This is a genomic window from Terrilactibacillus tamarindi (assembly GCF_009718825.1).
Taxonomy (GTDB): domain Bacteria; phylum Bacillota; class Bacilli; order Bacillales; family Sporolactobacillaceae; genus Terrilactibacillus; species Terrilactibacillus tamarindi.
This window is the reverse complement of sequence record NZ_WNHB01000014.1, coordinates 57,672-98,796: the sequence shown is the minus strand read 5'-3', so window position 1 is coordinate 98,796 and position 41,125 is coordinate 57,672. Positions and strand designations below refer to the sequence as shown.

The 41,125-nt window shown below is 37.5% G+C and carries 41 protein-coding genes (1 of these 41 running past the window's edge); 39 read left to right on the top strand and 2 right to left on the bottom strand.

Going from position 1 to position 41,125, the window contains the following annotated elements:
* Window positions 1-127: 127 nt before the first annotated feature.
* The 14 genes from GMB86_RS09950 (at window position 128) to spoVM (ending at window position 13,834) form a co-directional block, all read left to right on the top strand.
* Complete coding sequence (locus GMB86_RS09950; protein WP_230459074.1) at window positions 128-1,012, top strand: YicC/YloC family endoribonuclease; 885 nt, start codon at window positions 128-130, stop codon at window positions 1,010-1,012.
* Between the two features lie 30 nt (window positions 1,013-1,042).
* Window positions 1,043-1,303 carry an extracellular matrix/biofilm regulator RemA gene (remA, locus tag GMB86_RS09945; RefSeq protein WP_155219222.1) on the top strand — a complete coding sequence of 87 codons (261 nt, stop codon included), beginning with the start codon at window positions 1,043-1,045 and terminating at the stop codon, window positions 1,301-1,303.
* An 18-nt stretch (window positions 1,304-1,321) separates the two neighbouring features.
* A complete protein-coding gene (gmk, locus tag GMB86_RS09940; protein WP_155219219.1) occupies window positions 1,322-1,939 on the top strand; it encodes a guanylate kinase in 618 nt (205 codons plus the stop codon).
* Between the two features lie 2 nt (window positions 1,940-1,941).
* Window positions 1,942-2,136 (top strand): DNA-directed RNA polymerase subunit omega, encoded by a 195-nt coding sequence (gene rpoZ / locus GMB86_RS09935; RefSeq protein WP_329602859.1) that lies wholly within the window; start codon window positions 1,942-1,944, stop codon window positions 2,134-2,136.
* Between the two features lie 316 nt (window positions 2,137-2,452).
* Window positions 2,453-3,667: a bifunctional phosphopantothenoylcysteine decarboxylase/phosphopantothenate--cysteine ligase CoaBC gene (coaBC, locus tag GMB86_RS09930; RefSeq protein WP_155219213.1), complete on the top strand. Its 1,215-nt coding sequence runs from the start codon at window positions 2,453-2,455 to the stop codon at window positions 3,665-3,667.
* Window positions 3,661-6,090: a primosomal protein N' gene (priA, locus tag GMB86_RS09925; protein ID WP_329602863.1), complete on the top strand. Its 2,430-nt coding sequence runs from the start codon at window positions 3,661-3,663 to the stop codon at window positions 6,088-6,090. Before coaBC ends, priA begins: the two co-directional genes overlap by 7 nt.
* A 39-nt stretch (window positions 6,091-6,129) precedes the next feature.
* On the top strand, window positions 6,130-7,065 hold the full coding sequence (gene fmt / locus GMB86_RS09920; RefSeq protein WP_155219207.1) for a methionyl-tRNA formyltransferase: 936 nt from the start codon (window positions 6,130-6,132) through the stop codon (window positions 7,063-7,065).
* A 3-nt stretch (window positions 7,066-7,068) separates the two neighbouring features.
* Window positions 7,069-8,421, top strand: a complete 1,353-nt coding sequence (gene rsmB / locus GMB86_RS09915; protein WP_155219204.1) for a 16S rRNA (cytosine(967)-C(5))-methyltransferase RsmB — start codon at window positions 7,069-7,071, stop codon at window positions 8,419-8,421.
* Window positions 8,422-8,510: 89 nt separating this feature from the next.
* Window positions 8,511-9,251: a Stp1/IreP family PP2C-type Ser/Thr phosphatase gene (locus GMB86_RS09910; protein ID WP_155219201.1), complete on the top strand. Its 741-nt coding sequence runs from the start codon at window positions 8,511-8,513 to the stop codon at window positions 9,249-9,251.
* Window positions 9,248-11,257: a Stk1 family PASTA domain-containing Ser/Thr kinase gene (pknB, locus tag GMB86_RS09905; protein WP_155219198.1), complete on the top strand. Its 2,010-nt coding sequence runs from the start codon at window positions 9,248-9,250 to the stop codon at window positions 11,255-11,257. The genes GMB86_RS09910 and pknB overlap by 4 nt, the downstream gene beginning before the upstream one ends.
* A gap of 17 nt (window positions 11,258-11,274) precedes the next feature.
* Window positions 11,275-12,156 carry a ribosome small subunit-dependent GTPase A gene (rsgA, locus tag GMB86_RS09900; protein WP_155219195.1) on the top strand — a complete coding sequence of 294 codons (882 nt, stop codon included), beginning with the start codon at window positions 11,275-11,277 and terminating at the stop codon, window positions 12,154-12,156.
* Entirely contained in the window at window positions 12,156-12,809 is a 654-nt protein-coding gene (rpe, locus tag GMB86_RS09895) for a ribulose-phosphate 3-epimerase (protein ID WP_155219191.1), read from the top strand. The genes rsgA and rpe overlap by 1 nt, the downstream gene beginning before the upstream one ends.
* Window positions 12,810-12,825: 16 nt before the next feature.
* Window positions 12,826-13,476: a thiamine diphosphokinase gene (locus GMB86_RS09890; protein WP_155219189.1), complete on the top strand. Its 651-nt coding sequence runs from the start codon at window positions 12,826-12,828 to the stop codon at window positions 13,474-13,476.
* A gap of 277 nt (window positions 13,477-13,753) precedes the next feature.
* Entirely contained in the window at window positions 13,754-13,834 is an 81-nt protein-coding gene (spoVM, locus tag GMB86_RS09885; RefSeq protein WP_141189542.1) for a stage V sporulation protein SpoVM, read from the top strand.
* 73 nt (window positions 13,835-13,907) lie between these two features.
* Here spoVM and rpmB read toward each other — a convergent pair whose 3' ends face one another.
* Window positions 13,908-14,096 carry a 50S ribosomal protein L28 gene (gene rpmB, locus GMB86_RS09880; protein WP_141189236.1) on the bottom strand — a complete coding sequence of 63 codons (189 nt, stop codon included), beginning with the start codon at window positions 14,094-14,096 and terminating at the stop codon, window positions 13,908-13,910.
* A 269-nt stretch (window positions 14,097-14,365) separates the two neighbouring features.
* Here rpmB and GMB86_RS09875 point away from each other — a divergent pair, with 269 nt between their 5' ends.
* From GMB86_RS09875 to rnc, 8 genes are all read left to right on the top strand, one after another.
* A complete protein-coding gene (locus tag GMB86_RS09875; protein ID WP_155219186.1) occupies window positions 14,366-14,731 on the top strand; it encodes an Asp23/Gls24 family envelope stress response protein in 366 nt (121 codons plus the stop codon).
* Between the two features lie 215 nt (window positions 14,732-14,946).
* Window positions 14,947-16,995 (top strand): ATP-dependent DNA helicase RecG, encoded by a 2,049-nt coding sequence (recG, locus tag GMB86_RS09870; RefSeq protein WP_155219183.1) that lies wholly within the window; start codon window positions 14,947-14,949, stop codon window positions 16,993-16,995.
* Window positions 16,996-17,137: 142 nt separating this feature from the next.
* Window positions 17,138-17,722, top strand: a complete 585-nt coding sequence (fapR, locus tag GMB86_RS09865; RefSeq protein WP_155219180.1) for a transcription factor FapR — start codon at window positions 17,138-17,140, stop codon at window positions 17,720-17,722.
* Window positions 17,706-18,725, top strand: a complete 1,020-nt coding sequence (gene plsX / locus GMB86_RS09860) for a phosphate acyltransferase PlsX (protein ID WP_155219177.1) — start codon at window positions 17,706-17,708, stop codon at window positions 18,723-18,725. Before fapR ends, plsX begins: the two co-directional genes overlap by 17 nt.
* The gene (gene fabD, locus GMB86_RS09855) at window positions 18,718-19,662 is read left to right on the top strand and encodes an ACP S-malonyltransferase (protein WP_329602858.1); all 945 of its coding nucleotides are present in this window, start codon (window positions 18,718-18,720) and stop codon (window positions 19,660-19,662) included. Before plsX ends, fabD begins: the two co-directional genes overlap by 8 nt.
* 1 nt (window position 19,663) lies before the next feature.
* The gene (gene fabG, locus GMB86_RS09850; protein ID WP_155219175.1) at window positions 19,664-20,407 is read left to right on the top strand and encodes a 3-oxoacyl-[acyl-carrier-protein] reductase; all 744 of its coding nucleotides are present in this window, start codon (window positions 19,664-19,666) and stop codon (window positions 20,405-20,407) included.
* Window positions 20,408-20,608: 201 nt separating this feature from the next.
* A complete protein-coding gene (acpP, locus tag GMB86_RS09845) occupies window positions 20,609-20,845 on the top strand; it encodes an acyl carrier protein (RefSeq protein WP_141189243.1) in 237 nt (78 codons plus the stop codon).
* Between the two features lie 71 nt (window positions 20,846-20,916).
* Window positions 20,917-21,645 (top strand): ribonuclease III, encoded by a 729-nt coding sequence (gene rnc / locus GMB86_RS09840; RefSeq protein ID WP_155219172.1) that lies wholly within the window; start codon window positions 20,917-20,919, stop codon window positions 21,643-21,645.
* Between the two features lie 129 nt (window positions 21,646-21,774).
* Here the strand turns inward: rnc and GMB86_RS09835 are convergent, their stop codons facing one another.
* Window positions 21,775-21,996, bottom strand: a complete 222-nt coding sequence (locus GMB86_RS09835) for a DUF1128 domain-containing protein (RefSeq protein ID WP_155219169.1) — start codon at window positions 21,994-21,996, stop codon at window positions 21,775-21,777.
* Between the two features lie 143 nt (window positions 21,997-22,139).
* On the opposite strand from GMB86_RS09835, the gene smc reads away from it, so the two are divergent.
* From smc to hslU, 17 genes are all read left to right on the top strand, one after another.
* Window positions 22,140-25,709, top strand: coding sequence for a chromosome segregation protein SMC (gene smc, locus GMB86_RS09830; protein ID WP_155219166.1), 3,570 nt, complete (start codon window positions 22,140-22,142; stop codon window positions 25,707-25,709).
* A 10-nt stretch (window positions 25,710-25,719) separates the two neighbouring features.
* The gene (ftsY, locus tag GMB86_RS09825) at window positions 25,720-26,721 is read left to right on the top strand and encodes a signal recognition particle-docking protein FtsY (RefSeq protein ID WP_155219163.1); all 1,002 of its coding nucleotides are present in this window, start codon (window positions 25,720-25,722) and stop codon (window positions 26,719-26,721) included.
* Window positions 26,722-26,934: 213 nt separating this feature from the next.
* On the top strand, window positions 26,935-27,270 hold the full coding sequence (locus tag GMB86_RS09820; protein WP_155219160.1) for a putative DNA-binding protein: 336 nt from the start codon (window positions 26,935-26,937) through the stop codon (window positions 27,268-27,270).
* A 10-nt stretch (window positions 27,271-27,280) separates the two neighbouring features.
* Window positions 27,281-28,627 (top strand): signal recognition particle protein, encoded by a 1,347-nt coding sequence (gene ffh / locus GMB86_RS09815; RefSeq protein ID WP_155219157.1) that lies wholly within the window; start codon window positions 27,281-27,283, stop codon window positions 28,625-28,627.
* Between the two features lie 71 nt (window positions 28,628-28,698).
* Window positions 28,699-28,971: a 30S ribosomal protein S16 gene (gene rpsP, locus GMB86_RS09810; protein WP_155219154.1), complete on the top strand. Its 273-nt coding sequence runs from the start codon at window positions 28,699-28,701 to the stop codon at window positions 28,969-28,971.
* Window positions 28,972-29,194: 223 nt separating this feature from the next.
* Entirely contained in the window at window positions 29,195-29,719 is a 525-nt protein-coding gene (rimM, locus tag GMB86_RS09805; RefSeq protein ID WP_155219152.1) for a ribosome maturation factor RimM, read from the top strand.
* On the top strand, window positions 29,709-30,449 hold the full coding sequence (gene trmD, locus GMB86_RS09800; RefSeq protein ID WP_155219149.1) for a tRNA (guanosine(37)-N1)-methyltransferase TrmD: 741 nt from the start codon (window positions 29,709-29,711) through the stop codon (window positions 30,447-30,449). Before rimM ends, trmD begins: the two co-directional genes overlap by 11 nt.
* 128 nt (window positions 30,450-30,577) lie before the next feature.
* Window positions 30,578-30,919, top strand: a complete 342-nt coding sequence (rplS, locus tag GMB86_RS09795) for a 50S ribosomal protein L19 (RefSeq protein ID WP_155219146.1) — start codon at window positions 30,578-30,580, stop codon at window positions 30,917-30,919.
* Window positions 30,920-31,162: 243 nt separating this feature from the next.
* Window positions 31,163-32,032 (top strand): ribosome biogenesis GTPase YlqF, encoded by an 870-nt coding sequence (gene ylqF / locus GMB86_RS09790; protein WP_155219142.1) that lies wholly within the window; start codon window positions 31,163-31,165, stop codon window positions 32,030-32,032.
* 251 nt (window positions 32,033-32,283) lie between these two features.
* A complete protein-coding gene (locus GMB86_RS09785; protein WP_155219139.1) occupies window positions 32,284-33,048 on the top strand; it encodes a ribonuclease HII in 765 nt (254 codons plus the stop codon).
* Window positions 33,049-33,059: 11 nt separating this feature from the next.
* Entirely contained in the window at window positions 33,060-34,295 is a 1,236-nt protein-coding gene (locus tag GMB86_RS09780; RefSeq protein ID WP_155219136.1) for a hypothetical protein, read from the top strand.
* 2 nt (window positions 34,296-34,297) lie between these two features.
* Window positions 34,298-34,591: an EscU/YscU/HrcU family type III secretion system export apparatus switch protein gene (locus tag GMB86_RS09775; protein ID WP_155219135.1), complete on the top strand. Its 294-nt coding sequence runs from the start codon at window positions 34,298-34,300 to the stop codon at window positions 34,589-34,591.
* Window positions 34,592-34,783: 192 nt separating this feature from the next.
* Window positions 34,784-35,650, top strand: a complete 867-nt coding sequence (gene dprA, locus GMB86_RS09770) for a DNA-processing protein DprA (protein ID WP_155219133.1) — start codon at window positions 34,784-34,786, stop codon at window positions 35,648-35,650.
* 332 nt (window positions 35,651-35,982) lie between these two features.
* Entirely contained in the window at window positions 35,983-38,061 is a 2,079-nt protein-coding gene (topA, locus tag GMB86_RS09765) for a type I DNA topoisomerase (protein ID WP_155219131.1), read from the top strand.
* 17 nt (window positions 38,062-38,078) lie between these two features.
* A complete protein-coding gene (gene trmFO, locus GMB86_RS09760) occupies window positions 38,079-39,386 on the top strand; it encodes an FADH(2)-oxidizing methylenetetrahydrofolate--tRNA-(uracil(54)-C(5))-methyltransferase TrmFO (RefSeq protein ID WP_155219129.1) in 1,308 nt (435 codons plus the stop codon).
* Between the two features lie 552 nt (window positions 39,387-39,938).
* Complete coding sequence (gene hslV, locus GMB86_RS09755) at window positions 39,939-40,481, top strand: ATP-dependent protease subunit HslV (RefSeq protein WP_155219127.1); 543 nt, start codon at window positions 39,939-39,941, stop codon at window positions 40,479-40,481.
* Window positions 40,482-40,497: 16 nt separating this feature from the next.
* Window positions 40,498-41,125, top strand: partial view of an ATP-dependent protease ATPase subunit HslU gene (gene hslU, locus GMB86_RS09750; protein WP_155219125.1) — the 5' end (the start) only. Its footprint extends 764 nt past the window's final position; 628 of the gene's 1,392 nt are visible here — the first part of the coding sequence; it begins with the start codon at window positions 40,498-40,500; its stop codon lies beyond the right edge, outside the window.

Below are 41,125 nucleotides of genomic sequence, written 5' to 3'. Positions count from 1 at the left end.
AGATGATAAAATTATCATTTGCTTAAATGTAGAAAGATTTATAATATAGATATGGATAACGATTTAATTAAAACCATGATGTTGTAGGTGGCTAAATACTATATAAAATACTATCGGATGTGGTGTTATGGTAAAAAGTATGACAGGTTTTGGTCGGTCAACGCTAGATTTGGAGTCCTATTCACTCACCTGTGAAATGAAAGCTGTCAATCATCGTTATTTAGATATGACGTTTCATTTGCCTCAGTCTTTGACTTATTTAGAAGATATATTAAAAAGGGTTGTTAAACAAACGATCAATCGGGGGAAAATATACATAACCATTACGATAAATCACCTTAATGGTTCCGGGATAAAAATAGAACCAAATTGGGCGTTTCTTGACCAATATATGGCGCTATTAAGATCTTTAAAAACAAGATATCATTTATCTCAAGAAATCAAGGTGCATGATCTCCTCGAGCATCCAGATGCTTTACTCGTAACAAACAAAGAAGACGACTTAGAGGAAGTTGAGTCTTCGGTCGTTAAAGTCGTTCAAGAGTCTCTTGATCATCTGGTTGATATGCGAAAAACGGAAGGCAAACAACTTGCTCTCGATTTATGTGACAGGCTACAAACAATCAAGAGCTCGATTCATGAAATAGAGGAATTGGCGCCACAAGTCACGCTTCAATATGAATCTCGATTAAGAAAAAGAATAGAAGATTATTTAAATCATAATGACGTTGAGATTGATGAAGCCCGTTTATTAAATGAAATAGCGTTATTTGCAGATAAATCAAATATAGATGAGGAATTGACTCGGTTAAACAGTCATACCAAGCAGTTCAAAGAAATTTTAGCGAAAGATGAACCGATTGGACGCAAACTTGATTTTCTTATTCAAGAAATGCAGCGAGAAATTAATACGATTGGTTCAAAAGGGAACGATGAAAGGATAAGTGTTTTAGTCATTTCCATAAAAAGTGAAATTGAAAAATGTCGAGAACAGATTCAAAACATCGAATGAAAACTTTCACTTTGGAGGATGGAAAGAAATATGGTAAAATTAATTAATATCGGTTTTGGAAATATCGCTTCCGCAACACGTATTGTCGCCATTATTAGCCCGGAATCACAACCAGTGAAACGACTAATAAAGGTCTCGCGTGATTCAAATAAATTGATCGACGCAACATATGGTCGGCGTACGAGGGCTGTGATTATCATGGATAGCGATCATGTTATTCTATCATCTGTACAGCCTGAAACGGTATCTCAAAGATTATCACAGCAAGATGACTTGACAGATGATGTATAAAAATGTGGAGGATTGTGCATGGCTTTTCGAGAAAAAGGAATATTATTTATTCTCTCTGGACCTTCTGGAGTTGGAAAAGGAACCGTTTGCCGAGCACTTCGCAAACGAGGAACGTCACTAAAGTATTCGATTTCTGTTACGACGAGGGAACCTCGTAAAGGCGAAATAGACGGTGTTCATTATTTTTTCAAATCTAGAGAAGAGTTTAAAGGGATGGTCCAAAATAATAAATTATTGGAGTGGGCGGAATACGTTGGTAATTTCTATGGAACGCCTATTGACTATGTAAGAGAAACATTAGATTCTGGACAAGATGTCATTTTGGAAATTGAAGTACAAGGCGCACTGCAAGTAAAGAAACGCTTTGATGAAGGAATATTTATTTTCCTTGCTCCTCCGAGTCTTCAAGAACTAAAAAAACGAATCACGGGTCGTGGGACTGAAACGGCTTCTCTTATTGAAAATCGTTTAACGATGGCTAAATCAGAGATTGAGCTCATGCAGCACTATGATTATGTCGTTGAAAATGATGAGGTTCAAGCTGCTTGTGATCGAATTGAAGCCATCGTGACAGGGGAACATTGTAAAGTATCTCGCTTAATTGAAAAATACAAAAGATTTTCGGAGGTTGACTAACCATGATGCTATATCCATCAATTGATAAGTTATTAGACAAAGTGAATTCAAAATATACTTTAGTGACTCTTTCAGCTAAAAGAGCAAGAGAACTGCAAGAACAACATTTACAACCAATGCTTGAAGAAACCAAATCGAGTAAATTTGTAGGAAAAGCATTGGAAGAAATCAATGCTGGCTTGTTAAACAAACAATAATACCAATTAAATAGAAGGATAAGGAGGCGTGGTAATTTATCCACGCCTATTCTTGCATGATCTTCTAGAGAGGATGTTCAAAAAGTCACCAAATGATAAGCTGCGAATCTCGGCGTTGGCTTGTTTTTCCGGTCCTCATGTAGTAAAAACCTACATTCCGGTCCTCAAAACGGCGCCACCTTGACCTTCTTGCTTCTAATTTGCTGCCTTTTTGAACTCGTACTAGAATGAAAAATAAAATGAAAGAAAAAATTACATAGGACGGGTTAAGTAGCATCGTCAGAAATGAGTTATTTAAGATAAGGAGTGATGAAGGATGACGCTGGGAAATAAAAAAATTGTTCTTTGCGTAACAGGTAGTATTGCAGCTTACAAAGCAGCCACGTTAACAAGCATGTTAACAAAGGCGGGTGCCCATGTTGATGTACTTATGACAGATTCAGCTAAACAATTTATAGGTCCAGCGACGTTTCAAGCCCTATCGCGCCATCCGGTCAATGATAACCTTTTTATAGAAAAAAAAGAAGGGCAGATTGCCCATATTGATTTAGCTGATCAGGCCGATCTCTTCATTGTTGCTCCTGCTTCAAGCCACACCTTGAGTAAACTTGCGCAGGGTGAAGCAGGTGATATGGTCTCAGCTACTGTTCTTGCAACGAAGGCACCTGTTTGGATTGCACCAGCGATGAATGTTAATATGTACCAACATCCCGCCGTTCAAGCAAATATTAAAAAATTAATTTCATATGGTTATAGACTTCTAGAACCGGATGAAGGTTATTTAGCCTGCGGTTGGGTAGGAAAAGGTCGTTTACTTGAACCAGACATTATTTTTAGTCAAATCGAATCTTTTTTTTCATCGCCCAAAAAAACATTAGATGGGAAGAAGGTTCTCCTTACGGCCGGTCCAACTCGAGAATCATTTGATCCTGTTCGATACTTTACTAATTATTCATCAGGGAAAATGGGATATTCACTTGCTCATGTTCTACAAAAAAGAGGAGCAGAGGTCACCTTAATTTCAGGCCCTACCTATCTTAAAACGCCTGAATACGTAACTCGGATCAATGTGACAAGTGCGATCGAGATGTTTGAGGCGGTCATGAAGAGAGAATCAGAAATGGATGCCGTTATCATGTCCGCAGCTGTCGCGGATTATAGGCCAAAAGAGATTTTTCATCAAAAAATGAAAAAACAAGAAGGGTCACTTCTTATAGAAATGGTAAGAAATCCAGATATTTTGTTAGAACTAGGTAAAAGAAAAGACAAACAAATTTTAATAGGGTTTGCAGCGGAGACGGAACATTTAGAAGATTATGCGAAAGAAAAGTTAAGGAAAAAAAATCTAGATATGATCGTAGCCAATAATATTGCTGAAGAAGGTTCAGGTTTTGAAAAAGATACCAACAAGGTGTGTTTCTATTATCCTAGTGGACGTTATAAATCATTCGAATTGATGACCAAACATCATGTAAGTGAACATATCGTTGATGCATTAGAAGACTTATTTAAAGTGAGCGATTTATCATGATAGCCAAAGTTATTGTCGATATTCCCGTTAAGGAAACGGATCGACCTTTTGATTATAAAATTCCCCTTGAATTTGAATCGTTTATCCAGCCTGGAATGAGAGTGCTTGTTCCATTCGGACCAATGAAGCGACTAGGGTTTATTTTATCTATTGAAAAGCAATCAGAAATTAAGAACTTGAAGGCAATCTCCCAGGTGATTGATCCCACTCCTGTTTTAACAACGGAATTACTTTCATTAGGAAAGTGGTTGTCAGCAGAAACACTCTGCCCACGTCTTTTTGCTTTCTCAGCCATGCTACCTGCTGTGCTAAAAGGAAACTATAAAAAAATAGTTCGAATAAATGACAAAGAGAGTCTAGCACGGGACTACCCAACATTGCTAGACATCCTTTTAAACAAACCTGAGATGGAATGGACAGAACTTCTAAAGAAGGAACCACAGCAGTCAGATAGCTTGAATGCGGCGATGAAAAAAGGGTACATCTCGATTATTCAATGGATAAAAAATGATAGAAGAACCTATAAAAGGATTCGCTATATTACAACCGCTCTTTCTAAAGACGAATTGATGGATGTCTCTTCAAAGTTAGATAAGCGTTCGTTAAAGCAAAAGCAAGTTTTAGAGTATTTCATCAATCAGGAATCTCATCTAAAAGTTGAGATAACGGAGATTTTAAAGAGATTAAATATCGGCCCTTCTTCAATAAAACAACTTGTGAAGAAAGGTTATCTTGTTGAAACAACAGAAGAAGTCTATCGCGATCCATATGCCGACAAAGAAATTGAAAGAACAACTTCTCTTCCCTTAACGACAACTCAAAAGAATGCTCTTGCTCCCATTCAAGAGTCGATACGATCACAAACCCATGAGGTATTTTTATGCCATGGAGTAACGGGTAGCGGTAAAACAGAAGTCTATCTGCAGGCCATCGAAAAAATACTAAATATGGGTAAAGAAGCGATTGTTTTAGTTCCTGAAATTGCGTTAACACCGCAAATGGTTCATCGATTTAAAGGCCGTTTTGGTGATGAGGTAGCTGTCTTGCACAGCGGTCTTAGCCAAGGTGAAAAATACGATGAATGGCGAAAAGTCCTTGAGGGTACCGTTCACGTTGCCGTTGGAGCAAGATCGGCCATCTTCGCCCCCTTTAAAAACTTGGGTTTAATTGTTATTGATGAAGAGCATGAAACGAGTTATAAACAGGAAGAGCAGCCTCGTTATCACGCAAGAGATGTCGCTATCTTCAGGGGTAAATATCATCAATGTCCCGTTGTACTGGGAAGTGCGACACCCTCTCTTGAGTCCTATGCTAGAGCGAAAAAAGGCGTCTATCATTTGATCCAATTGCTAGAGCGAGTCAATCAAAGAAGTCTCCCGGAAGTTCAGATGGTTGATATGCGAGAAGAGCTTCGGGCAAATAATCATTCCATGTTTTCAAAACAATTATTTGAGAAGCTACAGGATCGATTGGAAAAGAAGGAACAAAGTGTATTATTTCTTAACCGAAGGGGATACTCTACGTTTGTTATGTGTCGTGATTGTGGTTATGTCGTCCAGTGTCCTCATTGTGATATTTCTTTGACCTATCACCGAAAACAAGGGATGCTCAAGTGTCATTATTGCGGTCACCAGGAACCCTACCCCAGTCGGTGTCCAGAATGTATGGGTTCTCATTTGCGTTATTTTGGAACGGGTACTCAAAGAGTAGAGGAAGAACTAACAAAAGTGCTCCCGGAAGCAAGAGTGATTCGAATGGATGTTGATACGACTCAAAGAAAAGGTAGTCATGAGAAACTTTTAACGGCCTTTGGCGAAGGAAAAGCGGATATTCTTTTAGGAACGCAAATGATTGCCAAGGGGCTTGATTTTCCAAAGGTTACGCTTGTGGGTGTGCTTGCTGCCGATGCAATGTTGCATTTACCGGATTTCAGATCTAGTGAAAAAACATTTCAATTATTAACACAAGTCAGCGGTAGAGCTGGTCGAGATAAATTACCGGGAGAAGTGATTATTCAATCCTACTCGACAGAACATTATTCTATTATTCACGCATCCAACCACGATTATCAATCTTTTTATGATCAAGAAATGCAAATGCGTTATCGTCATCATTATCCACCGTTTTATTACTTAGCTATGATTACTTTATCACATACTCAAGTGACAAAAGTCGTTGATACAGCAGAAAAAATAGCCGATCATTTAAAGAAAGGATTATCTTCAGGTGCCCAAATTCTCGGACCTACCAGTTCGGCCATTCCACGTATCAAAGATAGATATCGCTATCAGTGCATGGTAAAATATAAGCGGGAACCGAACCTCTTGTCGTTACTAAAACGAATTCAGGAACATTATCCCACAGGAACAAAAAACGATGATTTAAAAATAACAATCGATTTAAATCCTTTTCTTATGATGTAAGGATCGATTAGATTTGAAGAAAATAGAAGGTGATTATAAATGAATATTATTTTTATGGGTACACCAGACTTTGCTGTTCCCGTCCTGCAAAGACTCATCGATGATGGCTATAAAGTACAAGCAGTGGTTACGCAGCCAGACCGCCGAAAAGGAAGAAAGAAAGTTCTAACTCCTCCACCGGTGAAAGAGCTTGCTGCTTCATACAACATTCCGGTTTTACAGCCGGAAAAAGTAAGGGAGCCTTCAGCTGTACAAGAAATCCTCAATTATCAACCAGATTTACTTGTAACAGCCGCATATGGCCAAATCTTACCAGAGACGTTACTGAATGGGCCAAAACTTGGTTGTATTAATGTCCATGCCTCTTTGTTACCTAAATACAGGGGCGGGGCACCTATTCACCAAGCTATTATTGATGGTGAGGAAGAAACCGGTGTCACGATTATGTATATGGTTAAAGCTCTTGACGCTGGAGATATGTTAGCTAAGGTTCGCATTCCGATTGAAGATCATGACACGATGGGGACTCTGCACGACAAGCTAAGTGCAGCTGGCGCCCGTCTACTATCAGAAACGATTCCTTTATTAAAGTCAGGACAAATAACCCCTGTCGCTCAAGATCCGAATCAAGTCACGTTTGCGCCTACCATCCAACATGAAAATGAAAAGATTGACTGGTCTAAAAGTGGAAAAGAGATACACAACCTTGTTAGAGGGTTAAATCCTTTTCCAGGTGCCTATACTTTACTAGATGGCAAAGTATTTAAGATCTGGAAAACACAAAAAGTTGATACAAAAAAAGAGGCAGAACCCGGTACTGTCATCGAGTGTGATAAAGAGGCTTTTACCGTAGCTACAGGGAGTCATGAAGCCATTCGGGTATTGGAATGCCAGCCTTCAGGAAAGAAGAAAATGATAGCAAGTCAATTTTTAAATGGAAAATCATTAGATTTAGGTACAAGACTAGGAGACTAATAAATGGGTAAACCAATGGCTCGAGAGATTGCTCTCGACGTACTTTTAAAAATCGAAAAACAACATGCATATAGTCAATTAGCTTTAAATGAGGCGATTGAAAAGCAGGAATTGAAACCACAGGACAGAGCTCTGATCACGCAAATTGTTTATGGTGTATTACAATGGAAAATACGGCTGAATTATATTTTGGAAAACTATGTAAACTCAAAACGAAAACGGGATGACTGGGTTAATCTATTATTGCTGATGTCCATTTATCAAAAAGAATTTTTAACAAAGATTCCGGATCATGCGATTGTAAATGAAGCGGTTGTCATCGCAAGGAAAAGAGGTCATCAAGGGATATCTGGATTTGTAAATGGCGTGCTGCGTCAATATTTAAGACAAGGATCTCCCGATTTATCAAAAATTGAGCCTGAAGTGAAACGACTATCCATAATTTATAGTCATCCTGAATGGTTAATTAAACAATGGACAGATGATTTCGGCAAGGAAGCAGCTCTAAATATTTGCCAGGCTAATAATCAACCACCTAATATGACCATACGTGTGAATACGTTAAACATGAGTAAATCCGAATTGATCAATCAATTGTCTAAAGAAGGAATTGAAGCAGTTGAGGGGGAATTATCTCCTTATGCACTCGTCATTGAAAAAGGAAGAATTCTTAAGAGCCCGTTATTACAAGAAGGCGCATTCACCGTTCAGGATGAGAGCTCTATGCTTGTTGCAGACGTTGTGCATGCTAAGCCAGGAATGAGAGTATTAGATGCGTGTGCAGGACCCGGAGGAAAGACGTCACACATCGCTGAATTAATGGAAAATCAGGGTGAAATCGTTGCGTTCGATCTACATAAACATAAAACGCGATTAATAGACCAACATGCCAATAGGTTAGGGCTTTCTATTATCCACACGATGGCGTTAGATGCAAGGGAAGCCCAAACACAATTTAAAAATGAAAGTTTTGATCGTATATTAGTCGATGCACCTTGCACGGGACTCGGTGTCATACGTCATAAGCCTGAGATCAAATGGGAAAAGAAAAATACCGATGTTGAACGTATTGTCAACATACAAAAGGATATCATTCAACAGGTCGCTCCTTTATTAAAAAAAGGGGGAAGGCTCATTTACAGTACATGCACGATTGATAAGCGTGAAAATGAAAAAGTGATTTATGATTTCTTATCTAAGAACTCGGAGTTTGAATGGGATCAAGAAGGAATAGCTCATTTGCCAAAAAAATTAAAAAATAATCTCATAGATGATCAATCGATGATTCAAATATTACCTAGTGATTACGGTACAGATGGGTTTTTCATATGCTGTCTAAGGCGAAAGAATCCTTAGATAAATAGGAGATTTACCTTGTACATTTGGTTTGATGATAGGATAAATGGTTTACTTAAAATAGATATCTTCTAAGAAGAGGTGATTAGATGAAGGCTATTTTCAATACGGATCAGGGAAAAGTTAGGGGTCGGAATGAGGATAGCGGTGGCATTTTCTTAAGTGATGACCAATTATTAGCCGTTGTGGCTGATGGGATGGGAGGACACCAAGCTGGAGATGTTGCCAGTCAAATGACGTTAGACTATTTCGAAAAAAAGTGGCAGGAAATAAGCCATCCTTTTACAAAAGCAGACGGTGCAAAATGGTTGAAAGGTGTTGTGCAAGAAATAAATCAGACGATTTATGAGTTTGCCCAGGAGCATCCTGAATGCAAAGGGATGGGAACAACTGTTGTTGCTGCGATTTGCCAAAATGATGCTATCTTCATTTGTTATGTTGGCGATAGTCGTATTTATATATACGATGGCGATTTGAAACAGGTAACCGAAGATCATACGCTTGTAAATGAACTTGTTAAATCGGGTCAATTAACGAAAGAAAATGCAGAAAACCACCCTAATAAACATATTTTACTACGTGCTTTAGGAACTGAACCCCAAGTAAATAGTGATGCTTTAACCATAGAATGGTCAAAGCAGGCTCAACTATTACTTTGTTCAGATGGTTTGACCAATAAATTATCAGATGAAAGATTAAAAGATATTTTATCTCTCGATGAGACACTTGAAATGAAGTCTGAGCTGATGATTAAGGAAGCTAATGAAGCTGGTGGTGAAGACAATATTACACTTGTGCTCATAGCAAATGATGATGGTGATTTGACATGATTGGAAGAAGATTAAGTGACCGTTATGATATTTTGTCTCATCTAGGTGAAGGTGGTATGGCGGTCGTATATAAAGCCAAAGATTTAATTTTAGATCGTTTAGTTGCAGTAAAAATATTAAGACACGATTTTTCAAACGATGAGGAATTTATTCGCCGTTTTCGTCGAGAAGCTGAATCCGTAGCTAGTCTGTCTCATCCAAATATTGTAAGTATATATGATATAGGAGAAGAAGATGATTGTTATTTTATTGTCATGGAGTATGTACAAGGAATAACATTAAAGAAATTTATTAAGAGTTATTCGCCCGTCTCTTTTCAAGAAGTGGTCTATATTGCAAAGCAAATTGCTCTAGCCCTCGCTCATGCTCACGAGAGAGGAATTGTACACCGCGATATCAAACCGCACAATATTATTATTGATGAAAATGAAAATGTAAAAGTTACGGATTTTGGAATCGCTTTAGGTGTGACCTCAGCTACCATTACATATACAAACTCAATCTTAGGTTCGGCCCATTATATTTCTCCTGAACAAGCGAGTGGAGGAAAGGCGACGATCAAATCAGATATTTATGCTTTCGGAATCGTACTCTTTGAATTGTTAACGGATCGTATACCTTATCCCGGATCTTCGCCTGTAACAGTCGCCATCAAACATTTAAATGATCCGTTTCCATACCCTAAGGATTTTCGTCATGATATTCCCCAATCGTTAGAGAATATCGTGATCAAGTCTGTTGAAAAAAATCCGAATCTTCGATATGACACAATGAATGAATTATATGAAGATCTCGATACAGCTTTGGATCCCAATCGATTGAATGAACCAAGACGTGAATTTCATGATGGCATCTCACCAATGGAATCTGACTCTACTGATAAAGAAGAGACGATAAAAATACCACCTGTCCCTAGAAATACGGAAACTAAAACGGAAGAACAGAACCCTAATGAAGATGGCAATCCATCAAAAAAAATAAAAAAAACAAAAAGGAAACGTTTTTGGCTTTGGATATCGCTCCTCATCTTGATGATTCTAATTGGAGCCAGTGTCGCAGCATTTTATGTCTTTCCAAAACTATTTTACGTCCAAGATACGACTGTTCCTGATTTAAAAGGAATGACCTATCAAAACGCTGTTCAGCATTTAAAAGAAAAACAACTAAAACCTATTAAACGCCATGTAGCAGATAATCAAATCGACAAGGGCAAAGTAGCCAGACAGGATCCTGAAAGCCAGACAGAAGTTAAGGTAAATTCAGACGTTACAATTTACGTGAGTACAGGGGCAAAAAAAGAGATTTTAGATAATTATATTGGTTATGATCGACAATCTGTTCTTGATCTCGTTCGTGATAAAACCTATAAACAAATCGTCTGGAAGAAAGAGTACTCTTCAACCATTCCTGAAGGTGAAGTCATGAAACAAGACCCGTCTCCAGGGAAAAAAATAATTCCAAGTGAAACGACGCTTGAATTGACCTATAGCGCTGGTGAAGAAGAACAATCTGTTCCAGACTTAACAGGTCTGAGTGAAGATGATGCTGAAAGTAAATTAGATCAATTGGGCTTAAAAATGGAAGTGAAAGATGGGGATTACTCAGACAATATAGATAAAGGGGCAGTTCTTGAACAAACCCCGCAGCAAGGCGAAAGTTTGAAAAAAGGGTCAAGTGTCACCGTCTATCTTTCCAAAGGTAAAGAACTTAAACCTGAAACAATTAAGAAAACAATCAAGGTTGAATTAGATCAAAATCAAAATGATCAAAACCAAAACGGTCAAAACCAAAGCGATCAAAACCAAACAGAACAGAAACCAACTCATGTTCAAATCATCTATACCGACGCATCACATAATAATGAAACATTTGTTGATGAAGAAATTAGTGAAACTAAATCATATACGATACCATTGACGATAAAGCCTAATGAGAGTGCACATTATCAAGTCCTCATCAATGGAGAAGTCAAAAAAGAAGAAACCATTGATTATGATGGGGGTTAATAAGGAAGGAGGATGTTATGCCAAAAGGGAAAATTATAAAAGCATTGAGTGGATTTTACTATGTGAAAGATGGTGATAAAATCATTCAATGCCGTGGTAGAGGAAATTTCAGAAATCGCAATATAACGCCATTAGTGGGCGATAATGTTCACTATGAGGCAGAAAAAATAACAGATGGTAGAATTATGTCTATTGATGAACGTCGAAATTATTTAAATCGCCCACCTATCGCTAACGTGGATCAGGCGGTATTGCTTTTTTCTATTTCTGAGCCCGATTTTGATGATTCATTATTAGATCGTTTTCTCGTCCATGTTGAATCATATGAAATAAAACCTATCATTTGTATCACAAAATCAGATCTCATGATGGAACCTATTTCGAATAAAATACAAGACCTCGTCGAAACGTATCAAACGATTGGATATCAAGTGTATATAACATCAAGTGTAGAGGATGAAGGTATAGATTGGTTTAGAGAGGCACTTGAAGGATGCATTAGTGTTTTTGCTGGTCAATCAGGTGTTGGTAAATCATCTCTTCTCAATACATTAAATAAAGAGTTGAATATTGATACAAACGCTATTTCTAAAAGTTTAGGTCGAGGGAAACATACAACGAGACATGTCGAATTATTGCCAGTCGGAACAGGATTTGTAGCTGATACGCCGGGGTTTAGCTCTCTGCAATTTGCTAAAATTGAAGCACAAGAGCTTTCGCTATATTTTCCTGAAATGAAAGAAAGAAGTTCTCAATGCAAATTTAGAGGATGCACACATCTCGTTGAGCCTGGATGTGCGATACAAGAGGCAGTCAATACGGGAGAAATTTCCCAATCACGTTATAAGCATTATAAATTATTTTATGGAGAAATAAATCAACGGAAGAGGCGATATTAATGCGACTAGCACCATCATTACTTGCAGCGAATTTTGCAAATTTCGAGAAAGATATAAAAGAAGTTGAAAAAGCAGGTATAGATCTTTTGCACATTGATGTTATGGATGGACATTTTGTTCCGAATATAGCCATGGGAGTCGATGTTGTAAAGGCCATCAGACCCATAACTTCCTGTGAACTAGATGTCCACTTGATGATAGAACAGGCAGATGCATTCATCCATGACTTTGCAAAAGCGGGTGCCAATATGATCTCTGTTCATGTTGAAGCCTGTTCTCACCTTCATCGTACCATTCAATTAATTAAGCAGCATGGAGTCAAGGCAGGTGTTGTGCTTAATCCTGCAACACCAGTCGATGTTTTAACACCTATATTAGGAGACATTGATTTTGTTCTAATAATGACAGTGAATCCAGGGTTTGGAGGCCAATCGTTTATTCACTCAATGGTTGATAAAATATCAGCTCTGAAAGCCATGATTGATAAACGAAATCTGTCAATTGAAATTGAAGTTGATGGTGGGATAAATGCCGAAACATTACCGTTATGTTTAAAAGCAGGAGCAACGCTAGTTGTCGCAGGTTCTGCTATATTTGGTCAAGAAAATCGACAGAAAGCGATTCAGGATTTACTAGAGAAAGATCTTTCATAGTTATGGGAGGTTACTAATGACAAAATATGCTATTTTAGCAGGGGGACCCCCTCATCTTCATCCTTCCTTTGACCGATTAAAGAATGAAACCTTGCAATGGATTGGTGTTGACCGCGGAACGTATACACTATTAAAAAAAGGCATTACACCGGTTAAATCTTTTGGTGATTTTGATTCAATCACAACAAAGGAAAAAGAGTGGATTTTTAATAAAGGAATCAATATAGACCTGTTTCCTCCTGAAAAAGATAAAACAGATTTAGAACTGGCTATTGATTGGGTTATTGAGCAAAATTCAAGTGCTTGTATTGTCCTGGGGGCAACAGGGGGCAGGCTAGATCATGAACTTCTTAATATACAACTGTTATATAAATTGGGTGAGCATCCTATTGAGGCATGCTTACTCGATCGATATAACCGCATTTCCTTGCTGAAACCTAACGTCCATTCGATTTCAAGGGAAAGCTCGTTTCAATATGTTTCTTTCATTCCATTGACAATGGAAGTGAAAGATCTAACCCTAAAAGGTTTTAAATACGAATTAAACCATGCAACGATCCGGGTTGGATCGTCACGGTGCATTAGTAATGAATATAAGGATCCTGTCGGTGAAGTGAGATTTACTGAAGGTTGTCTTTTGATGATCCAAAGTAAAGATTCTATATGACAATCCAGAATGAAGAGTTAACTCTTCTTAGGAAATCCCCGATCTTGTTCGCCTCTAAGAACTTTGTAGTTTATAAAGGATTATCAAAAAATTGGGTACTAATTTGTTTTTCATGAATATACTAGTATCAAGGAATAGTTATTGACCCACAAAAACCTGCTGTCTTCTAAAATTAAAAAAAGCAAATGATTAGTGGGATGTACGCCCATCTAAAAAATGACCTGTGGGTAGGCATACTTCGATAACTTTATAAATCAAAGGTGCAAGGAGGAGGAACATGAAATTTTACACAATTAAATTACCGAGATTCTTAGGCGGTTTTGTGAGAGCACTCCTCGGTTCCTTTAAAAAAGGATAACAAAAAAGCACCCAATTGGGTGCCTTTTTGTTAATTTCAGATGAAAGGGTGATTACCCTTTAAACGAGTCTTATTATACGCGTTCAACTAAGCCTGCTTTAAGTGCTTTTGTAGATACATAAACACGTTTTGGTTTTCCATCTACAAGAATACGAACTTTTTGCAAGTTTGCTTTAAATTTACGTTTTGACTTATTTTCAGCAAATGATCTGTTTTGACCAAATGATGTCGTTTTACCTGTTACGAAACATTTACGTCCCATTTTAATATACCTCCTGCCTAGTAAATATACAAATACGTATGTCATTTTACCATATTTCGCATTCTTACGCAATCTTTGTATCTATTTGTCAGCCAAACCTTTTATGTTTCCTTTTAAAAAAATGGTTGATATAGTAAAATTAAAATGATTTGCTGAAGATACTAAAGATCTCGCAACCAACGGCAAAAAATTCACACTCAAACGAAATTGTCTTAATACAATGAAATAGCAAATAAGCATTGATATATTATAAGAAAGTAGGGATTTAAATGTCACTTGAATTAAAAAGTCAGCTCGGAAACGTCGATGTATCGAATGACGTCATAGCCAACCTTACAGGTGGTTTAGTTAGTCAATGCCCAGGCGTTGTTGGAATGGCATCTCGCCAGCAATTGAAAGATGGTTTTACTGAACTAGTAAAAAAAGATAATTATTCACGAGGGATTGTTGTTCGCTTTGATGAGTCAGACACGCTATCAATAGATGTTTATATCATCGTGAGTTATGGCTCTCGAATTTCTGAGGTCGCTCATCAAATACAATCTGAGGTGCGGCAAGGAATACAATCAATGCTTGGCGTCTTAGTTGAAACGATCAATGTATTTGTACAAGGGGTTAGTGTAGAAAATGACTAAAACTAAAATCAATCGTTCACCTGGGTTTTAGCTGTGACTTAATATAGTGAAACCTAAGTCAGGTGGTCGCTAAGCAACCACCCAAGTGTTAGTCAGACACAACTGTCGTTAACCAAGTTAAAAGACGCAAGCCATGTGCTTATATTTGAAGGCATGCACCCGAAAAGAAGCCGATGGGATAAGAAAATCTACGTATAAGAAAGGTAAATAAGACGATGACTCGCCAAGTTATGAAAAGTCAAACAAGTGTTATTCAAGGTGTGGGAGAAAGTCTCTCTGAAGAATTGCATCAAATGAAATTAAATACCGTTGAGGATGTTCTTCATTACTTCCCTTATCGTTATAATCATTATGAATTAAAAGACTTATCAGAAGCTGTTCATGATGAAATGATCACAATCGAAGGGAAAGTACAAAATGAGCCGTTGATACGGTTTTTTTCACGAAAAAAATCACGACTTACAGCTAAATTGTTGGTGGGCCGGTATCTTATCACAATCGTTGCCTTTAATCGTCCTTTTTTAAAAAATCAACTTAAACTTGGTGAACAAGTAACCATTACAGGAAAGTGGGACCAACACCGAGGGTCTTTGACGATATTAGAACTACATAAAGGCCCCATGCCTGACTCCTCACGAATCGAACCCGTTTATGCAGTAAAAGGGCGTGTCACTGTCAAAAAAATGAGGCGGATTATCCGAAATAGTTTAGCACAATTTTCAAAAGATATCGTGGATGATCTTCCACCTTTTTTCTTGACAAGATACAGACTAATGACGAGGCAGGACGCCGTTCAAGAGATACACTTTCCCACTTCGAGGGAACGTTTAAAGCAAGCAAGAAGACGGTTGGTCTACGATGAACTATTCTTGTTTCAACTTAAGCTCCAAGCCTATAAGATGACGAACAGAGTAGCCGCAAATGGTGGTCAAGCTTCTCTATCAATTGATCATGTAAAAGACTTTATAAACACCCTACCATTTGAACTCACTGAAGCACAAAAAAAGGTAACAAAAGAAATATTGGATGATTTACATGGCCCATATCATATGAATCGGCTATTGCAAGGAGACGTGGGATCAGGAAAAACCGTTGTTGCGGCGATTGCTTTATTTGCCGTTGCCTCTAGTGGATATCAAGGGGCTCTAATGGTCCCTACTGAAATTCTAGCTGAACAGCATACAGAAAGTTTAAAAGCGATGTTTAAGCCATTTTCAATCCAAATTGATCTTTTAACAAGTTCAGTAAAAGGAAAAAGGCGGCAAGAAATTCTTGAAAAAATTAGAACGGGTCAGACTGGAATTGTCATTGGAACACATGCCCTTATTCAAGAGAAGGTTGAATTTAATCATCTAAGATTAGTGGTTACCGATGAACAGCATCGATTTGGAGTTGAGCAAAGGAGACTCTTAAAAGAAAAAGGTAAAGAAGCGGATGTCCTTTTCATGACAGCTACACCCATCCCAAGGACACTCGCTATTTCCGTTTTTGGGGATATGGATGTATCAACAATTGATCAATTACCTTCGGGCAGAAAGAAAATTAAAACTTACTGGGTAAAAACAGATATGCTCCCACGTATTTTAGCTTTTATACAGAAAGAATTATCCACAGGTAGACAAGCCTACATCATCACGCCATTAATTGAGGAATCTGAGCAATTGGATGTTCAAAATGCGATTGATGTTCATGCCCAATTGCAGCAGTACTTTCATTCTTATACAGTTGGTCTTATGCACGGTAAGTTAACAGCACAAGAAAAAGAGAATGTCATGACCGCATTTAAGGAGAATCAATCTCAAATTCTTGTTTCCACCACGGTAGTTGAAGTCGGAGTAAATGTGCCCAACGCTTCTCTTATGGTCATATACGATGCAGAACGGTTCGGTTTATCACAATTACATCAATTAAGAGGGCGTGTCGGACGAGGAGCGTATCAATCGTATTGTATTCTCATATCTGAGGCAAAGTCACAGGAAAGTCAAGAGAGAATGAGAATGATGTGTGAAACAACAGATGGATTTGAACTTGCAGAATTTGATTTGAAATTGCGAGGCCCTGGCGATTTTTTTGGTAAAAAACAAAGTGGTCTTCCTGAATTTCGATTAGCAGATCTGGCTCATGATTATCGAACACTTGCTGTAGCAAGACAAGATGCCGCAGATCTTTTGAGAAAAAAAGAGTTCTGGAAAGAGGATATCTTCTTAAGTTTAAGGCGATATCTGAAAGATTCAGGAGTTCTAGAGGGAGAACGTTTGGATTAAGACGATTGGGCTAAGGTTCTTAGGTGATCTATGAAACGTTTTGGCTATTTTTCTTAGGCTTATGAACATTTACTTGAAATGATAACGCAACTCTTATATACTACCTATTAGTACCTAGTCTTAATAGTGGCGGTGGCTTTTTATGAAAAAGCGAAAGCAAGAAAGACAAAAATTATTAAAAGAAACGATTTTTGAAAATCCTTTTATAACAGATGGGGAACTTGCCGAACAATTTCAAGTAAGCATTCAGACTATTCGACTTGATCGTCTTGAATTATCAATACCTGAGTTGAGGGAAAGAATTAAACATGTTGCCAAGCGGACGTTTGATGATGTTAAAGCACTTTATGCTGATGAAGTCATTGGTGAAATAGTCGACTTGCAGTTGGATCAAAGTGCCATTTCTATTTTAGAAATAAAAAAAGAACATGTATTTACTCGAACAGGTATTGCGAGAGGACATCATCTTTTTGCCCAAGCCAATTCGCTTGCTGTAGCTGTTATTGACGATGAGCTTGCCTTAACTGCAAAAGCAAATATTCATTTTGTTAGGCAGGTACAAGTTGGTGAGCGTGTCGTTGCCAAAGCAAAAGTGATGCAAGTTGAACGAGTTAGGACAATGGTTGAAGTCAATAGTTTTGTAGGTTCAGAAAATGTGTTTAAGGGAAGTTTTACAATGTATCGTTCCCATTTGGAAGGGGGAAATAATCATGAGGTTAGCAATTGATGCCATGGGTGGTGACCATGCACCAGATGAAATTGTGAAAGGTGCCATGCTTGCTGCAAAGGAATATCCAGAAATTGAGTTTATACTTGTTGGAGACGAAAATAAAATAAAACCAATTGTTGGGGATCATCCTCAATTTGAAATCCTACATACAACAGAAAAGATCGAAGGTACGGATTCGCCCGTTAAAGCTGTACGTAAGAAAAAGCAAGCATCGATGGTCCTTGCTATAAATGAAGTAAAAGAAGGGCATGCTGATGCAATTATTTCAGCTGGAAATACTGGAGCACTTATGACAGCAGGTTTATTTGGTGTTGGAAGGATTAAAGGTATAGATCGGCCTGGTCTTGCCCCTACTTTACCAACTTTAAAAGAAAGTAAAGGGTTTTTATTAGTAGATGCCGGATCAAATATGGACGCCAAGCCCGAACATTTATTACAATACGCGATCATGGGTTCTATTTATTCGGAAAAAGTGTTGAATATCGCTTCCCCGCGAGTAGGTTTGCTCAATGTGGGTGAAGAGCCTGGAAAAGGAAATGAATTGTGTAAACAAACGTATAAATTATTACAAGCAGCTCCGATTCATTTCATTGGAAATGTCGAATCACGTGACTTACTAGATGGTATAGCAGACGTTGTGGTTTGTGATGGCTTTTCTGGTAACCTTGTTTTAAAAACCATGGAAGGTACAGGTATGTCTCTTTTTTCATTGTTAAAAGAGAAATTAACAGGTTCTTTTTTCACTAAAGTGATAGCGGGCCTACTTTATCCCAAACTGCGCGGTATAAAAAAACAAATGGATTATTCGACATATGGAGGAGCCTGTTTGTTTGGTCTTCGAGCACCAGTCATTAAAGCTCATGGTTCGTCTAAAGCTAGTGCTATTCAATCTTCCATACGTCAAGCAAAACGTTTTGTTGATAAAAATGTTGTGGAAATGATTGAAAAGAAAGTACAAGAAATTGACATAGAGTCCATTAAGGAGGATTACGGTGAATAAAATAGCGTTTGTATTTCCTGGGCAAGGATCACAGCAGGTCGGTATGGGGAAAGATGTGATTCATGCTTATAATCAAGCTAAGGTCCTATTTAATAGGGCAGATGAACGGTTAGGTGTTTCTTTATCTGATATCATTCTAAATGGACCTGATGAAGTACTGAAAAAAACAGAAAACACGCAGCCAGCCATTGTGACTGTTAGTATCGCTTTGTATGAATTGTTAAAAGAAGCGGGTATGACACCTGACTTTACTTGCGGACATAGTTTAGGCGAATATAGCGCCCTCGTGGCATCTGGTTCTCTTTCATTTGAGGATGCTGTATATGCTGTTAGACGGCGTGGCCTCTTTATGGAGGAAGCGGTTCCTAGTGGACTTGGCGCTATGTCGGCTGTTTTAGGTATGAAAGCTGATAAACTAAAGGATATCTGTTACACTGTATCTCGTGAAGGAGAGGCCGTTCAAGTGGCTAATCACAACTCTCCAAGTCAGATTGTTATATCAGGTTCAAAAGAAGGTGTGGAAAAAGCTTCCACTCTGGCAAAAGAACAAGGTGCAAAGCGTATTATCCCTTTAAACGTTAGTGGTCCTTTCCACTCTGCTTTAATGGCACCTGCTGCAGAGAAATTCAGCCAAACATTAAAAGAAATAACAATTCACAACGCTGAAATACCAGTCATTGCCAATGTCACTGCGGATGTTGAAAAACAAGCAGACCAAATTTCCAATTTGTTAATTAAACAGTTAACTTCACCTGTTCGTTGGGTTGAATCAGTCGAAAAATTAAAGTCACTTGGGGTAGATACATATGTTGAAGTTGGTCCTGGTAATGTGTTATCCGGATTGATTAAAAAAATAGATCGTCAAGCAACAATTTTACAAGTGAATTCAGTTGAAACTTTAGAACATACGCTTGAAGTTTTGAAGGAGAGAAAATAAGATGTTAGAAGGAAAGGTCGCCCTCGTAACCGGTGCTTCAAGAGGAATTGGACGTGCCATAGCCCATACTCTTGCCAAGGCTGGTGCCTCAGTCGTTGTTAATTATGCAGGTAATCAAGCCCTTGCTGAAAAGGTTGTTGAGGAAGTAAAATCTTATGGTGTTAAAGCTTCTCTGTACCAATGTAATGTGGCTGATACTAAAGCAGTTCAAGACATGATTAAATCAGTTGTAGATTCCTATGGTCGATTGGACATTCTAGTTAATAATGCTGGGATTACGCGGGATACTTTACTGATGCGTATGAAGGAAGATGATTGGGATAGTGTGTTAAATATCAATTTAAAAGGGGTATTTAATACAACAAAGGCTGTAACTCGGCAAATGATGAAACAAAAAAGTGGACGTATTATTAACGTTTCATCTGTTGTCGGAATTATAGGCAACCCAGGACAAGCGAATTACGTAGCTGCCAAAGCGGGTGTGATTGGTCTGACTAAATCGGCAGCTAGAGAGCTTGCACCAAGAAACATTACGGTTAATGCGATTGCTCCTGGTTTCATCTCGACAGACATGACGGAAGACTTACCTGAAGAAATTAAAGAACAAATGAAAAAACAAATTCCACTCAATTACTTTGGAGAACCTGAAGACGTTGCAGCTGTTGTTAAATTTTTAGCAAGTGAAGATAGCCGCTATATGACAGGACAAATATTAAATATTGACGGTGGCATGGTAATGCAGTAAAGTTATTGGTTGTAGTTATTTATTTTCATGTGGACAAGTTGGATTGATATCAAGTCAACCTAGGTAACGCTAGCAGTCTATAATAACTACGCAGATAATAATAAGCGGTATAAATTCAAGCTTATTTAAAATAATACTTTACGAAGGTCTGTTTTATTGGTATTTTAAAGATCGAAACCCAATTGAGGGGAGGTGACAGACATGGCAGAAGATATTTTAGAACGCGTGAAGAAAATTGTCGTTGACCGTCTAGGTGTTGACGAAGCTGATGTTAAACCTGAAGCATCATTTAAAGAAGATCTTGATGCAGATTCACTCGATATCGTTGAACTTGTCATGGAATTAGAAGATGAGTTTGGTTTGGAAATTTCGGATGAAGATGCTGAAAAGATTTTAACTGTTGGCAATGTAATAGATTACATAAAAAGCCATCAATAAATGAAATAACTGTGAAGTCCCGTATGTTAAAACGCGGGACTTTAGATTTATAGTTATTAGGGGGGATAGTTATGGTGAGGGCCAAGCGAACTCGCGGATATGAAAGAGAGATAACTGAACGGCTCCGTGGATTTTTAGCAAAACATAAATTGTCGTTTAAAGATGAAACGCTATTGAAGCAAGCCTTTACTCATTCATCGTATGTGAATGAGCATCGTCGTCATATTCGAAAAGATAATGAACGTTTAGAGTTTTTAGGAGATGCCGTTCTTGAATTGCTTGTTTCTCAATATTTATTTAAGCATCATCCGGAAATGAGCGAAGGGGACATGACGAAATTAAGAGCTGCGGTTGTATGTGAACCATCCTTAGTTTTATTTGCTCATGATCTAAATCTAGGAGAGCTAATTTTTCTAGGACGAGGAGAAGAGGCAACAGGAGGACGAGAAAGGCCAGCTTTACTTGCTGATGTGTTTGAAGCCTTTATTGGTTCACTATATCTTGATCAAGGTATAGACACAGTTAATCATCTATTAGAAACCGTGATTTATCCAAAAATAGACGAAGGTGCTTTTTCCCATGTGATGGATTATAAAAGTCAGCTTCAGGAAACTATTCAACGGAATAATCTAGGTACCTTAACATATGAAATTGTGTCCGAATCGGGTCCAGCACATCACAGGGTATTCGTATCGAATGTTTTACTGGATAATAATGTCGTTGGCACAGGTAAAGGTCGCTCCAAAAAGGAATCGGAACAATTTGCAGCGCGTGAAGCGATTGCTTCATTAAAAAAGTAAATTAAATAGACTAGAGTTGATACTATTCGTGTCTTTTATCTTCATGAATAAAATGGTGAGAATGACACTCATCCAAACCTAAAAAAAACCGGGGATCCCGGTTTTTTTCATTCAATAAGTATCGTCTGATTAGTTGCGTAGTCCTCGAAGTTCATCTAAAATAGCTTCAAGTTCACTGACACTAAATGATGTTTTTTTATTAATAAGTTCATAAATATCATAAAGTTCATCATACTTTTCTATTGAAAAGTCTTCTGCTCTTAGAAGATCTTGATTGACGAGTTGAATTTTTTTCTTTATAACATTGACCATCTTTTCAATATTTTCCCTACTTTTTATCTTCGAATCCATATTGTCACCCCTTTTTCAAGATAATTTCTTACTTAACTATCATTTTAACAAAAAGTAAATGATGTTGGAATGATTAGAAAGAAACTTTGTTCTCCCTATGGTAAAATAGAAAAAGTGAATAGAATTAAGGAGGATAGCTCGTTATGTTCCTCAAACAATTAGAAGTGATCGGTTTTAAATCATTTGCGAATAAAATAGCGATAGAATTTGTGCCCGGTGTTACGGCCGTTGTCGGTCCTAATGGAAGTGGAAAAAGTAATATAACTGAAGCGATACGTTGGGTACTTGGTGAACAATCTGCAAAATCTCTAAGAGGTTCCAAGATGGAGGATATTATTTTTGCTGGAAGTGATAGCAAGAAAAGTCTCAACATGGCTGAAGTTACACTCACATTGGATAATAATGATCAATATCTATCTTATGATTATAGTGAGATAAGCATCACACGTCGAGTCTTTCGCTCGGGAGATAGCGAATTCTTTATAAATGGACAATCCTGTCGATTAAAAGACATCGTTAATCTTTTTATGGATTCTGGGCTTGGTCGAGAAGCTTATTCAGTTATCGGACAAGGTAAGATTGATGAAATTTTAAATAGTAAAGCCGAAGATAGGCGGCGCATTTTCGAAGAGGCAGCGGGAGTACTAAAATATAAATTACGAAAACAGGCTGCTGAAAAGAAATTAACGGAATCTGAAGATGATTTAAATCGCGTGGAAGATATTCTACATGAGCTGGAAGACCAAATTGATCCTTTAGAAGAGCAAGCGTCCATTGCTAAAGATTATTTAGAAAAGAAAGAAGATCTAAAAAAAATAGAAGTAGCATTGCTTGCTCACGATATTGAAGATACGCATCGTAAATGGGAACAAAAGAAAGCATCTGTTGCTAGATTAGATCAACAAAAGTCACAGCATTTACGCCTTATGGAAGAGCAAGATAAACACTATCAAGATGAGCGAAGTAAATTAGATCATTTAGATCATGAAATCGAAGAGATTCAGCAAGGTTTATTAGTCTCTAGTCGTTATCTTGAAAAATTTGAAGGACAAAAAAATGTCCTTCATGAGCGTCAAAAGCATGCCAAAGAAAATGCTGGAGAGATGAAAGAGCGTATTGACCGGTTGAAAAGGAAACAAAAGCAAAATGAAGATGCGCTAAATTCAGAATTGACGATTTTAGAAGAAGAAAAATTAACACTCGAGAAATTGAAAAATGATCTCAAAAAGAAAACAAAAGAATTTACGTTTTACGATCAGGATCTTGATGTTATCATTGAGCAATTAAAAAGCGAGTATATTGATGTTTTAAACAAACAAGCTTCGCTTCGAAATGAACAACGTTATGTAACTGAACAGCTTAATCAACTGGATCAGAGAACATCTCGCTCTAAATCATCATCTGATGATGTATTGCAAAGTCTTAAGAAAATCGAATTATTGCAAGTTCAAGCCGAAAAAGAAATTAAAGACAAACAAAAAGAATATAAAACAACCAAACAGCAGTTTACCGAATTACAACAAACGGTAAAATCTGAAAAAGAAGCGTATGCCAAACAAGCGGATGCTATCAATAAAATCCGCCAGTTTATCCAACAGGCTGAGTCTAGGCATGATATGCTTCAATCAATGAGTCAAGATTTCGCCGGTTTTTATCAAGGTGTCAAACAAGTTCTTAAAGCTAGAGGACATCGACTTCATGGCATACATGGAGCGGTTGCGGAACTTTTACAGGTGGAAAAACGATACGAAAAGGCCATTGAAACGGCATTGGGTGGACAAGCTCAACATATTGTTACCCAAGACGAAGCCTCAGCCAGGGCGGCTATTCAATTTTTAAAAAAGCAACAAGCCGGTCGAGCAACATTTTTACCTTTGTCGGTCATTAAATCAAAGCAACTCAGAGCACACGACATCGAGCGTTTGAAAAGTCATCCTTCATTTGTAGGGATAGCAAATGAACTTGTACAGTATAAAGGAGTGTATCAACCTGCTATTGAACATTTGCTTGGGAATATTATTATTGCAGAGCATCTTAAGGGAGCCAATGATTTGGCCAAACTCATGCAATATCGTTTCCGTATTGTGACATTAGATGGTGATGTTGTCAGCCCAGGTGGCGCGATGTCAGGTGGAAGTCAAAGAGAAAGACAAGTTAGTTTAATTGGAAGAAACCGAGAAATTAGTCAATTAAAGATTCAATTAAAGGAAATGAAAGGCAAGAAAGTTGAATTGGAAGAGTCTTTTACCACCTTGAAAACGTCTTTTGTCGATCATGAAATGCAATTGGAATCTTACCGTGACCAGCTGCAACAGCGGATGATTGAAAAAGAGCATTTAGAGAGTCGCTTACGAGAAATTGAAATCAAAAAGGCGAACATTCAAGATAAACATCAAAATATAACAAGAGAGCATCGTGATTTTCAAGAGGAAAAGAAAGCACTTCATAAACGAATGGATAAACTTAAAAAAGAGCAATCTGTTTACGATCAAAAGGTGCTGGATCTTCAAAATGAAATAAATGAATCGACGGAGAAAAAGAAAACGCAAGATTTATCAAAAGATGAACTTCAAGAGGAAATAACGACACTCAAAATTCATGTAGCCAAACAACAACAAATGGTTACCCATCTCGAAGATAAAACGAAAGAGATGAAAGAACAATTAGATACCTTAACTTCTGAGCTTATGGAAGCGACTGATAGCGTTCAAGCCTTGCATGAGCATGTGTCTTTACATTTGATGGATCAGGAAACAATCAATGAAAAAATTAAAGAGACAAGGGAAGAAAAAGAAAAATTAACGGTAGAACTTGAAAAGAAAAAAGGAGCGCGACAACATCTCCAACAAGATTTAAATCTAAATGAACAAAAGTTAAAATCGATTCAGCACAACTTGGATACAATATCAGAAGAATTAAGGCAAGAAGATATAAAACTTGAACGATTAGATATTCAATTGGATAATTTGATTGATGCTTTAAGAGAAGATTATGAATTGAGCTTTGAATCAGCTAAAGAAAATTATCCACTGACAATAGAAGCAGATGAAGCTCGAACAAAGGTGAAACTCATCAAAAAAGCGATAGCAGAGCTTGGTGTTGTAAACTTAGGAGCCATTGAAGAATATGAACGTGTTTCATCTAGGTGGAATTTTCTTACTAATCAACGGGATGATCTACTTAAAGCTCGTGAAACACTTATTGGTGTGATGGATGAAATGGATGAAGAGGTTACAAAACGTTTCAGCGAGACATTTTATAAGGTAAGAGATGAGTTTAAAGAAGTCTTCAAATCTCTATTTGGTGGAGGAGAAGCGGATCTTAAATTACTAGATCCGAATGATTTACTATATAGTGGCGTGGATATTTTAGCACAGCCACCAGGGAAGAAACTTCAAAATTTATCTTTGCTTTCGGGCGGCGAGCGAGCACTAACCGCGATCGCTTTACTTTTTGCTATATTAAAAGTTCGCCCTGTTCCATTTTGTGTTCTTGATGAAGTTGAAGCTGCGTTAGACGATGCGAATGTGGATCGCTATGCGGATTTCTTAAAAACATTTAGTCAAGAAACCCAATTTATCGTTGTAACACATCGAAAGGGTACGATGGAAAAAGCAGATGTACTCTATGGTGTGACCATGCAAGAATCTGGCGTTTCAAATCTGGTTTCTGTGCGGTTAGAAGAAACATCAGAGTTACTCGCAACATCATAAGGAGGTCAACATGAACTTTTTCAAAAAAATAAAAAATAAAATTACCGGGCAAACCGAATCTGTCACTGAAAAATTCAAAGATGGTTTGACTAAAACGAGACACTCGTTTGCTGGTAAAGTGAATAACCTAGTTAAGCGTTATCGAAAAGTAGATGAAGAATTCTTTGAAGAATTAGAAGAAGTGATGATTAGTAGTGACGTCGGAGTTAATACCGTCCTAGAATTAATTGATCAATTAAAAGACGAAGCTCGTACACGTAATATTAAAGAGACCGAAGAACTTAAAGATGTCATTGTTGAGGTCTTATCGGGCATGCTAACGAAAAAGGATGAAAAAAATGAGTTAACCTTTAATCCAAATGGCATGACCGTCTTTCTTGTGGTCGGCGTTAATGGCGTCGGAAAAACGACAACCATTGGGAAACTAGCACATAAACTTAAGCAAGAAGACAAATCGGTCATGCTAGCGGCTGGTGATACATTCAGAGCAGGTGCGATTGATCAATTGGAAGTATGGGGAGAACGAAGTGGCGTAGATGTCATCAAGCATCAAGAGGGTTCTGATCCTGCAGCTGTCGTCTATGATGCTCTAGTAGCAGCCAAATCTCGTAATGTGGATGTCTTAATTTGTGATACAGCTGGTCGACTGCAAAATAAAGTTAATCTTATGAACGAGCTTGAAAAAGTAAAACGTGTCATAGCTAGAGAATATCCTGGAGCCCCTCATGAAGTCCTATTGGTTCTTGACGCCACGACTGGACAAAATGCTTTAAATCAGGCCAAACAGTTTAGTCAAGCAACTGGTGTCACGGGAATTGTATTGACCAAATTAGACGGAACGGCAAAAGGTGGGATCGTTCTTGCTATTCGACATGAACTGGATTTACCGGTTAAATTAATTGGACTTGGAGAAGGAATCAACGACTTACAAACGTTTGACTCCGATCAATTTGTGTATGGTTTATTTAGTGACTTATTCTCAGAGGAAGCGGAGTTAGATGATAATGAGTAAGACTTTTCATAACCCTAACCTTATCATTTTTAGGTGTCTCTTACTTACTAGATTTATTTGATTTCTAAGAGTAATATAATGAAGATTTAATAAAAATGGTTCACTAAGAATAGAAAATGCAAGGCAATTATTAAGGAATAAACTTGACAATCATGACTAGATTTTATAATATTAGTCTGTAAAGCTTTTGTACTTTACAAGGGGATTTTTTATATGCTTGAAAAAACGTTACGTGTGAGCGCTTTGTATGATTTTTATCAAACTTTGCTCACGCCCAAACAGCAACAATATATGACCCTTTACTATCTCAATGATTTTTCATTGGGGGAGATTGCAGAAGAATTTGAGGTCAGTAGGCAGGCTGTTTATGACAATTTAAAGCGTGCCGTCGTCATGCTTGAGTCGTTTGAGTCGAAATTAGGGCTATTAAGCAAGTATCAAACGAGGCTTAAGCTGTTTTCCGAGCTTCGATCGTGTCTCCTCGATAAAGATTCAAGTCGACTTGAGAACATCGATCATATTATGGATAAGCTTGAGAATCTAGATTAGGAGGCGCAGCATGGCATTTGAAGGTTTGTCAGACAGATTGCAAGAGACAATTAAGAAAATTCGAGGCAAAGGAAAAGTATCTGAGGCTGATGTAAAGCAAATGACGCGAGAAGTGAGACTTGCTTTACTTGAAGCCGATGTTAACTTTAAAGTTGTAAAGGATTTTATTAATCGCGTAAAAGAACGGGCTATTGGACAAGAAGTCTTAAAGAGTTTGACGCCAGGTCAACAGGTGATCAAAATTGTTCAAGATGAATTGACTGGGTTGATGGGTGGAGAACAAAGCAAAATTCAATTCTCACCTAAACCACCAACCGTTATTATGCTAGTAGGACTTCAAGGTGCTGGTAAAACCACAACAACGGGAAAACTAGCGAACTATATTCGAAAAGCACACAATAAAAATCCACTTCTTGTTGCAGCAGATGTATACAGACCTGCAGCAATTAAGCAATTACAAACTCTCGGCGGACAGCTAAGTATGCCCGTTTTTACAATGGGAGACAAGGAAAGTCCTGTCACGATTGCAAAAGAAGCAATCAAGAAAGCAAAAGAAGACCATCATGATATTGTCTTTATTGATACAGCAGGTAGACTCCATGTTGATGAAACATTAATGGGAGAACTTGAAGAAATTAAAGCTGTTACAAATCCGAATGAAATCTTTCTTGTTGTAGATGCCATGACAGGGCAAGATGCGGTCAATGTAGCAGAAAGCTTTAATGAACGGCTCAATATTACGGGTGCAATTCTTACAAAGCTTGATGGAGACACGCGTGGTGGTGCGGCTTTATCTGTAAAAGCAGTTACAGGTACATCAATCAAATTCGTTGGTATGGGAGAAAAGTTAGATGCACTAGAACCTTTTTATCCTGATCGAATGGCATCCCGTATTTTAGGGATGGGTGATGTCCTATCTTTAATTGAAAAAGCACAAACTAACGTGGACGCTGAGAAAGCAAAAGAAATGGAAAAGAAACTTCGAACCATGAGTTTTACGTTCGACGACTTCTTAGAACAAATTGGTCAAGTTCGAAGTATGGGTCCTCTAGAAGATTTACTCGCGATGATGCCAGGAGCCGGAAAGCTTAAAGGTTTGAAAGATGCCAAGATTGATGATAAGAAGATTGGTCAAATTGAGGCCATCATTCGTTCAATGACGCCACTTGAAAAATCTGATCCTGATATTATTTCAGCGAGTAGAAAGAAACGTATTGCCCTTGGAAGTGGAACCAACATCCAAGATGTCAACCGTCTCTTAAAGCAATTTAAAGACATGAAAAAAATGATGAAGCAATTTATGGGCAATACCAAAGGGAAAAAGCGTAAAAATCCTTTTAACTTACCATTTATGTGATCATGCCTTAAAGAATTAAAGAGTATTAATAGGATCATAAACAATAATAAAAAAAATTGGAGTGTTATATTATGGCAGTAAAAATTCGTCTAAAACGTATCGGAGCAAAAAAACGTCCTTTCTATCGTGTGGTTGTAGCTGACTCACGTTCACCACGTGATGGTCGCTTTATCGAAGAAATTGGGACTTACAATCCAGTTGCAGATCCTGCTACTGTTAACATTGATGAAGCAAAAGCACTTGATTGGTTAACAAAAGGTGCTCAACCATCAGATACGGTACGTAATCTTTTCTCAAACGAAGGAATTATGGAGAAATTCCATCTTTCAAAACATCAAAAATAAGGTAAAAGAGATAATGTGAAGGTTAGAGAGGAATACTAAGAAATAAAATCCTCAGGCCTTAATACGTTAATAAAAAGAGGAGGGGTGCGTTTACCCTTCCTCTTTTTTACACCGGTAGGAAATCATCACGTTAAATAATCGTGTAAAGGAAATCGGTAAATCAGGTTCGATTGGCATGACTACTATTATTTGAACCTACCCTATTCAAGAAAGGTGGATACATATGTTAGACTGGCTTTACGTTGGAAAAATCGTGAACACTCATGGCATAAAAGGCGAAGTCAGAGTCATAAGTGAGTCAGATTTCACCGATGAACGTTTCGCAGAGGGAAGTAAATTGTATATTCATAATGAAAAAAATAAACGTTATCAACCGATCTTTGTCCAAAGCTATCGAAGACACAAACAATTCGATTTACTTACATTTCAGGGTTATCCTACGATTAATGACGTAGAACCTTTAAAGGGATGCAAACTCTTTATCTCAACAGAACAATTATCTGATTTAGAAGAAGATGCTTTTTATTATCATGAAATTATTGGATGTACAGTTGTATCAGAAGAGGGGACGGTACTCGGAGAGATTAAAGAAATTCTATCTCCAGGTGCAAATGATGTATGGGTTGTTAAAACAAAAGGAAAGGATATTTTACTTCCTTATATAGGTGATGTAGTGAAAGAAGTTAATATCGAAAATAAACAGGTTATTGTCCACTTGCTTCCGGGTTTGATTGACGATGAAAGTTGATATTTTATCTTTATTTCCAGAGATGTTCAGTGGTGTATTTCAACAATCCATCTTAAAAAAAGCATCAGACAAAGGACTTGTTGATTTCGAAGTGACTGATTTTAGAAAATATACGACGAACAAACATCATAAAGTGGATGACTATCCTTATGGTGGAGGCGCTGGGATGGTTCTTATGCCTCAACCTATTTTTGATGCGATGGATCATATAACCCAAGATTTAACCGAAAAACCAAGAGTGATATTGATGACGCCTCAAGGTAAGACGTTTAAGCAAAAGCATGCTGAAGAATTAGCAAAAGAGGATCATTTAATTTTTATTTGCGGGCATTATGAGGGGTATGATGAACGGATTCGCGAAGCTTTAGTGACAGATGAATTTTCAATTGGAGATTTTGTTCTGACAGGTGGCGAACTTGCCTCAATGGTCATGATCGATAGTATCGTTCGTTTATTGCCCGGTGTTCTCGGTAATGATGATTCAGCGGTGACCGATTCATTCTCAACTGGATTATTAGAACATCCACAATATACTCGGCCGAGTGATTTTAGAGGCATGAAAGTTCCTGAAACGCTTCTTTCAGGAAATCATGCTCTTATTGATAGATGGCGGCGGAGAGAATCTTTATATCGAACCTTTCATAGACGCCCTGACTTACTTGAAGGAAGAACGTTTACTGAGGAAGAATTAGCGTGGCTTGAGAAATTTAGAAAAGAAGAAGAAAAATAAGATTTTGTCATATCTTGCATTGTCAGCAGGGTTATGATATGATATCTTTTGTGGCAAATGCCAGTAATACGATGTTCCGCTGCAATAGATAAGGTTGTAAGAGCATTTGTACGGAAGGAGGGGCATTTATGCAGGAACTTTTAAATGAAATTACAAAAGAACAATTGAGAACGGACTTACCTGATTTCAGACCTGGTGATACTTTGAAAGTACACGTTAAGGTTGTTGAAGGTACACGCGAACGTATCCAAGTGTTCGAAGGCGTTGTGATCAAGCGTCATGGCGGTGGAATCAGTGAAACTTTCACAGTTCGTAAGATTTCTTACGGAGTTGGAGTTGAAAGAACATTCCCGGTTCATTCACCTAAAATTGACAAAATCGACGTTGTTCGTCAAGGTAAAGTACGTCGTGCGAAACTTTATTACCTACGTAACCTTCGTGGTAAGAAAGCCCGTATCAAAAGCAAATAATCAATCTGAAAAAGAGCTTGTTTCGACAAGCTCTTTTTTTCACTAAAAGAGTTTTTTAGATATCTAAAATTATTCGGAATGATATCACTGGTAAAATTATCATTGTCAAAACGATAATTACCGGTTTGATCTGATCACAAAATGAATCTGGCCCGATCAAACGAGTAAATCATCTTTATCGTTTATCAAAAAAGTGTTAATAATAAGTGATACATAACGTCATTTTTATAAAGGGGTGAACCTATGTCTATTCAGTGGTATCCTGGTCATATGGCTAAAGCCAAACGACAAATGATCGAGAAAATTAAACTGATTGATGTTGTCATAGAACTTGTCGATGCACGTATCCCAGAATCATCGAGAAACCCGTTAGTTGATGAGATTTCATCAGGTAAACCAAGAATACTTATCTTAAATAAAGTAGATATGGCTGATGATCGGGTAACAACTTCGTGGGCTGAAAAATACGAGGATCAAGGTTATAGTGTATTGAAAGTTAATGCACAAACAGGAGCTGGAACAAAAAGCATTCCAGACCTCGTTCATAGACTGACGGCGGATAAGCGTGCAAAACTTGAAAATAAAGGATTTAATTCAAGAAGTGACCGTGCCTTAATTTTAGGTATTCCAAATGTTGGGAAGTCAACCTTAATTAATCGCTTAGCGAATAAAAAAATCGCTAAAATTGGGAACCGACCAGGGATCACAACAGCACAACAATGGATTAAAGTGGGTAAAACAATGGAATTATTGGACACGCCAGGTATTCTGTGGCCGAAATTTGAAGATCAATCAGTTGGACTGAAATTGGCGGCGACGGGGGCCATCAAAGATGATCTTCTTGATTTTCAGGATGTATCCGTATTTTTATTAAAGTGCTTGCTTATACATTATCCTCATGAGTTAAGAAAACGATACGACCTTCATGATTTACCTCTGTTCGAGGTTGAGCCAACTGTTGATGATATTGTAACGGTTATAGATGACATTGGTAAGCGTCGGGGTTGTATGATGAGTGGTGGGTATATTGATTATGATCGTACCGCTGAATTGATTATTCGAGAATTCCGCGGTGAAAAATTAGGAAAGATTACGTTAGAACGTCCCGAATAACGAAACATTGACTTGCCCCTCTGGGTGTTTATCCAGAGGGGTTACTTGTTGTCTTGTTTTTGCTAAAATAGAAACTAGCGAGATTCATATTTTTTATAAAAAGACTGGAAATTTAGTTGGATCAACCGATACATAAAATAAAACATTTATAATGACTATTATTCTCGTAGGAAACACCGTCATGCCCCTTCATTATTGAATCGTGAGAAGACTAGTGACAGCTAATTAGACATATGAAAGAGTGATTTAATTTGCAGCAACTATCCATAAAAAAACTTGAAATGACATTATTTGATACGGAGGAGCTTTCAGTAGAAGATCGAGATAGATTAGAGAAGGATCCTCGGAAAGGTGTCCAAAATCTATTAAAACGATGGGATAGAATACAAGAAAAAAAACGTCATATGCGGCTTAAATATGAAGAGATGCTTCAATTTGAGAGGAAACAATATGAGCAAGGGATCCGGTATATTTCAGGAATTGATGAGGCAGGACGAGGGCCACTAGCGGGTCCTGTTGTTGCAGCAGCTGTGATATTGAAGCCTAACTCGCAGTTATATGGAATAAATGATTCTAAACAACTGTCTAAGTCTAAACGTGACTATTTTTTTCAATGGATAAAAGAAGAAGCCGTTAGTATTGGTGTTGGCATCGTTACAGCAAAGGAAATTGATCAAATAAATATTTATCAAGCAGCCAAAAAAGCCATGTCACAAGCTGTAGATAATCTGGATCTAGTTCCAGAGCATTTACTGATTGATGCAATGACCTTATCTACGCCTATACCTCAGACATCATTGATTAAAGGAGATGCTCGGAGCATCTCGATTGCAGCAGCTTCGGTTATCGCCAAAGTTACACGAGATAAGATGATGGAAGAGATGGATGAAGTCTATCCAGGATATGGATTTTCACATCATGCGGGTTATGGGACGAAAGAGCATCTAGAAGCGATTAAACAACTCGGTCCCTGCCCTGAACATCGATTAACGTTTGCACCATTACAATCAAAGTAAAGGGTGAGGGTATGAATATACAACCATATGCGGTGAATCAAAGCCAAATCATTGGAACATATCAACCTGAGCAAATATTAAAAGGTAAAATTAGTGAAGTTCTTCCTGACCGAAGAGCTGTCATTAATATTGGTCAAAAACGAATGGTTGCTAAAGTAGATACCGAAATCAAGATCGGAAATGACTATCTATTCCAAGTGAAACAAAATAAAGATCCTCTTATTTTACATGTTATAAGAGGGTCAGCTTCATTTAATCATGAAAAATCCAATCAAAAAATGGTTTCTGATGTCCTTTCGACCTTTCATCTCCCAAACGATCAAAAAATGAGGCGAATGATTCACTTCTTTCTTAATCAACATGCTCTATCTAAATCGTTCCTTGAGACAGTGTATTCCCTTCTCCCGAAAAAACCAACGCTAAAGGACTTAAAAACTATCCAGTTTATGATTAATCGAAAAATCCCGCTTGAAGCACCTTTCTTTCAAGCCCTTAAACCTTTAGGATCAGGGCATCTTGGATTAGAAACAGTGAAAGATATCATAGCTTTAATTGACCAAGATTCATCCATAGCACCTTCAATGGCACATTTTAAAGATATCATTAATAAAATGATCCATTTAAATAATACAGACTCTGTTAGCATCATCCAACAACTGAAATTACTTGGATTACATCATGAGCATGACCTTTGTCAGAACTTCTTATCAAAGGAGAAGATGATCTTAAATGATTCTTTAAAAGAAGGTGCTTTAAGATTAATCAGTGATCATGATACACCGAGTGCCATAAAACGGCAAGCTAACGAATTACTACAAACTATCACAGGACAACAAATCCAATTGATCTCAGCCGATCCAGCACTTATGCAATTAGTGACTCAACTTCCATGGCCTAGTCATGGGCAAATTGAGACGATCAACATCTATTGGGAAGGGAAGAAACAGGGGAAGGGATTAGATGCAGATGATTGTCGCATCATTCTTTCATTAAAGTTAAAGACATTAAAAGAAACACTTGTCCATATTCGAATCCAGCATCGATCATTGACCATTCAAGTACAAAATGACTTTCCATTCATAAAGGAACATCTTAAACAATACGAGAGTGGACTAAAAGAACAACTTCAAAAATTAAATTATCAGCTAGTTTCACTTACGGCCATTAAACATATTGATTCGTATCTAAAAGAAAAAGTTGACCATCATCTTCCGCTACCTGATTATAAAATGGATGTGAAAGTATAAATATGGAACATAGTCATCGAGAAAATTCTAAAAAAGCGATTGCACTTAGGTATCAGAAAAATCAAACAGATAGCCCCATTGTGACGGCAAAAGGGACTAATCATGTCGCAGACCAAATGATTCGAGTTGCTAAGGAACATGGTATACCCATCCAAGAGAATGAAAATCTAGTAGCCTTATTATCAGAACTTAACATGAATGACATGATACCTCCAGAGTTATATGAGGCTGTTTCAGAGATCTTCCGCATGATCGATCTCCTTGATCAAGAAGTACAACATCAAAAAAAGTCGTAAAATGATCACATTTATTTAAGGGAGATCATTTCTTTACGTCAAATGTCTATATAATAGAAGAAATTTTTCGTGTCCACGATGTAAACGATCCAACAAGTTTATTAATTAAGTATCATGAATGAGCCTGCTCTTTGGATTAGCCTGTTTATTTCAACCCAAAGAGCAAGCATCATGTATGAAAGGATGATGTCTTTGAATAAACGATCATGGTTAATTTATCTTCACCATTGCCAGTCTGTTACCAACCTTATGCTACGTAAAATTCTGTTCAATTGGGACCATTTGGGACCTATTGACACCTGGTCTGATCACGAAATAAAGACAATATTAAGGTTAAGTCATCAGCGTTTTGCTCAATTTAAAATCGAACTTGAAAGACCATCAATGAATGAAATAGAGAAAGAATACCAAAACAATCACATTCAAATTGTTACGATTCTAGATGATGATTACCCATTCTTGTTAAAAAAGATATTTGATCCTCCTATTGTCTTATATGTCAAAGGTTCTCGTTCTTTTTTAAATGATCATAAATTGTTAAGTGTTGTAGGGACAAGACACCCAAGCAGTTATGCAAAAAAATGTATGGAAAAAGTTTTACTCCCTCTAGTTAAAGAAAAATGGACGATTGTTAGTGGACTCGCCATCGGAGTTGATACGCTTGCTCATCATATTGGACTGAAATCCAAAACAATAGCCGTACTCGGATCGGGTCTTTATCATCCATACCCCTCTCAAAATCAACCTTTATTTGAAGAAATAGCGAGAAAACATGTCGTTATCAGTGAATATCCTCCCTCTAGATATCCAAGAAAATGGCAATTTCCAGAAAGAAACCGAATTATTAGTGGTCTTTCGAAAGCGACGATCATTGTCGAAGCAAAAGAGAGAAGTGGCTCTTTAATAACTGCAGATCAAGCGTTAGAACAGGGGCGTGAGGTTTTGGCCATTCCAGGTTCAATATTAGAACCGAACGCAAGAGGAACGAATAAATTAATTCAACAGGGGGCTAAACTAGTGATGGATAGTGATGATATTCTATCTGAGATCCGCTATTGATTAAAGGATGTCATTGAAAAGTCGTTTTAAGCTAAGAATCAATAGTGTTTTATATAACTTAATTGGTTAATTTTTTGATTTTTTTCATTTCTTATGCTATGATTACTGACTGCTAGGTACACTGGACTTGATATATTCAAGTTGGTCTATTTATATCCGATCATTATGGGATCCAATTGGGTAAAAAAGCGCTTAAAACGACATTTATTTCCTTAAAAAAGGAATATATTGATTAAAGTATGAATATTTTTAACGCATCATGTTTGACAAATAATCATACAGTCATTAAGATTAGTGAGGATTTATCAATTAGAGAAAGGGGGAGAATTTTCATGGAAGATTATCTTGTCATCGTTGAATCTCCCGCTAAAGCGAAAACGATAGAAAGATATCTTGGCTCAAAATACCATGTTAAGGCCTCTATGGGACATGTACGCGATTTACCCAAAAGCCAAATGGGCGTTGATGTTGAGGATCATTTTAGACCCAAATACATTACGATTCGTGGTAAAGGTCCTGTATTAAAAGATTTAAAAAAGGCAGCCAAAAAAGCTAAGAAAGTTTATCTCGCAGCTGACCCTGACCGTGAAGGGGAAGCTATAGCATGGCACTTGGCTCACAGTTTAGATATTGATGAAAAATCGAAGTGCCGAGTTGTTTTTAATGAAATTACAAAACAAGCGATTAAAGATGCATTTAAAGAACCAAGGAAAATAAATATGGATTTGGTTAATGCCCAACAAGCTAGACGAGTGTTAGATCGTTTGGTGGGTTATAACATCAGTCCTTTGTTATGGAAAAAAGTAAAAAAGGGTTTAAGTGCAGGTCGGGTCCAATCCGTTGCCCTTCGGTTGATTATCGAAAGAGAGAATGAAATAAAAGCCTTTGAACCTGAAGAATATTGGTCAATTAAAGGTCTATTTAAAACTGGAGATGAAACATTTGAAGCTTCCTTCTATGGTTTAAACCGAAAAAAGACAGAACTTAATACAAAAGATGATGTGGATGGCATATTATCTAAAATAAAATCTGATGAGTTTGAAGTGAAAAATGTACAGAAAAAAGAAAGGCTTAGAAATCCTGTTTTACCTTTCATTACATCTTCTCTTCAACAAGAAGCGGCTCGTAAATTAAATTTTAGAGCTAAAAAAACCATGATGATAGCACAGCAATTATACGAGGGTATCGAAATTGGGAAACAAGTAACCGGGTTAATAACGTATATGAGGACAGACTCTACTCGTATATCTGATGTTGCTAAAGAAGAAGCAAAACAATTCATAAGTAAACATTATGGTGAATCATACTTAGGTAATGAGAATAACAAAAAGAAAAAAACATCAGAAAAAACTCAGGATGCTCACGAAGGGATTAGACCTACATCCGTTAATCAACAACCTAAAGCCATTAAAGAATATTTAAGTCGTGATCAATTTAGATTATATAAGTTAATTTGGGAGAGATTTCTTGCAAGCCAAATGGCACCGGCTGTTATGGATACAGTTAGAGCAGATCTTGTTCATGCGGATTGTACTTTTCGTGCTACAGGATCGAAGATTAAATTTCCTGGTTTTATGAAAGTTTATATAGAGGGTAATGATGATCGTTCAAATAATGACGATGATCGTTTTTTACCAGAACTAACAGATGGCATGATTGTTAAGAAAGAAAAAATCGATCCAAAACAACATTTTACCCAACCACCACCACGTTATACTGAAGCAAGGCTTGTTCGTACAATGGAGGAAATTGGGATCGGACGACCATCAACTTATGCACCCACCATTGACACGATCCAACGGCGTGGTTATGTTACGTTAGATGATCGAAAGTTTGTTCCTACCGAATTGGGTGAAGTGGTTCTAGAACTTATTGTGGAATTTTTCCCAGAAATTATTGATGTTGACTTCACGGTTAAGATGGAAGATAATCTTGACGCTGTCGAGGGTGGTGACATCGATTGGATCAATGTTATTTCTGACTTCTACAAAGACTTTGAATCTCGATTAGAGGTCGCTGAGAAAGAAATGAGAGAAGTCGAAATAAAAGATGAACCTGCTGGAATCGAATGTGAAAATTGTGGCCATGAAATGGTTTATAAGATGGGTCGATATGGAAAGTTTTTAGCCTGTTCTAATTTTCCAGATTGTCGGAACACAAAACCTATTTTAAAGAAAATGGGAGTTGCATGTCCGAAATGTCATGAAGGTGAAATTGTCGAACGTAGGAGTAAAAAACGACGTATCTTTTATGGTTGTGACCATTATCCAGAATGCGATTTTGTCTCTTGGGATAAACCTATTCAGAGGTCGTGTCCTAAATGTAATGAATTTCTCGTTGAGAAAAAACTTAAAAAGGGAAAAGTCGTTCAATGTTCACATTGTGACTATAAAGAAGATCAAACGAATTAGAAATAAAGGAGAAAACCATGACTGTACAAGTTGTTCATGTTATTGGCGCAGGCCTTGCAGGAAGCGAAGCAGCTTTCCAAATTGCAAAGCGCGGGGTACCTGTTAAGCTTTACGAAATGCGTCCCGTAAAACAAACCCCTGCACACCATACTGATAAATTTGCAGAGTTGGTCTGTACTAATTCTCTCAGGTCAAATGATTTAACAAATGCTGTCGGCATATTAAAAGAGGAAATGCGCCGTTTGGATTCACTTATTTTATCCTCAGCAGATGCTTGTAGCGTGCCTGCTGGGGGCGCGCTTGCCGTTGATCGACATGAGTTTAGTGATCGAGTGACAGAGGCGATTAAAAATCATCCATTAATTGAAATTATTAATGAAGAGGTCACACGTTTACCTGATGGACCAACGATCATAGCAACCGGACCATTAACTTCAAAAGAATTAAGTGATGCTTTATCAGATCTAACCGGAGAAGATTATTTTTATTTTTTTGATGCTGCAGCTCCCATTATTGAAATTGATAGCATTAACCGGGATATTGTTTATCTTAAATCTCGATATGATAAAGGAGAGGCGGCTTATTTAAATTGTCCCATGACGGAGGAGCAATTTGACCGTTTTTATGAAGCGTTAATCCAAGCAGAGACGGTACCGCTCAAGAGTTTTGAAAAAGAAATTTTCTTTGAAGGGTGCATGCCAATCGAAGTGATGGCTAAACGCGGGAAAAAAACAATGTTATTCGGTCCAATGAAACCTGTAGGACTTGAAGATCCAAAGACAGGGAAACGTCCATTTGCGGTTGTTCAATTAAGGCAAGACAATGCTTCGGGAACCCTATATAATATAGTAGGTTTCCAAACCCATCTAAAGTGGGGTGCGCAAAAAGAAGTTATTCGTCTCATACCTGGATTGGAAGATGCCAATATAGTAAGATATGGTGTTATGCACCGAAATACGTTTATTAATTCTCCTAAATTGTTAAAACCTACGTATCAATATAAGGAGAACCTAAACTTGTTTTTTGCGGGACAAATGACTGGTGTTGAGGGATATGTAGAATCTGCAGCATCTGGCCTTGTTGCAGGCATAAATGCTGCAAGGCTAGCTCTAGGAAAAGATCCAGTGACTTTCCCAGTAGAGACGGCCATAGGCAGTATGGCACACTATATAACAACGGCCAATGCAAAGAACTTTCAACCCATGAATGCCAACTTTGGATTGTTTCCGGTATTACCAGAAAAAATCAGAAATAAAAAAGAAAGAAATGCTCAGCATGCTAAAAGGGCTCTCGATACAATTCAGAATTTTGTTACAAAAATGTAAACAGAGTTGCTAACGTGTGATAGTTGTGATAATATTTAGGATATTCAAAACATAAAAATATTTTTTATTGATCTATGAGTAACAAACGGATAAAGCAAAAGTAGTCATAAAGAATGGCAAGCGAAAGCAGTCAGGTTAGAACATTGGTGAAGCAAGATCTATTTTTGTTCATTGATGGTTCTTACGTTTGTGCTGCTTTCATATGTCTTTGTCTCTTAAATTGAATTTCATTTACTTAATAAAGGATATGTTTGAATGCGTTTTCCTATCTTTAATCAAAAGATACATTGTTTAAGCGTGTTTTATGTTTTGAAAAAACTTTTTTGGCCAATGTAACATTGTCAATATAGCTCTGACTTCTACTTGTTTTCTTTCGCTTTTAGGAGAGTCAAACTAATAGATCACATAATTACGAATATAAAGAAACATTTCATCCATATGTATCTTTGGTGAAGAATTTGTTTAAGCTAAGACATTTATCATTGATGATGTATGGGTGTTTTGAGGACACGGTTATGATTGATCTTAAGAAAGGGTAAGGGGGATGGATTCTTGGAAACATTTCATGCAACGACAATCTTTGCGATTCAGTATAAAGGGAACAGTGCAATGGCGGGTGATGGACAGGTCACTCTTGGTCAATCTGTTATTATGAAACATTCTGCAAGAAAAGTGCGTAAACTATACAATGGGCGAGTTATTGCAGGATTTGCTGGATCTGTAGCCGATGCCTTTACTTTATATGAGAAGTTTGAAGGCCGACTAGAAGAATACAATGGAAACTTGCAAAGGGCAGCCGTAGAGTTAGCCAAGGAATGGCGAAACGATAAGATGTTACGGCAGCTTGAGGCCATGTTAATTGTCATGGATAAGAAGGATTTATTACTCGTTTCAGGTACAGGGGAAGTCATTGAACCAGATGATGGAATACTAGCCATTGGTTCAGGTGGTAACTATGCCCTTGCTGCTGGAAGGGCGCTGAAGAGTTATGGTGGAGAGAATTTGACAGCGAGCGAGATTGCTAAAGAAGCCTTGCGCATTGCAGGAGAAATCTGTGTGTTTACGAATGATCATATTATTGTCGAAGAGTTATAAATAAGGAGGATTTCCGATGGCATCATCATTGACACCTAAGCAAATTGTTCAGAAATTAGATCAATTTATTATCGGTCAAGATAAAGCAAAACGAGCTGTAGCAGTTGCATTAAGGAATCGCTATCGCCGAACTCTGTTAGATGACAAAATGCGTGAAGAAATTGTTCCTAAAAATATCCTCATGATAGGACCTACTGGGGTTGGGAAAACTGAGATTGCTAGACGTTTAGCCAAGTTAGTAGGAGCCCCATTTGTTAAATTGGAAGCGACAAAATTTACAGAAGTCGGGTACGTTGGTAGAGATGTTGAGTCGATGGTCAGGGATCTCGTAGAAACAGCTATTCGATTAGTTAAAGAAGAAAAAATGGCAAACGTTCAATCGAAAGCAAAAGATACAGCTAATAAAGAGCTTGTTAAGTTGCTAGTTCCTGGGAAATCAAAAACGAGTACGGCCAAGAATCCATTAGAAATGTTGTTTAGTGGTCAAAAATCCGAACAGGAAACGGAAGAAGAAATAACGGACTCGATAAAAGAAAAGCGAAAACAAACAGCAAGACTTCTAGAACTTGGAGAACTTGAAGATCACATGGTTACCATTGAGGTAGAAGAAACACAGACGAGTGGCATGTTTGACATGTTTCAAA

Excerpts from the sequence above, each read along its gene's own strand:
- fmt (WP_155219207.1), top strand. The coding sequence starts at position 6,130 with ATGAATATTATTTTTATGGGTACACCAGACTTTGCTGTTCCCGTCCTG.
- rplS (WP_155219146.1), top strand. The coding sequence starts at position 30,578 with ATGCAGGAACTTTTAAATGAAATTACAAAAGAACAATTGAGAACGGAC.
- ftsY (WP_155219163.1), top strand. The coding sequence starts at position 25,720 with ATGAACTTTTTCAAAAAAATAAAAAATAAAATTACCGGGCAAACCGAA.
- fabG (WP_155219175.1), top strand. The coding sequence starts at position 19,664 with ATGTTAGAAGGAAAGGTCGCCCTCGTAACCGGTGCTTCAAGAGGAATT.
- smc (WP_155219166.1), top strand. The coding sequence starts at position 22,140 with ATGTTCCTCAAACAATTAGAAGTGATCGGTTTTAAATCATTTGCGAAT.
- rsmB (WP_155219204.1), top strand. The coding sequence starts at position 7,069 with ATGGGTAAACCAATGGCTCGAGAGATTGCTCTCGACGTACTTTTAAAA.
- rpoZ (WP_329602859.1), top strand. The coding sequence starts at position 1,942 with ATGATGCTATATCCATCAATTGATAAGTTATTAGACAAAGTGAATTCA.
- rimM (WP_155219152.1), top strand. The coding sequence starts at position 29,195 with ATGTTAGACTGGCTTTACGTTGGAAAAATCGTGAACACTCATGGCATA.
- rnc (WP_155219172.1), top strand. The coding sequence starts at position 20,917 with ATGGTGAGGGCCAAGCGAACTCGCGGATATGAAAGAGAGATAACTGAA.
- GMB86_RS09835 (WP_155219169.1), bottom strand. The coding sequence starts at position 21,996 with ATGGATTCGAAGATAAAAAGTAGGGAAAATATTGAAAAGATGGTCAAT.
- spoVM (WP_141189542.1), top strand. The coding sequence starts at position 13,754 with ATGAAATTTTACACAATTAAATTACCGAGATTCTTAGGCGGTTTTGTG.
- GMB86_RS09780 (WP_155219136.1), top strand. The coding sequence starts at position 33,060 with ATGAATATACAACCATATGCGGTGAATCAAAGCCAAATCATTGGAACA.
- topA (WP_155219131.1), top strand. The coding sequence starts at position 35,983 with ATGGAAGATTATCTTGTCATCGTTGAATCTCCCGCTAAAGCGAAAACG.
- recG (WP_155219183.1), top strand. The coding sequence starts at position 14,947 with ATGACTCGCCAAGTTATGAAAAGTCAAACAAGTGTTATTCAAGGTGTG.
- plsX (WP_155219177.1), top strand. The coding sequence starts at position 17,706 with ATGAGGTTAGCAATTGATGCCATGGGTGGTGACCATGCACCAGATGAA.
- trmFO (WP_155219129.1), top strand. The coding sequence starts at position 38,079 with ATGACTGTACAAGTTGTTCATGTTATTGGCGCAGGCCTTGCAGGAAGC.
- pknB (WP_155219198.1), top strand. The coding sequence starts at position 9,248 with ATGATTGGAAGAAGATTAAGTGACCGTTATGATATTTTGTCTCATCTA.
- ylqF (WP_155219142.1), top strand. The coding sequence starts at position 31,163 with ATGTCTATTCAGTGGTATCCTGGTCATATGGCTAAAGCCAAACGACAA.
- coaBC (WP_155219213.1), top strand. The coding sequence starts at position 2,453 with ATGACGCTGGGAAATAAAAAAATTGTTCTTTGCGTAACAGGTAGTATT.
- GMB86_RS09875 (WP_155219186.1), top strand. The coding sequence starts at position 14,366 with ATGTCACTTGAATTAAAAAGTCAGCTCGGAAACGTCGATGTATCGAAT.
- ffh (WP_155219157.1), top strand. The coding sequence starts at position 27,281 with ATGGCATTTGAAGGTTTGTCAGACAGATTGCAAGAGACAATTAAGAAA.
- GMB86_RS09775 (WP_155219135.1), top strand. The coding sequence starts at position 34,298 with ATGGAACATAGTCATCGAGAAAATTCTAAAAAAGCGATTGCACTTAGG.
- rpe (WP_155219191.1), top strand. The coding sequence starts at position 12,156 with ATGCGACTAGCACCATCATTACTTGCAGCGAATTTTGCAAATTTCGAG.
- GMB86_RS09890 (WP_155219189.1), top strand. The coding sequence starts at position 12,826 with ATGACAAAATATGCTATTTTAGCAGGGGGACCCCCTCATCTTCATCCT.
- rpmB (WP_141189236.1), bottom strand. The coding sequence starts at position 14,096 with ATGGGACGTAAATGTTTCGTAACAGGTAAAACGACATCATTTGGTCAA.
- GMB86_RS09820 (WP_155219160.1), top strand. The coding sequence starts at position 26,935 with ATGCTTGAAAAAACGTTACGTGTGAGCGCTTTGTATGATTTTTATCAA.
- trmD (WP_155219149.1), top strand. The coding sequence starts at position 29,709 with ATGAAAGTTGATATTTTATCTTTATTTCCAGAGATGTTCAGTGGTGTA.
- acpP (WP_141189243.1), top strand. The coding sequence starts at position 20,609 with ATGGCAGAAGATATTTTAGAACGCGTGAAGAAAATTGTCGTTGACCGT.
- rpsP (WP_155219154.1), top strand. The coding sequence starts at position 28,699 with ATGGCAGTAAAAATTCGTCTAAAACGTATCGGAGCAAAAAAACGTCCT.
- fapR (WP_155219180.1), top strand. The coding sequence starts at position 17,138 with ATGAAAAAGCGAAAGCAAGAAAGACAAAAATTATTAAAAGAAACGATT.
- GMB86_RS09910 (WP_155219201.1), top strand. The coding sequence starts at position 8,511 with ATGAAGGCTATTTTCAATACGGATCAGGGAAAAGTTAGGGGTCGGAAT.
- remA (WP_155219222.1), top strand. The coding sequence starts at position 1,043 with ATGGTAAAATTAATTAATATCGGTTTTGGAAATATCGCTTCCGCAACA.
- rsgA (WP_155219195.1), top strand. The coding sequence starts at position 11,275 with ATGCCAAAAGGGAAAATTATAAAAGCATTGAGTGGATTTTACTATGTG.
- GMB86_RS09950 (WP_230459074.1), top strand. The coding sequence starts at position 128 with ATGGTAAAAAGTATGACAGGTTTTGGTCGGTCAACGCTAGATTTGGAG.
- gmk (WP_155219219.1), top strand. The coding sequence starts at position 1,322 with ATGGCTTTTCGAGAAAAAGGAATATTATTTATTCTCTCTGGACCTTCT.